We start from the raw sequence: 56,502 nt of genomic DNA, 5'->3' as shown, positions 1-56,502 counted from the left end.
TTTCTTAGTTCTTTTTGAATGGTAAACCGAAGTGAGTTAATAAAGCTTTAGCTTCTTTGTCTGTTTTCGCTGTAGTAACGAAAGTGATGTCCATCCCCTGGATTTTTTTCACTTTGTCGATTACGATCTCAGGGAAGATGATCTGTTCAGTGATCCCTAAGTTGTAATTTCCTCTACCGTCGAAACCATCAGCTTTGATTCCAGAGAAATCTCTGATTCGTGGCAATGCAGAAGAAGTAAGTCGGTCTAAGAATTCGTACATCTTGTGAGCTCTAAGGGTTACCTTAGCCCCTACAGGCATACCTTTTCTTAATTTGAAAGCAGCTTCATCTTTCTTGGAGATTGTACCAACAGCCTTCTGACCGGTAATATTCGTTAGTTCTTCAACAGCATAATCGATGATTTTTTTGTCTGCCGTAGCATCACCTAAACCTTGAGACAATACGATTTTCTCTAATCTAGGTACCTGCATTACAGACTTATATCCGAATTCTTCCATCATTGCAGGAACAATCGTTTCTTTATATGCTTTTTTGGGTCTTGCTATATATTCCATGTGTTCTTAAAAATTATAAAGTTTCACCCGTTTTTTTGTTGATTCTTACTTTCTTATCTCCTTCGGTTTTGTAACCTACTTTGATTGCTTTTCCGTCTTTACCAACTAAAGCTACGTTTGAGATATGAATAGAAGCTTCTTTCTCCGTAATTCCACCTTGAGGGTTGGAAGCTGAAGGCTTAACGTGTTTCTTAACGATGTTAAGTCCTGCAACAACTACTCTAGGGTCTTTTCCTTCTTTTTTGATCACTTCAATAACTTCACCTGTACCTCCTTTAAGACCTTTCTTACCGGTAGTTACGATTACGTTATCTCCTCTTTTTATTTTTAACTTTGACATTTTTTTACAATTTTAAATATTAAAGTACTTCAGGAGCTAATGAAATGATTTTCATATATTCTTTGTCTCTCAACTCACGAGCAACCGGTCCGAAAACACGCGTTCCTCTCATTTCTCCCGCTGCGTTCAGCAATACACAAGCATTGTCTTCGAATTTGATGTATGAACCATCTTTTCTTCTCACTGCTTTTTTAGTTCTTACTACGACAGCTTTAGATACCTGACCTTTCTTAGCGTTTCCTGATGGTGTGGAATCTTTGATAGTAACAACGATTTTATCACCAACTGAAGCATATCTTCTTCTGGTTCCTCCCAGAACTCTGATAACCAATACTTCTTTAGCACCTGTGTTATCAGCAACTTTTAATCTTGATTCTGTTTGTAACATTATTACTTAGCTTTTTCAATGATTCTTACTAATCTCCATCTCTTGCTCTTGCTCATCGGTCTTGTTTCCTGGATCAGAACTGTATCTCCCTCTGTGCATTCGTTGTTCTCGTCGTGTGCAGTATATTTTTTCGTTTTCAAAACGAATTTACCGTACATCGGGTGCTTTACTCTTGTAGTTTCACTAACAACAATAGTTTTTTCCATTTTATTGCTGGAAACCACTCCGATTCTTTCTTTTCTTAAATTTCTATCCATTGTAAAATGAAATTATTGTTTGTTAGTTAACTCAGTGTTTAGTCTAGCGATTGTTTTTCTCAAATCTCTGATTTGGATCGGGTTTTCAACTGGGCTGATTGCATGAGCCAATTTCATTTTAGAATATTGAGCTTTTGCTTCAGTAAGTTGAGCTTGAATATCACCCGCGCTTAAATTTTTAATATCAGCTTTTTTCATTGTATTCAAAGATTAAAGAGGTTTAACAAAATCGTTAGCAACGATGAATTTGGTAACTACCGGTAATTTCTGTGCAGCAAGCCTAAGAGCTTCTTTGGCTACTTCGTAAGGAACCCCTCCGATTTCGAACATAATCTTACCAGGTTTTACTACAGCTACCCAATATTCCACGGCACCTTTACCTTTACCCATCCTTACTTCGGCTGGTTTCTTGGTAATCGGCTTATCCGGGAAGATTTTGATCCATAGTTGACCTTCTCTCTTCATATATCTTGTCGCAGCGATACGAGCAGCTTCAATTTGTCTTGCAGTGATCCAAGCACCTTCTGTCGCCTTAATCCCGAAAGTTCCATAAGCAAGTTGATTGCCTCTCTGGGCATTCCCCTTCATTTTCATCTTATGAACTCTACGGAATTTGGTTCTTTTTGGTTGTAACATAATTTCTAAATTTTAGATTTTAGATTTTAGATTTTAGATTTTTTTTATTTTAAAAAAGTAACGGTAATTTAAAATTCAAAATGGTCTAATCTAAAATTTTTAATTATTATTGTTATTATTGTTGTTGTTTCTTCTAGGTCCTCTGTTGTCTCTTCGGTCTCCTCCTCCTCTGTTATCTCTTCGGTCTCTGTCGCCTCCGGACTGACCTCCTTTCTTCTGCTGTCCCACTAATGGAGAAAGTTCTCTTTTACCGTAAACTTCCCCTTTCATGATCCAAACTTTAACACCTAGTTTTCCGTACTGAGTCAATGCTTCACCGATGTGGTAATCGATATCCGCTCTGAAAGTAGACAATGGAATTCTTCCGTCTTTGAAAGATTCTGATCTTGCCATTTCAGCACCGTTCAATCTACCGGAGATCTGAACTTTGATCCCTTCAGCCCCCATTCTCATGGTACCTGCGATCGCCATTTTAACAGCTCTTCTGTAAGAAATCCTGTTTTCGATCTGCTTGGCAATGCTGTCAGCAACCAATACGGCGTCAAGCTCAGGTCTTTTGATTTCGAAGATGTTGATCTGAATATCCTTTTTAGTCAATTTCTTCAACTCTTCTTTCAGTTTATCAACTTCCTGCCCTCCTTTACCGATGATCAGTCCCGGTCTGGCGGTAGTGATTGTAACTGTTACTAATTTTAATGTTCTTTCAATATAAATTCTTGAAATCCCACCTTTAGATAATCTAGCTTCAAGGTATCTTCTGATTTTGTAGTCTTCCGCGATTCTGTCTCCATAATCGTTTCCGCCAAACCAGTTAGAATCCCATCCTCTGATGATACCTAATCTATTACCAATTGGATTTGTCTTCTGTCCCATACCTTGATTAATTTTCTTTTGTACCTAAGATTAGTGTAATGTGGTTTGATCTTTTTCTGATTCTGTACCCTCTACCTTGCGGAGCCGGTCTCAGTCTCTTCAATTGTCTTGCACTGTCTACGAAAATTTCTTTAACGATAAGGTTGGCTTCTTCGATATCCGCACCTTCGTTTTTAGACTGCCAGTTGGCCATTGCAGAAAGAAGTACTTTCTCCAATTTGTTAGAAGCATCCTTCTTAGAATATTTTAGTATATATAAAGCTCTGTCTACTTCTACTCCTCTGATGATATCGGCTACCAATCTCATTTTTCTTGGAGAAGAAGGGCAATCATTATGTAATGCTTTTACTACATCCTGATTCGTTAATTTACGTGCTAATGCACTTTCTCTTTTTCTTGATCCCATGATTATCTGCTACCTTTGTTTTTGTTACCACCATGACCTCTGAAAGATCTTGTTGGAGAAAATTCGCCTAACTTGTGACCTACCATGTTTTCTGTAACGTAAACCGGGATAAAAGATTTCCCGTTGTGTACAGCAATAGTCTGTCCTACGAAGTCCGGAGAGATCATCGATGCTCTAGACCAAGTTTTGATAACTGTCTTTTTACCAGACTCTATATTTGCCTGAACCTTCTTATCTAAAGTATGATGAATGAATGGTCCTTTTTTAAGTGATCTTGCCATAATTATTTTCTTTTAGATACGATGTAACGGTTAGACACTTTGTTTTTCTTTCTAGTTTTGTATCCTTTAGCCGGCATACCGTTTCTAGATCTTGGGTGACCTCCTGAAGAACGTCCTTCACCACCTCCCATCGGGTGATCTACAGGGTTCATCACTACTGGTCTTGTTCTAGGTCTTCTACCTAACCATCTGCTTCTACCAGCCTTACCTGATACAGTTAATTGGTGATCTGAGTTAGAAACTGAACCGATCATTGCCATACACTCAGTAAGGATCATTCTGGATTCTCCTGAAGGCAATTTGATGATCGCATATTTTCCGTCTCTTGAAGTAAGTTGAGCTGAAGAACCAGCACTTCTTGCCAAAATAGCCCCTTGACCAGGCTTCATTTCAACACAAGAGATTACCGTACCCAATGGAATGTTTTTCAATTTCATTGCGTTACCAATATTCGGTTCTACGCTTTCACCTGAAACTACTTTCTGATCTACTTTGATACCGTTCGGAGCGATGATATATCTCTTCTCTCCGTCTGCGTATTCTAATAAAGCGATAAATGCAGTTCTGTTTGGATCGTATTCTACAGTTTTTACAGTGGCTTCAACGTTTGCTTTATTTCTTTTGAAGTCAATAATTCTGTATTTCTTTTTGTGTCCACCTCCGGTGTAACGCATGGTCATTTTACCAGTTTGGTTACGTCCACCTGACTTACTAATACCAACGGTAAGGGATTTCTCCGGCTTGTTGGTAGTAATTTCCTCAAAGTTGTTTACAACTCTGAATCTCTGTCCTGGGGTGATAGGTTTTAATTTTCTAACAGACATTACTATTATTTATAATTATAATTAATTTACAGCAAAAATATCGATAACGTCACCTTCAACAAGTTTGATTACCGCTTTTTTCAATTTGTTCGTCTTTCCAACCTGAAGACCTTTTTTAGTGTATTTCGAAGAAACCTTCGGAGCATAAATCATTGTATTAACGTCTGCTACTTTTACACCATAAGCCGCTTCCACCGCTTTTTTAATCTGGATTTTATTCGCCTTAGGATTTACTAAGAAAGAATAAGAACCTCTTAAATCCGTAAGGTAATTAGCCTTTTCTGAGATAACTGGTTTAATGATAATAGACATGATTTATTTCTTTAGATTTTCCTGGAATTTTTCAACTGCACCTTCGAAGAATACAACCTCACCTGCATTTACAATATCGTAAGAACTCACTTCGTTGAAGTTCATCACTTTGGTTTTAGGTAAGTTTCTTGAAGACAAATACACATTCTTGTTAGCTTCAGGAAGAATGAACAAAGATTTTTTACCGTTCAATGCCAAAGCATCCAATAAAGTAATGAAATCTTTAGTTTTAGGAGCCTCTAAGCTCATATCTTCTAAAACTCTGATGCTGTTGTCTCTCATTTTCTGAGATAAAACAGATTTTTTAGCCAATCTCTTAAGCGCTTTGTTCAATTTGAATCTGTAGTCTCTTGGCTTAGGACCGAATACTCTACCCCCACCTCTGAAAGTCGGAGATTTGATATCCCCGTATCTTGCAGAACCAGATCCTTTCTGCTTCTTAAGTTTCTTGGTAGAAGCGGTAATTTCGCTTCTTTCTTTGGATTTATGAGTCCCTTGTCTCTGTGCGGCAAGGTACTGCTTAACTTCTAAGTAAACCGCGTGCTGATTTGGCTCAATTCCGAATACTGTTTCGTCTAGAGTTACTTTTCTTCCGGTCTCTTTTCCTGATGTATTTAATACTACTAGTTCCATTTTCTGATAATTACATAAGAATTTTTAGCTCCCGGAACAGCACCTTTTACTACTAAAAGATTTTGTTCTTGATCCACTTTTAACACCTGAAGGTTTTGTACAGTCACCTGCTTACCTCCCATTCTTCCGGCCATTCTCATCCCTTTGAATACTCTTGAAGGGTCTGAACCAGCACCGATAGAACCTGGAGCTCTAAGCCTGTTGTGCTGACCATGAGTTGCCTGCATTACACCTCCGAAGCCGTGTCTTTTAACAACACCCTGGAAGCCTTTACCTTTTGAAGTACCTGTTACGTCTACGAATTCTCCTTCGTTGAACAAGTCTACTTTTACTTCTTCTCCTACTTTTACTTCATCAACGAATTCTCTGTAGAATTCCACCAATTTAGCTTTAGGAGCAGAACCAGCCTTTTTGAAATGGCCAGCTAACGCTTTACCAACGTTCTTCTCACTCTTGTCATCGAAACCTAATTGAACTGACTTATAACCGTCTTTTTCAATGGTTCTGACCTGTAAAACCGAGCACGGACCAGCTTGGATAACTGTACAAGGAATGTTTTTTCCTTCTTCGTTAAACAAAGATGTCATACCGATTTTTTTACCAATAATACCTGACATTGTTTATATTATAATAAAATTTATCCTTTATTTATCATCATTTCCAGGAGGTCTGAAGTAATTTCTACGTTTGATATAGGCATACTACGCCCCTAAAATGAGAGTGCAAATTTATGAATAATTTTATTACTGACAAATATTTACTGCAAAATATTTTGATTTTTAATGATTTACATCAAAACTAAAAGGTTATCATCCGTTTCTGACCGGACATGTTAAAAATATTCCGCAATCCATCGCAAAATACTGCTTCATCCGATAAGCTGTCCTGCCGGCAATCTTAATCCCTTTATCAAACCTGCTTCAAGGCTACCAAAAAAGCCGCTTGTATAGGGCGGCCTGATATTTTGTAAATACGATGGTCATGGCTTCAGTTCGATAGGATTATTCCTCTTCTTTATTCTTTCCTTTACTTTTGCCTCTGCAGAAGCATCGATTGTAAATCCGCTTTTGGAAATTTCCGACACCAGATTTTCCTGGGAGTTCTTCAAGGCCCTGTAATAATCTGCCTTGGACACTTTTTTTCCGTTGGCTCTCTTTTCCGAAATCCATAGGGCAGGCTTATCAGCCAGATTTTTATAGCTTAACAGCTCAAATGTATACTGTTTCCCGGAATCTTCCATTTCCACGATAAGTCCGGGAAGTCCGTAAAATTTATACGGTCCGTCGGAAACAGGAATTTCATTGGTAAACCAGGCCTTGTAATTACGTCCGGCGTAAGCGAGAAGTGCTGCCTGGCATTTCAACTTGCCGATATTTTTCTTCTCGTCTGTGATTTTCCATTTGAACTCAGGACTCTCTTCATAAATAAAATCATTCCTTATGATCTTATCGTAAAACAGGACCTGTTTCTTGGCAGGATCTTTTACAATCCGGTAGGTGAAATTGGTTTTGGGAATATTAGTCAGATCAAGTTTTGAAATTTGTGTATTTGATCCGTTGGCCATTTCAGCCATTACAGAATCCCTCTTGTAAGAATTAAGGCTCATAAATTGGGATTTCCCCTTACCGCGTTCCAGGATAAAATATTCTTCGCCGATATCGGCTTTATCCAGGGAATCTTTCTGGTAGGTCAAGAGGTAAACATATTTCGAGTCCACCTGATCCAGATCAACGGTTTTCTGTCCGTAGATATTACACGCCATAAGAAAGAACATAAGCACTGCTCCGATGCATTTATCCATAGTTTTCATTTTTAAAAGGCAAAAGAGGACCTAGATCCCCTTTTGCAGCTAATTTAATTAACATTTAAAGTTGTAGCCGATTAATTACCGCAGAGAATGTCATCTGCCGTCAGCACAATATCGATAATATCTCCTAACGTCTCACCGCAGGCTACTCCACTGTAACCGCACGATAAGGTTACATCTACACACCCGTAAGCTTTTGCTTCAGTCTGAGGCTGTTGCCCTTCCGGTAAAGTTTCATTTTCTACTGCAATCGTGTTTGCACTCATGGTTCCGGCAACTGCGAACGCTGCCATAAAGATTAATTTTTTCATGATATTATTTTTTGAATTTGATTTCACTAAAGTATGAATAATTATCAAAACGAACAAATTATTTTTTAATATTTTTGCATTTAAAGTAAATTATAAAAACTAAAAAGTAGATTTATTTAAAATAAAAACACCAATAGATGCACTTTTGAGAATAAATTGCAAAATGATTATTTACATCATTATTTAGAGCCTGTTTAAATTTACCTTTTATATTTTAACATTAAGAATTTAAGGCATTTTAGCTTAAAAAATCAATATGTCGGTTGCCCGGCAATATTCAATTAAGTCAATTGAAATCATCGTATTAAAGTGAAGAATAAACAAAGTTTATTTAATTCAGAAAATTAAGAGAAATGACGGAAAGTTTGATGAATTAAAATTTTAAACAGGCTCTTAAAGTCTGTCTTCATTTACCTGAAATAACCTCTGTATCTGAATTATTCTTAAGATGCTGCACGCTCCGGAATGCTTTCAGACATTATCTTCCGTGATTTTACGGTGTAATTTTTGCTCAGAACATTTTACTCTTGAAAAAATAAAAAAACTGTTGCTGCGGATAGATGCAGTTTCATTTTTGATTTTTCCGGCAAAGACATTTACCATACATTATTAGAAATCATTGAAACGATTATCATATCCTGAAGCAAAATTTAGTTCCCCAATGAAAATTTTACGTTTCCTTTTTTTTCTGCTCCTTGTCGTTTCCTGCAGCAAAACGCATAGACACCGGTATACGTTCTACTACTGGAAAACCAATCTTTCCTTTGACCGCACGGAAAAAGATGTTCTTCAACAAGCTTCCCTGCCTTTTTTATATACGCGGTTTTTTGATGTGGATAAAATCGACGGAAAATTCCAGCCGGTCGGTGTGATAACCAAAGACAAAAGTTTCATCACCGGTAAACAGATTATTCCGACGGTTTTTATAACTAACCGGACATTCCTGAACATTACCGGTAAGGAAACCCAATTCCTGGCTGAAAGCATCTATGCCTTGATTCAGAAGAAAACTTCGGAATACCATTTAAAAACAGGCAATGAAATTCAGATCGACTGTGACTGGACAGCCGGCACCCGCGGCGATTATTTTAAATTTTTAAATGATTTAAAAAAAATCTCCGGTAAATCCGTTACCTGTACACTGCGGCTGCATCAGGTGAAAGACAAGAAACAGATGGGGATCCCGTCCGTTGACAAGGTTTACCTCATGTGCTATTCCACCTCTTCTCCACTGGAAAACTCCGGTAAAAATTCAATCCTCGATGTGAATATCCTCAAAAGCTATCTTTCAAAAATAGAAGATTACCCTGTAAAGGACATTGCCGTTGCATTACCTATTTATTCCTGGGGTATTGTGACGAATCATCTGGGAAAACACCGGCTGATCAACGCACTTTCCGGAAAAGATCTGGAAAATCCCTCCTTCAGAAAGATTTCGGGAACGGAAGCCGAAGTCCTGAAAGACGGGTTTTATTTCGGCCATTACCTTAATAAAGGATTCCGGATTAAAGTGGAAGAAATTTCGGACGAACAACTTCAGGAGGTGGCCGGCTTTCTGGAAAAAAAAATAAACCCATTTGATATTATTTATTATCAATTAGACCGTAAATTTGTTACAGGCCAGCGGTTTGATTTCTAGATAAAATGACGTTTAAAGTAAATAAGCCCAGATTCTTCAAATAACCTATTACTACAACTAAACACCATCATAAAATGAAAAAGCATTTGCTCTCACTTGCGGTTCTTTCGCTTTTCTATACCGAATCCCGCGCCTGTGCCTGGTCGGATCCGGATTATGAATATTTCAATCTTTTCACCCAGAGCATTATCCGGGACAAATCCTACCTCCCGTTTCTGCACAGCTATTCCACGAGGTTCTATTCGGATTTCAAAACTTCACAGATTCCGGACGACAACATCTACACGTGGAAGAAATTCTTCAACAACCAACTGAATTATGCGGAAACGGATTACCTGGTGAACAAGATGAACATCAATGATCTGAATGCCCTTAAAAAAGGAACTCCATCCAACCCGTTGCTGGTAAAGCTGGGAGCCGGCTTTTATCCGAAATACCGTGAGGCTGTGGATTACCTGATCGAGGCTAAGTACCTCGAGCCCTACATGAAGATCAACTATGTTGAAACGCCCGATTCCTTCTATTACCGGGAAAATGAAAACAGCAGCATGAATGCAACCAACCTGGATTACGGCAAAACGGTTGCAGCCCTGACTTCCCTCTACAATGCAGCTACGAATCCTGAAATCAGGCAGCGGTACGGATATCAGCTGGTCCGTTTCAATCACTATACAAGAAATTACGATGCAGCGGTTCAGGCATTCAAAAAGTATGTTGAGCCTATTAAGTTAAGGGGATCTGCTTATTTTATGGCTTTGGACCAGTTGGCGGGTGCACAGCGCGGCCTGGATATGAAGAGCGATGCGAACTGGAATTTTTTCCAGGTATTCATGAACAGCAAGAGCCGGAAGGAATCGGCTTTTGTATCCATGAAACTTTCCGACACCGCTTCGTTCAACAATATCCTGAAAAGAGCAGGAACCAGCCAAGAGAAGAACATGGCTTACTTCCTGTTGGGTTATGAAGATTTCAACAACCCGATTCCGACCATGGAAAAAATGTTCGAGATCGATCCGGATTCGGAAATCCTTAAAGTGATGGCTGTACGGAGCATCAATGAGCTGGAGCGAAGTTACCTTCCGATCTATTACTATCAGGATGCTGAAGGAAACGCTTCCACCCAGACGGCAGCTTCAGATAAATCACCGGATCAGGCAAAAGCCGCAACAGCAGAACCGAAAAAAGAAGAACTCTCTTTCTGGCAGAAAATCGTACGGTTTTTCAAAAACCTTTTCAGCAGCAAAAAAGATAAGAATTCAACAGACAGCAAAGCGGATCAGAGTGATGACGAACTGCTGGACAACCCGAACCGGATTCCGGTATTCAGCAAAAACAATTATTGGTATGATGACAAGACCAAGGACTTTCTGGATGACCTGGAAAAATTTACCGGTAAAGCCAAAGAAAAATCGAAGGATGAATACTGGCAGATTGCTGATGCCTATCTTAAATTTTTAAAGAAAGATTACAAAGCCAGCACTGAGATCTTAAATGATATTACCACAACGAATCCGGAATACCAGGAGCAGATCAAAAGAATGAAGATCCTGAACGATATCGTTTCCCAGCCCAAGATCGATGCGGCATACGAAGATCATCTGATGAACGATTATCCGGAGTATTTTACCGATCAGCCGGAAGTAAAAAAAGACAGCACCGACGCAGCGGATGGTTATTATGGTGATGTCCCGTCTACCAAAGATTTCCTGAAGGACGTTCTGGCCAACCGTTATTTCCTGCAGGGTGAAGACGGAAAATCTTTCCTGATGAGCAATAAGCTGTCGGATCTGCAGTACAGTCCGAATTCAAGCCTGGTGAAAAGCGTGGAAGACTTCTACAGAAAAACTGATAAGACGAAGTTTGAAGAACAGATCATTGCCAAAAACATTGACGATGTCGGAAACATTGATGCTTTCTTCGCTGTGATCTACGGCGACCGGGCGATGAGGCAGGCAGATTTTGAAAAAGCGAAATCCTACTATGCAAAAGCTCAGAATTTCATCGGTATTCCAAGAACCAACTATGACTGGGACAACAATACCCGGAAAGAAATTCCGCATCAGTACGGCACAGGTGAATACAACGGCTTCAGAAATATTTCCGATCTTGTTTTCGGACACAACGTTTGGGAAAGCTTCCAGAGTACCCCCGAGGAAAGCATGAAAAAAGAGGATCATTCCCAGTTCCCTTTCATTAAACCTTCCATGAATAAACTGGAGCTGGCGGATGCTTTACTACAGCTTAAAAAAATAGGGTCCGGAAAAGACCGTAAGGCTGCCACGGCCAACCAGCTGATCGGAAACCTGCTGTACAACACATCGATCTTAGGATATTACCGCCAGCTTTTTGTGATGGATATCGATAATACGAATGGCGGAAAATATGATTTCTGGAGTACGGAACGTAAAAATCCGTATCAGTATTATTATAAGAATTTCCCGGACCGGACGTATATCGAGCCGGATAATTTTGATCTTACCATCAGCTATTACAAAAAAGCCTTTGACCTTTCCGCAGACCGGGAACAGAAAGCAAGGGTTCTCTTCCAGATGGCCAGTGCGGAACAGGGTAAATATTACCAATATGAAGCAAAGCACCCTTCCGCCATCGATTACTCGGATCCGAAGTACAGTGAGAAAAGCGATGCTTACCAGAAGCAGCTGGATCAGATCAGGAATCAGCAGTACCGCACCAGCTTCGCCGTACTGAAAAACCAGTATGCCGATACGGAAACCGCGAAGGAACTGATGGGAAGCTGTTCTTATTTTGGTTATTTTATGAGATAAATTTAAGTAAGAAAGGAATCGAAATTTCGATTCCTTTCTTACTTCTGCTTAATGGTTGCCTATTTAATTCCAGCCGCCAAGTCAAATATAAAATTTTTAATAACTCTTTTAAGACTTAATCCAATTCCATAGATTCATATTGGACATTTTTTGGCTTAATTGTTAATGGGCTCCCATCTTCATTATAAGCTTTCCCATTATAGAAAGCGCCAGGATTTTCTTTATATACCTTCCGAACGCTTTTGAATTTCTCTCTGGTGACTTTTAATATCTTTTTTTCATTTCTCAGATAGATGGGCTTAGGGCTTTTATCAATCCCTACAGCTATAAAACTATACTTCTTATCAATGTCTTCCACTTCTAAGATTAATCCAGGAAGGCCTCCGAATATATAAGGTCCGTTATATAATGGAATGTCTGGCGTATACCATGCAAAATAAGTTCTGCCAGCATAATTCACTCTGGCTTTTTTGCATTTGTATCCTAACAGGTCTTTTTCTCCTTTTTCCAAGTTCCAGTTTAATGCAGGCTGTTCACCATCATATTGGTAAGGGTATCTGAATCTGTCCTGTACAGTTAAAGAATCACCGTTTTTGAATATAACATTATTCCACAATACTTTTGTTTTGAAATATTCTCCTGCCTCTTTCTGTCCCAAAGTATTTTTATTGCGGTATACTTCATCTAATGAATCAATTCTGATCTTATTGTTATCAAAAAATTTAGAAACTTTATCATTTACTTCCAGTATACATATAATTTCTTTTTTACTGGAAGGCAAAAGGGCATTATCCAAAAAATCAACTTTATAGTATATATTGTAAAAGCTTTTACCATATTCAATAATCTCAAAGGGAGAAGGCTTGATTGAAAAATTGGGAGAAATAATTTTTTGACCATTTAAAGTAATGGTGAATAAAAAAAATAGTAATAAATTATATTTCATTTTTACTGATAGGTAAATAGGTAGCATACAGCTGCCTATTCAGGATTAATACATAATTTTAGGTATACTGGCCAACAAATGTACCCGAACATTGCTGGTCAGTAAAATACATAGCTGCATCATTAAGCTCATCCATGCTTGTATAATCATTAGCATCGAGATAAAAAACTTTCCACACCATGTAGAAACACCAATCCAAGCAATAGGTTTCAGCGCAGCTTTCGAATCTTTCTAAGAATCCTGTTTTGTATTCTCATCACTTTTAGATTCTACTGTTTGTGTTTTGTCTTTCGGTTTTTTGATTTCTGCGTTCTTTGCTTGACTTACCTTGCTACACAGATGATAGCAACAAATAATAATTTTTTGATAAAGTACATAATAAATCAGTGATTCAAAATTATATAAGAAAATTATTTTTTTCAAATATTTCATATTAAATAAATGACCTGTTTTTTTATGTTAAATCACTTTTATTAGATTTATATTTACTAAGATGAATCGATTGAATTTTTATAATAATAATTGATTACTGTTCATTAAGATTAAAATGCATTTGTTAAAATATGTTAAAGGAAATTACAGTTATTCATGTTGCTTATTTTGCTGCTTCAACCACTCCTCATGGCGCTTTCTGAACATTTCGTCTTTATGGTCCTGGTTCTGCTGGGCGGCATCAATGGAATGGGAAGCATGGATATCTTCGTCTTCTTCGGCAAAGTCTGCCAGCTTTTCATAATAGCAATGCAGCTGATCGAGCTCTTTTTCCGTCAGGTCTTCAATATCCACGATCCGGTTGCTTGCTTTTTCATTAGCGGCAATAAGCTCGTTCAGTTTGATCTGAATCGCTTTGGAATCTTTGTTCTGTACCTTCTGGATCAGGAAAACCATCAGAAAGGTAATGATGGTCGTTCCGGTATTGATGACCAGCTGCCAGTCTTCCGAGTATTTGAAAACAGGCCCTGAGGCAGCCCAGATAATAACGATTAAAGTAGCACTTATAAAGGCGTAAGAGCTTCCTGTAAATTTGGATGCCCAATCCGAAAATTTTTCGAAAATACTTTTGTCTGACTTAGTCATTTTCTTTTGATTTTAAACAAGGTAGGGATATCAAAAACTCCGCCGAAACGGCAGCGTTTTCTGGCCCAGATGATTTGGACTTATAATCAGTATTTAATAGCTTTATCCAGCTCAATCGGATTGTTGTTTTTCCTGATGCTTTTCTGCATCATATCCGACAGTTCCTTCATCTGTTCCGGCCTTTTGACTTCAATTCCCATCACCCAAAAATGGGCATTCGGATCGGTATTGTTCTTATATTGTTCCTTGAATTCACGGAGGGGATCATTGTAGTTGTCAAGCATCAGGTTCCGCAATTTCGCTTCGTTGATTTTTACGGGTTTCTGACCGCCGAGATTTTCAAGGATGCTAAAAGTTTCGTATGTTTTCTGCATCTTATAGCTTTTAACCAAGGAAAATTTAAAATTGTCCCGGTCATCATAAATTTCAAAAATCATCCCCGGCAATCCCCTGAACTTGTATGGCCCTTCGCTTAAAGCAATATCCTTTGTAAACCATGCCGTCCAGTTCCTGCCACCATAACGGGTCGTCGCTTTCTGTACTTTGTAGCTTCCGATGGTTTTGGTCTCATCAATAAGATTCCAGTTCATTTTATCATCAGTATCTACCACAAACATACTCTGGACCATTACGTAATTGGTATTTACCGTAGAATTTTTTTTTCGGATAAGCGCGGGCGTATCATCCCAGATCACACTGTTTTCACCTCTTGTTTTGTTGATGGAATCCGTAACAATAAAATCATAATTGTAAAATTTAATCTGGTCAGGATTTACATCAAGCGCCATACTGACCTTCCTTTTTTCGGTGGAAGAAGAATCTGTCCTAAAATGGTATTCGTAAATAAAACGATGCGTTTGTGCGGTAGCCGACAAGCCAAACAGAATCATCAGCAAAAGTATTTTTTTCATAGTAAAATTTTTTATAAAGGTACACATAAAACAGAACCTTGCAATACATAATACTAAATTAAATTTTATTTTTATATAAATGATAAGCCATGGATTATTTTTTAATTTCAGGATAGCGCACTGCCCGGTCAAGTTCAATAGGATTGTTGTATTTCCTGATCCGCTGCTGTTCTTCGATACCGTACTGCCGGAGTTCTTCGGGCTTGTAAATAACACGGCCGTCGTCCAGTCCCAGTTTATGGTCTTCATTAATTTCAGTCTGCCCGCTGTTGATAAATTTCAGCGGATCCGAGTAATAGCTTAACAGCATGGATCGGTATTTGGAATAAGGAATTTCAACGCCTCTCCCTTTTGCATTGATGTAAATACTGTTAAGTTGGGTATCGGTAAAATTCTGCGATTTGTTTAGGGTGAAATGGTAGTTTTTCTGATCGTCATAGATCTCCACGATCATTCCGGGCAATCCATGGAATTTATATGGGCCTTCCTGAAACGGGAAGTCTTTGGAAAACCAGGCCGTCCAGTTCCTTCCCCCGAATCTGGTGATCGCCTTCTGAAGCTGTAACGAAGAGAAAGTTTTGGTCTCCTTTTCTATTTTCCAGGAGATCTGGGGCGTATCCTTCAGCTGATAAATATCGAAACTCTGAATGCTGTATAAAACATATTGCCCGGTCTTAAGATTCCTGCTTAAAAGATCGCTGGGCTTGCCACTGAAGATCCTTCTTCCCGATGCTTTCTCAATAGAATCGCTAACAAAAAAGGGCCTTTCATAATAAAAGCTTTCTTCCGGATTGATATCCAGATAGTAGTTGGTTTTGCGTACCTCCGTTGATGCAGAATCCGGCCGGTATACCAGGTCATAAATAAAGCGGTGGGTCTGTGCATTTATTGAGATACTGATCAGGACCAGCAGCGGCAAGAATCTTTTCATGATAATAATTTTAACGAATATAAGATAAAATAAGACCGTACCAAAATCAGGTACGACCGATCGATTCCCAGTTAAAACAAAAATCCGCTCCTTTGCAGGAACGGATTTTTTATAATCGTTAGAAAGTGTAAGGATCACACTTTGATTTCAACGTCTACTCCTGAAGGAAGCTCTAATTTCATCAGGGCATCTACAGTTTTAGAAGAAGAAGAGTAGATATCCATCAGTCTTTTGTGAGCTGACAACTGGAACTGCTCTCTTGCTTTCTTGTTTACGTGAGGAGATCTCAACACGGTGAAGATTCTCTTATTCGTTGGCAATGGAATCGGTCCGTTTACCACAGCACCGGTAGCCTTTACCGTTTTTACGATTTTCTCTGCAGATTTATCTACCAGGTTGTAATCGTAAGATTTAAGTTTTATTCTGATTCTTTGTGACATTTCTTGTACTTTAAAAAATTAACCTTTTGCTTTAGCAATAATATCTTCAGCAACGTTTTGAGGGGTAGCCTGGTACTTCTCTAGCTCCATGGAAGAAGTTGCTCTTCCTGAGGAAAGGGTTCTTAGAGTCGTAACATATCCAAACATTTCAGAAAGTGGAACTGAACCTTTGATTACTACAGCACCGTTCTTTTCTTCCTGACCGCTGATGGTACCTCTTCTCTTGTTAAGGTCACCGATGATGTTACCCATATATTCTTCCGGAGTTACAACTTCCAGTTTCATAATAGGCTCCATAATTACCGGCTTGGCAGCACGTCCCGCTTCTTTGAATCCTAATTTAGCAGCCATTTCGAAAGAAAGGGCATCAGAATCCACCGCGTGGAAAGATCCGTCTTTAAGAATAACTTTAATTCCTTCAACTTCGAAACCAGCCAAAGGACCGTTTTTCATTGCAGCTTTAAAGCCTTTTTCAATAGCAGGAACAAATTCTCTAGGAACGTTACCCCCTTTGATCTCATTGATGAATTCCAGGCCGATTTTACCTTCTTCTGCAGGTCCAAGTTCAAATACGATATCAGCAAATTTACCTTTACCACCGGATTGTTTTTTGTAAACTTCTCTGTGCTGGGCAACTTTTGTTAAGTTTTCTTTGTACTCTACCTGAGGCTGTCCCTGGTTTACTTCAACCTTGAACTCTCTCTTCATACGGTCCACGATGATATCCAGGTGAAGCTCACCCATACCGGAGATGATCGTTTGTCCTGAAGCCTCGTCAGTTCTTACCGTGAACGTAGGATCTTCTTCAGCCAGTTTGGCTAAAGCGTTACCCATTTTATCCTGGTCAGCTTTCGTTTTAGGCTCAACCGCGATACCGATTACCGGATCCGGGAAAACCATCGATTCAAGAACGATCGGGTTTTTCTCGTCACACATCGTATCACCGGTTTTGATAGATTTGAAACCTACCGCAGCACCGATATCTCCTGCTTCAATATATTCTACAGGATTTTGCTTGTTCGCGTGCATCTGATAGATTCTGGAGATTCTTTCTTTATCACCTGAACGGGTGTTCAGGATATAAGAACCTGCATCCAGTCTTCCGGAGTAGGCTCTGAAGAATGCCAGTCTTCCCACGAACGGGTCGGTAGCAATCTTAAATGCCAAAGCGGAGAAAGGCTCATCTACAGATGGCTTTCTTGTGATTTCAGCGTCTGTTCTTGGGTCAGTACCTTTGATATCATCTTTATCCAATGGAGAAGGAAGGTATTTACATACGGCATCCAACATAAACTGCACTCCTTTGTTCTTGAATGAAGAACCACAAGTCATTGGGATAATAGATAAATCGATCGTCGCTTTTCTAAGCGCTTCATTGATTTCTTCTTCAGAGATAGAATCCGGATCTTCGAAGAATTTCTCCATCAAAGTCTCATCGTAGTCAGCTACTGCTTCTACCAGTTTCTCTCTGTATTCAAGTACTTCATCCTTCATGTCTTCAGGAATCGGCACTACTTCGAAAGTAGCTCCCTGTCCTGCTTCATCCCAGATGATCGCTCTGTTTTTAATTAAGTCTACAACCCCTTTGAAGTCTTCTTCAGCACCGATCGGCAAAACGATTGGAACGGCATTGGATCCTAACATTTCTTTTACTTGTCTTACAACGTTCAAGAAGTCAGCACCTTGTCTGTCCATTTTGTTTACGAATCCCATTCTTGCTACTTTGTAGTTGTCAGCAAGTCTCCAGTTTGTTTCAGACTGAGGCTCTACTCCGTCTACGGCAGAGAAAAGGAATACCAATCCGTCCAATACCCTTAGAGAACGGTTTACTTCTACAGTAAAGTCAACGTGTCCCGGGGTATCGATGATGTTGAAGTGGTAAGGTTTTGTTTCAGCAACAGGTTTTCCCTGATCTGTCGGGAAGTTCCAAGAACAAGTGGTAGCCGCAGAAGTAATGGTAATCCCTCTTTCTGCTTCCTGCTCCATCCAGTCCATGGTAGAAGCACCATCGTGAACTTCTCCAATCTTGTGGTTTACCCCTGTATAGAATAAAATTCTTTCTGTAGTGGTTGTTTTACCTGCATCAATGTGAGCAGCAATACCAATATTTCTTGTGTATTTAAGATCTCTACCCATTTCAGATTAGAATTTAAAGTGTGAGAAAGCTTTGTTTGCTTCCGCCATTTTGTGAGTATCGGATTTCTTTTTGAAAGCAGCACCTTCTTCTCTTGCAGCAGCTACTACTTCGTTAGCCAGTTTCAAAGCCATAGACTTATCGTTTCTCTTTTTAGAGTAAAGGATTAACCATTTCATGGCCATAGAAATCTTTCGGTCTGCTCTGATTGGCATAGGAATCTGGAAGTTGGCTCCACCTACTCTTCTGGAACGTACTTCTACGTGAGGCATTACGTTGGTAAGTGCATCTTTCCAGATTTCAAGGGCAGTCTTCTCAGTTTCTCCTTTTTTAGTTTCTACGATATCCAATGCATCATAGAAAATTTTGAATGCGATTGACTTTTTACCGTCAAGCATTAAGTTGTTTACAAATCTTGTTACCAATTGATCATTAAATTTCGGATCTGGTAACAACGGTCTTTTTTTCGCTTTTGTCTTTCTCATTGCTTCTGTACCTTATTTAATGATTATTTTTTCTTTCCTTTAGCTGGTGCAGCAGGTGCCTGACCTGGTTTAGGTCTCTTAGCTCCGTACTTAGATCTTCTCTGTGTTCTTCCATTTACACCTGCAGTGTCCAATGCACCTCTTACGATGTGGTAACGTACTCCCGGTAGGTCTTTCACCCTTCCGCCTCTCACCAATACTATCGAGTGCTCCTGAAGATTATGTCCTTCGCCCGGGATGTAGGCGTTGACTTCTTTCCCGTTAGAAAGTCTTACCCTTGCAACTTTTCTTAGTGCAGAGTTAGGTTTCTTAGGGGTGGTAGTATATACTCTCGTACATACCCCTCGTCTTTGTGGACAAGAATCAAGGGCAGCCGATTTGCTCTTCTTGGCAAGCGTGGCTCTTCCTTTTCTTACTAATTGTTGAATAGTAGGCATTTAATTGCTTTTTATTTTAAGGTGCAAAAATAATAATATTTTTTTAATTAACAAGCAGTTATGTAGAATAATATTTTTACGTGAAAATTAATTAACAGATACTTACAGTTCATCCATAAGGGTTACCTGAACATTCCGGTTCCATTTGAATTTCCGGATATTTTCCTGAAGCTCATGTCCGCTAGTATGATTAATGGAATAGATGGACACCTCGTCTCTTGAAACCGTAACGGGATTTTTTATTTTCAGAACGGCTGCTTTCTTCCAGTTTTTAGGGATATACGGTTGCAGCCAGGCATCATAGATGACGGCAATATCATAGTTCCTGTCGGCGGTATACCGGGTGAGGAAATATTCGAATTCTGCATCGGGCTTTCTTTTGTTTTCATTAAAAGGGATGGTTTCCACTGATGCCAGACCCGCCGTATCCAGAAGATGAATATCCGTAAAATAAGTAACGGCACCGATGTCATTGGCCACCACCTTCGATTCATTATAATAAGTATGCAGGAATTTCGCCGACTGGATTTGCTGTTCGTAGATATTCTTTCCGCCTTCAGATAACATCCGGTGCGCACTGAAAAATTTATAGAACATCAGGACCACATTCATCAGGATAAAAACAGAGAGCACTTTTTCTTTTTTCAGATAGGAACCGGGATCTTCGAGACATCCTTTTACTTCAGGAATGATGACCATGGAAAAACCGGTCAGCAGATAAGCCTCGTACCGGAACAGCCCCTTCAGATCCGCAAACATGGAATGGCAGATCATCACCAGGGAAATAACGATCAGCAGAAAATGATCCTGAACAACACGCTGAAAGTTTTTACCCTTAATGGCTCTGAATATCAAAACCAGACAGATCAGTACCGGAAAAAAACCGATCTTATAGAAACTTGTATTCAGCAGGAAGTTATCAAGGAAAATCTGTTTCAGCTGTTGCGGAAAGTGGCCGTCAAATGCCAGTTTTGTCCCTTTTACCATTACCGAATTGGGAAAAAGGTACCCATCCTGCTGATAGTTGATACAGCAGAAAGCGGCAATGGGGATAAAACCGGTCAGTAAAACAGAAGCTGCTTTCTTCCATTGTTTCAGCAATACAAAAACAAAAGCCAGCACGGCAAAATAAAACATGCTTTCGAAACGGACCATCCCCATCAGCAATAAAGACAGATAAAAGCCGGAAACAGCCCGTTTGTCTTCCGGTCGGGTAAGGCAGAAAATATTTAAAGCCAATAAAAAAACATGCAGCACATGCTCCATTCCGGATAAAACCTGCAGATGCAGTACGGAAATAAACAGTGTAAAGAGAACTGAAAGAACTACTGATCCAGGACTTTCGAATATCCTGCTGAAATAAAGGTTCAGAATATAAACCGTCCCTGCTCCGAAAATCAGATTCACATACAAAGGGATCTGGTCGTTGTTCCCGAAAATTTTAATTAAAAAACTTAAAAAGCCCGTAAATAAGGGCGAAGAGGAAGTTGATGAAAATTCATATCTTGTAACACCCCACATTTCATACAGGGCAAAATTTTTCGCCATTGCCAGATGGGTGTAGGCGTCATCTATAGGATACACGTAATGGCCATCCGTTTTTGAAACGGACATCATATAATAGATAACACAAACCGTAAAAAATACAGCAGATGAAATCCAAAGGCTTTTCAGCCCACTATCCGTACGATGCCTCATATTATATTTATTCTAAAGATTCCAAAGATAAGTATCATCAATCGTGCAACCATGCTTTCGGCACAATATTTACTTAATTTTGCTTTTATAAATAATAAACTGCTTACTCATATGAAAAACGCCAACATTATCGGTCTTCAGGAAAATGACTGTACAAAAATTGCAGAAAAATTAAATATTCTTTTAGCAAACTATTCTGTATTTTATCAGAATACGAGAGGTTCCCATTGGAACATCAAGGGAGATCAGTTTTTTACCCTTCACCCTAAATTTGAGGAACTGTACAACAGCCTTGTTTTAAAAATCGATGAAATCGCAGAAAGGATCCTTACGCTCGGTGCCACTCCGGCACATAATTATTCGGATTATCTGAAAGTAGCTACTATTCAGGAAAGCCAGGAAGTAAGCGATGGCACCAAAAGTGTTGAAAACATCCTGAATTCCTTTAAAGTCGTGATTGACCTTCAGAGAGAATTGCTGGACATCACCGACCGGGCAGGCGATGAAGGGACCAATTCCCAAATGAGCGACTACATTACCGAACAGGAGAAAGAAGTATGGATGTACAACTCGTATCTTGGAAAATAACCAAAAATTTTATCACGAAAAATCAAAAAAATCACCTTACATTTAGGTGATTTTATTTTTAATTACTAAATTTGCGTATAAATTACACAATTATGCACAACGTACGTTTGAACTCCATTCTGGATAACGATTTCTATAAAATAACCATGCAGAACGCCGTGGTGAAACTATTCCCGGGCTCTATTGTAAAATATGAATTCATCAACCGGGGAAAACACCAGTTTCCTCAAGGTTTTGATGCCGCCCTGCGGGAAGCCGTGAACAAAATGGCAGAGCTGAAACTGACGAAAGAGGAAAAGAGATTCATGGCCAGGACCTGCCCTTACATTGACCTTCCTTATCTGGATTTCCTCGAAGGCTATCATTACGATCCGTCCGAAGTGAAGATCCACCAGGAGGGCAGCGAACTTTCCGTAACCGTGGAAGGGCTCTGGTACCGCACCATCCTCTGGGAAGTTCCTTTGCTTGCACTCATCAGCGAACTGCATTATGAGATGAACCACATGGAAAGGGATTCCAACGAAATCGTGATGAGCAAAACCCTTGAAAAAGCAGATGCCCTGGCAGAGCTCGGTGTAAATTTTGCCGAGTTCGGAACCAGAAGGAGGCATTCCCATAAAGTTCAGAACCTGGTTATGGAAGCCCTGATGCAGAAAAAAGATTCTACTTTTATCGGGACCTCCAATGTACACTTCGCCATGAAATACGGCGTCAAGCCAATCGGTACCCACGCCCACGAATGGTTTATGTTCCACGCAGCGGAATACGGTTTCAAAATGGCCAATGAGCTGGCGCTCGAACATTGGGTAGACGTTTACCGCGGAGACCTCGGGGTTGCCCTTTCCGATACCTATACCACCGATGTTTTCTTCCAGCAGTTTGATAAAAAATTCGCCAAACTTTTCGACGGTGTCCGCCACGACAGCGGTGATCCGCTGGAATTTGCAGACAAGACCATTGCCCATTATCAGAAACACGGGATTAATCCTTTATTCAAATACATTATTTTTTCCGATGGCCTTAACTTGGAAAAAGTAGAAGAAATTACCAAGTATTGCAGTGGGAAAATCGGGATTTCTTTCGGCATCGGGACCAATCTTACCAATGACGTCGGCTTAAAACCAATGAATATCGTGATGAAGCTAATCGGTGTCCAGGCACCGAACAAAGAACTCATCCCTACCGTAAAGCTTTCCGACGAGCACGGAAAATACACCGGCGACCCAAAGATGATTGAACTGGCGAAAGAGTTTTTAAGGATAAAAGAGTAAACATTGAAAAAAATAATCTGTTTGTTTATTATCTGCAGCTTGCTGACGTCATGTGTCGCTGTAAGAGGGAAAAACGGTACCCCGGGAAAACCGGGAAGTTCAGGCGTAAGCAGCAATCGCAGCAAATAACTGCTAAAATAAAACAGGCGGTCTCTATTTTGAGGCAGCCTGTTATCATTTACGATTAATCAAGACAAATAAAAGGTCTGTTCGGCGGATAACAGCAGTACGGGTTGCTGCAGAAAATGTATCCCGGCTTGCTGCAGCCTCCATCTGTCGGCGCTTCACACGCAAGTGCTGCTCCTCCTAACACATTTTTTAATTCTTTTCTGTTTAATGATTTTAAATTTTTCATAATAATTTGTTTGATGATTTTCCTACTCTTTAAGATTTTCGGATGCCTCTGTTTAATTCCATTATTGGAGATTTAAATATACGCTTTATTTTAATACAGAAAAAAATAACCGTTTCCAAACGGCTCAAAGACTGTAGAAGCAAGATAATCAACAAAATAGATTCATTTTAAGATTATTTTGTTATCTTAGGTATTCATTTAACATCACATTACAAGACGGTAAAACAATAAACAAAACCATAAAAATGTATTTCTATGAAAAATTCAAACGTAGTTAAACTTTCAAGAGAAGATCTTAAAAATGTCTTCGGAGGAACTTTGTATCCGGCCTTGGAATGTTATTCCGACAGAGAATGTGCCCGGTATGGAGAGGCATTGATCTTATGTCCTGACGGCACTTCCTCAATGACCAATTATATATGCATGGGAGGAACATGCATGATGAACACAGGAATCTGCCCGTCACCGGAAATTGGAGTTCCTACAATAATACAACCTTAGTTAAAAAATGAAGTGAGTCTGCCGGCTCACTTTTTTTGATTTTTAAAATCGCCTAAACATTCACAGAAGCTTTTTTCTTATATTTATCCAAATAAAAACCACCATGAAAACCATCGAAGAAGTTCTTAAAAGATTAGATGAGATCATTAACTGGGCTAAGGAGAACCAGAGTCCCGCCGGCTACTTTGCCTGCACCTACCGGATCATGACCGCGCAGGTCCTCAAAGGGATTCAGCAGAAAAAATTTGAGGACAATCCGAGGATGACTTTACTGGATATCGCCTTTGCCACCCGCTACCTAGAAGCCTGGAATTCTTATTCAAAAGGCGAAAGATGCACCAATGCCTGGTACATTGCTTTCGAAGCGGCCAAAAACAAAAACCTGCTGATCCTCCAGCATATTTTTCTGGGGATGAACGCCCATATCAATCTCGATCTGGGGATTTCCGCCGCCTCCATTATGCCCAACCGGAAAATCGCTCCCCTGAAAAAAGATTTTGAAAACATCAACAGCGTTATCGCTTCCATCAACCAGAAAGTACAGGACTCCCTGAACCGGATCTGTTATCCCGTAGAACTGATTGACAAAATCTCCAATGGAAAAGACAACACCGTATTGGATTTTGCCATCTCCAGGGCCAGGGAAACTTCATGGGCCACCGCCGTAATGGCATCCAACACCCCTAACTTCATGAAAGAGTCAGTGATCGGAATTGTGGATTACGCTGCCGCAAAAGTAGCTGCACAGATTACCAACCCCAACCTCCTGACTCCCGCATTGCTAAAAGAATTAAAGAAGTGCGAGAGCAGTGACGTAAGAAAAAATATAGAAATTCTGGCCGCTACAAAAAATATTTAGCTAAAAATACCTTAGATTTTACTCAGCTTTTTCATCAGGATGCCTTCCATTTTTTCGTATCCTTTTTCCGTTGGGTGGATTTCATCTTCGGTATAGATTTTATCCAGCCCGTTCCGGGCATCTTTCATTGCGGAATGGTAATCTACATAAGGAATATTGTGTTTTTTAGCATAATCCTTGATCATTTTATTGAGTGCGATCACTTTATCTGCCGGATGCATGTCTTTTCTCCAGCCGAAATCATAGGCGGGAAGAACGGAGCACAGAACAACCCTGATGTTATTGGCTTTGGCCAGTTCCGCCATTGAAACGATGTTTCCGAAGACTTTGTCCAGAGAAATCGGCCCCTGGTTTTCGGCAATATCATTGGTTCCGCCCAGGATGATCACGCGTTTCGGTTTCAGCTTAATGACATCTTCACGGAATCTCAGAAGCATCTGCGAGGTTACCTGTCCGCTGATTCCCCTTCCCACGAAATTATTCTTTTTAAAAAACGAGGGATCTTTTGAAACCCAACCTTCCGTAATGGAGTCCCCCATGAAAACAGAATTGGGTACAATCTTTCCGGCTACGATTTCCTGGTTCTGCTTTTCATATTTTGCGTAATTGGCAAAGTCCTGTCCCGATACGGCCGCAGAAAACAGAATAGCGGCGATGCTTAAAAATTTCATAGATTAAATTTTACAATTTGACTACATGAAATAACGGAAAACAAATTGATCCTGCAAATATAGTCCTGCCATTTTCAGCAAAATCAGCAACTTTAACCAGCGAATATTGAATTTTCTGTCCTGAGTAAAAATTACGGCTTTCCGTAAAAAGAATACCCTTTCCTTTTTGTAATTTTGATCAATGGAGATCACTTATTTATTCATCGGATGCTTTGCCGGAGGGATTATCGGAGCGGCCATCGCATATTTTGCCCTGAGATCATCAAGCATCTCGAGAAATTCTTATGACGAACTGAACAACTTATATATAAAGAACAATTCCAACCTTGAAAACGCAGGCCTCAGGATTGATGAACTGACCCGGCAACTGGAACAGGAGAAAGAATATACTGTTCAGCAGACAGATCTTTTCAATGACCTGAAAAATGAATTTGCAAGAATATCTGCAGAATACACTTCCCTGCAAAAACAATTTTCAGAACAGAAGGAATTTGTTACCCGGCAAAATGCCCGGCTGGACGTTCTTTCAGACGAAAAACAATCGTTGTTTGCCAGGAATTCGGAGCTTACGGCTATCAACGAAAGCCTGCAGAAATCCCTGCAGACCCAGAAAGAGGAAATTGCCAAGATCCAGGAGGATTCCAAAATACAGTTCGAGAACCTCGCCAATAAAATTCTGGAAGAAAAGACGGAAAAGTTCACAACCTTAAATCAGAATAATTTAAAAAATATCCTCGAACCTTTCCAGGAAAAAATCACGGACCTTAAGAACCGGGTGGATGAAGCTTATGAAAAAGAAAACAAGGAACGTTTTTCCCTGGCGGAGAAAGTGAAGGAACTGGCCGAGCTCAACCAGCAGATTTCCGAAGATGCCAAAAAGCTGACCCGTGCCCTGAAAGGGGAAAGCAAAACCCAGGGAAACTGGGGCGAGATGATCCTGGAAAGCATCCTGGAAAAATCCGGACTGGTGAAAGGAAGGGAATATTTCCTGGAACATGAGCTCCGCGACGAAGACAATAAAGCCCTCTTTTCCGAATTTTCAGGCAAGAAAATGCGTCCCGATGCCGTGGTAAAATATCCTGATGAGAGAAATGTGATCATTGATTCCAAGGTTTCACTGACCGCTTTTACGGATCTGGTGGATGAAACGGATCAGGACGTTTACCTCATGAAACTTAACCAGCATTTATCGTCCATTAAAAACCACATTACCCAGCTCAGTCAGAAAGCCTACGATGATTACGGGAAATCCCTGGATTTCGTAATGATGTTTATCCCCAGCGAACCGGCTTATATTGCAGCCATGCAGGCGGACCAGAATCTTTGGAATTATGCCTACGACCGGAGAATCCTGCTATTGAATCCGAGCAATCTAATCACTTCCTTAAAACTGATCGCTGACCTTTGGAAAAGGGAATACCAGAACCGCAACTCCATGGAGATTGCCGAAAGAGGGGCTAAGCTATATGATAAATTCGTAGGCTTTATGGAAAACCTTGAAAAGGTGGGAAAAAACCTGGATCAGGCCAGAAATGTGTATAATGAAGCTTATAAGCAGCTTTCGACCGGAAATGACAACCTTATCCTTCAGACCCAGAAACTTAAATCCTTAGGAATCAAAAATAAAAAAGACCTGCCGCCAAGCCTGGTGGAAAATTCCCAGATCACCCTTGAAACTCCGGAAGAATAGCATACACAACCTCAGATGAATACCAAGGTTTTTATTTAACGCAAATTACAACATATCCAACTCACATTCAGATGTTTATTTAAATAAACAAGGTTAATTCTATCAGTTTTTTTAAAAGAATTCTTCCAGATTAAAATGAATAAAAAATTCATGCTTCTGATAGAATTCTATCCTATCCTGTAGAAAACTTTAGCTTCGGGATTTTAAAGCAGAATAAATTCAAGTTGTATTTAATGGCATGCTCAGTTTAAATAACATAAATATGTTCATTCAGGATTTTAAATAGAATTCTCTTGAATAAAATGACAAAATGTTTCGTCCTGATCATCAAAACCTTTAATGGTATCTTTGACCAGAGAAACTTCCCGCACCCAGCTTCCATCTTCAGACCTGTTAATCGGGTTCTTCTTCGAGTTTACATGATTTAACTGTAAATTTTAACTAATTTTGCAGTATGGTTATAGAAAGCTTTCAGAACGAAAAAGTAAAACACATCACCAAACTTCTTACCGACAACCGCTTCCGCAGGAAATCCGGTGTTTTCGTGGTAGAAGGCCAGCAGGAAAACGAAAGGGCACAACGATACGGTTTTGAGCCTGTGGAATTTTTCGTCTGCGAACCTGTTTTTCAGCAAAAGCTGCCGGAAGGAAAAATCCACCTGGTCAGCATTAAAGTCTATGAAAAGATAGCTTATCGCGGAAGTTCGGAGGGAATTTTGGGTATTTATAATGCTAAAGAATCCGATTTGTCTTCATTCAAACCGGAGGAAGATGCTACCGTAATCATTGTTGAAGGAGTGGAAAAACCGGGAAACCTGGGAGCAATCCTCAGGAGCTGTGAAGCTTTCGGCATTGATGCTTTGATTGTTGCTGACGGCAAAACCGATTTTTATAACCCGAACGTTATCCGTTCCAGTGTCGGCTGCCTGTTCGGAATGCAGGTTTTTCAGGCAGAAAACCGGGAAACACTGGAGTTTCTTAAGCAAAACCGTTTTAACATCTATACGACCATGATGGATGAGACAGCAGAGGACCTTTACACAAGGGATTTCAGGCAAAAATCCGCCGTATTATTTGGTACCGAACATTCAGGCTTAAGTGATTTCTGGACCGGTAAAGGAAAGAATACGCTGATTCCAATGGCCGGGAGCATCGATTCCCTGAACCTGAGCAATGCCGTGGCTATTACCTGCTATGAAGCTTTAAGGCAGAAAAAAGGATAACCTGAAACAACATGCTTATCTGGCAGTGGAATGATAAAAATAAAAAAACCGCTCACTAAGTGAACGGTTCTTTATTTTTTAGCTAAACTAAAATTATTTTTTAGCAGCGTCAGCTTTTTTCTCTTCAGCTTTGATTTCTTCTTTAGCTACTTTAGCGTCAGCCTTAACTGAATCTTTAGCAACTTCAGTAGCAGTGTTGATAGAATCTTTAGCAGCGCTAGCTGTAGAATCGATCGCAGTTGTAGCTGAATCAGAAACAGCAGCTACTGAATCTTTAGAAGCTTCTGTAGAAGTAGTTTCACCTTTTTTACAAGCTACTAGAGAGATTGCAGCGATAGCAGCTACGAATAATGACTTTTTCATAATAAATTAAATTTAATTTTGTTAATATTGTTTTATAAAATCTTTTCTCTGTTCCGTTATTTGAACAAGACAAAGGTATAGCAGATAGAAAATTTGTTTATGAAAAATAATTGTAATACCTTTGTAAAACTGTTTTACAATTAAATAGTACTGATAATCAATAATTTAATTACTTTAAAATACTTTGACCGATTTAGATCTATTACATTTTGAGCAACTGAAAAAGGATGTGCAGGCTCAATATTTGAAAGGCCATACGCCTTCCTATGACGATATTTCGAAATGGAAGGGTATTGACATCATCTATTTTCAGGAAGATCTCAGAAAAAAGGCTAAAGGAAACATCAGCGAAAAATCATTTTATACCTATTTCAAAAATTCACCCGTCACCAAACTGCCAAGGATCGATATGCTCAATTTACTGAGCATTTATGCAGGTTACGAGTCCTGGTATGAATTTAAAAAACAACATCTTTTTGCCGGAGAACTGTTGCAGGAAAATGAAAATTTTGATGATGATGACCTTAAAGAACTCGAAAAAACAGTTTCTGCATCCATCGAACTTCCGAAAGATGATAATATTGCCATAAAAACGGAAAACAAAAGCTCCGAAACTGCTGATTTACAAAAATCAAATACTGATAACCAAACGGTTACAAAAAAAGAGAATGTATCTCAGATTGCTGCTCCAGAAGCTGAAAAACCTAAGAAAAACTTCTTCAGAAAGAATGCATGGATATTGATTACCGCACTTCTGATTATTGCCACCGGGCTTCTCGGATTTAAAGATGCCATCTTCCAGAAAACCTATGTATACTGCTTTACTGATGCAGACCGGAATATGAGCATTCAGCGTGAAATAGAAATCAAAGTAATCAAGGAAAATGAATCCCCGATCCTATACCGTATCAAACCCGGGGAATGCTTCCGCTATGCCACTAAGGATAAGATTCTTAAAATGCAGATCAGCTCTCCGTTCTACGAATACCTTGAAGTAAGCAGGAATCTTGAAAATGCGCCTGAGGAGGAAATTATCGAACTGAAACCGGATGATTACAAAATGGCGCTGTATTATTTTTCCACCAAAGACATCAATGGCGGGAATCCCCAGGAACAGCTGAAGCTGATCCGGCAGAAAAGACAGCAGCTGGAAGACCGCATCAGCGATAATGCCGTTATCACCCAGGTGTACGACAGTGATATTTACGGGCTTGAAACCCTGGATAAGGAAGATTATATCACGCTGATGACGACGCCGACCACTTCACTTAAAAACCTCAATGTCATCGAAATGAAGAAAGATAAAAAAGGAAAGATCGTATCTATTAAGTTTAAAATCTCGACCAATGAAAACAATAAGTAATATTCTATTTTTTACGATACTTCTCGGAATTATCATGACTTCCTGCATCAAAAAAGACGATAACGCAGGGCCAAGCGATCTTGAAAAACTCAGAAATACCAACAACATCACGGTAAAAATGGACAGCGCGCAGGCAATCAATTCAATCACCATGCAGAAAGTACAGGATGTGCTGGATCTGTCTACCCTCTATCTTTCAGGGCAAAAAAATACTGAAATCGATACGGCCATCTATTCTAAAATTGAGAAATACTTCCAGAAATCAGATTCCACGACATTTAAAGATTTATTCAAGGAACTGGAAAGCCTGAATGTGAAGAAAGTGAAAGTCAGCAACATCAATGTATTCCAGAAAATAAAGGAGAAAGACACATTGCACTTTGCCAAGTTCAATGTGGAATATACCGGCGATAAAAACCGGAAAATCGGAAATTTCGAACGGAATGCTCAGTATACGCTGGTTTCAAAACCGGACCAGAAAAGTAAAGAATTTAAATTCTATTTCGTAAAATTTTATTCCGACAAACCGGAAAAAGACAGCACGGCATCCGGAGTAACCAAATAGTCAAGCGGGATATCATGATCCCGGATATCATCGATATTTTCATCGGGGTTAAAATAATTAACCCCTATCTTTTTTGTATCCGCGGAAATGCTTTCAAAAAAACCGTCATAGAAACCTTTGCCGTAGCCAACCCTGTTTCCTTTCCGGTCACAATATAGCAGAGGCGTGATTACAAAGTCAAAATCAGTAATCCCTGAATCCTGATCGGAATCAGGCTCGGCAATACCCCAGGTATTTATTTCGTAACGGGTGCCGGTAAAGATTTCAACCGAGATCAGTCCGGTCTTTATTACTTTAGGCACGAAAACGCGGATGTTCCGGCTTAGAAAATAATCGATAAATAATTCCGTATTTATTTCCCTGAATTTCCGGATCGGAACAAAAATATGGATCTTTTGATTCGGAAACGGTTTAAAATAATCTATAAAATTTCCGAAGATCTTTTCAGATAACAAGAAAGCCTCATCATCCGACAAGGCTTTTCTTTTTTGCATATATTTTTTCCTGAACTCAGCTTTCAACATCGCATTAAGCATTTTCAGTAGGTAAAATTTTATACAGTTTATCAGACAGACGCACCCTGAACGGAAGCTTAAAGGTAATCTGATCTCCCGGCACGGCGGTGTTTACCGGTCCTCCGTTGGCATGGATCTCCGTAACGGTAATTTCCTGTACGCCGGTGGTAGGTCCTGAAACCAGCACCTTATCCCCTACAGACAGTTCATTACTTTCAATAAGGAACTGGGCAATTTCAGACTTGGTAAAGTAATGCTCGGCCTTTCCTATTAATGTTTTCTTGATTTTTATTTTCTGACGGATATCTTTTGTTTCCGCCTTGGCCAGAGGTTTATCCGGAAGATCCCCTGATTTCTTAAACTTCAGAGATTCGGATTTCCCTTTTCTGAAAACTTTATTTCCGACCTGCAGGCCTTTTCTCAGTTTCAGCTGCTCTTCCCATGGCAGATGGATGGTTTCGAGACATTCCGTCGAACAGCAGTTTTCCATGGCTTCTTTACATTCATCACACTGGATAAACAGCAGATGGCAGGCTTCATTGGCACAGTTCGTATGGTTGTCGCAAGGCTTTCCGCACTGGTGGCACTGCGCGATGATATCATCCGTAATACGTTCTCCCAGACGGTGGTCGAATACAAAGTTCTTTCCTATAAATTTACTTTCGATTCCTTCTTCCCTTATCTGGCGGGTATATTCGATGATCCCGCCTTCCAGCTGAAATACATTTTTGAAACCCTGATGCTTGAAATAGGCACTGGCTTTCTCACAACGGATACCGCCGGTACAGTACATCAGAAGCTTTTTATCTTCTTTATGGTTCTGCAATTGCTCATTGATGATCGGAAGGCTTTCCCTGAAGTTTTCCACATCTGGGGTAATCGCCCCTTCAAAATGGCCCACTTCGCTTTCATAGTGGTTCCTGAAATCCACAACGATGGTATCCGGATCCTCAAGCAGTTCATTGAATTCTTTCGCTCTCAGATGAATCCCTTTATTGGTTACGTCAAAAGTCTCGTCATTCAGGCCGTCTGCCACAATTTTATGCCTTACTTTGATGGTCAGTTTTAAAAAAGAGTGGTTGTCCTGCTCTACTGCCACATTCAGCCGGATGCCTTTCATAAAATCATAGGCCTCCAGCGTATGGCGGAATGCCTCGAAATTTTCTGCGGGAATACTCATCTGCGCATTGATGCCCTCATGGGCTACGTAGATACGGCCTAATGCATCCAGGGCATTCCAGGCTATAAATAAATCGTCGCGGAATTTTTTGGGATCTTCAATTCGGGCATACGCATAGAAAGACAGGGTAAGGCGCTCTTTTCCGGCCTCATCGATAAGTCGAGCTCTTTCTTCTGCGCTTAAGGTGTTGTACAGTTGCATGCTATAAACGTTTTAAGTGAGAAAAATTAAAGTGCAAAGATAAACATTTTTTCAGATCTGATAAGTGTAAAATTAAAACGCTTCTTCTGCCATTGATCCTGTATTGAAAACTGCCGATTTAACTTTTAGCATGACAATTGTATCTTACTCATGACATTTTGTCTTTAATAAGTTTTTAATATTCGTTAATTCAGGCCTTAATAATTGCGACATAATCCATAAAGTATTGCTATTCCTGTTAAATTTTAGTTAAAACTGAAACATTCTATAGCAATTGCATACTCATTTAGCATTAAATTTGTTTTAGAGTAAAACGAAAAAGTGAATAAAATAATTAATCAAATAAAGAAAGATATACAATGAAGAGTACTTTAAAAAAACTATTGCCATTTGCTGTAGTAGGTGTTATTTCAGGAGCTACTACCGTTGGAGGATTACAATACCTGAATCATAATTCCGACAGTACGGATCAGTCCTACTTTACGAAAGCTTCCAATGTATCTTTTGCAGGAATGAACTCTTCGGCCGTAGGTGATGATTTTGTAAAAGCAGCCAAGACTACCGTTCCGGCTGTCGTTACCATTAAAAATTACCAGTCGAGATCCACCAGCAGGGCTTCGGAGCAGGATATGTTCGATTTCTTCTTTGGTGATCCTTTCGGAGGAAGAGGCCAGCAGAAACAGAGACAACAGCAGCAGGTACCGGATAACATGCCTTCGGGAATGGGATCTGGCGTTATTATTTCCCCGGACGGCTATATTATTTCCAACAACCACGTGGTGGCAGGAGCCAATAAGCTGGAAGTGGTTTTAAGCAATAAAAAATCTTACATCGCAACTTTGGTTGGTACAGACCCGAATACCGATATTTCCCTGCTAAAAATTGAAGAAAAAGGATTGCCATTTTTAAACTTTGCGAATTCGGATAACATCGAGGTCGGACAATGGGTACTGGCAGTAGGAAACCCTCTTGGACTGAATTCTACGGTAACGGCAGGTATTGTTTCGGCTAAAGGAAGGGGAATCGGAATCCTGGGCTCACAGGGAAAAGCCGCCAACCCTATAGAAAGTTTTATCCAGACGGATGCGGCGATTAATCCCGGAAACTCAGGAGGTGCCCTGGTCAATACCAATGGTGACCTGATCGGTATTAACTCAGCGATCCAATCTACAACAGGATATTACCAGGGTTACGGATTTGCCGTTCCTGCCAACCTGGCAAGAAAAATTGTTGAAGATATCAAGAAATTCGGAATTGTACAGAGAGGATTTCTGGGGGTAACTTCACTGGATCTTTCGAACGACCAGCTGGTAGCAGCATACAACAAAGAAAAGAAAACAAATTATAAAGCCGGTTCAGGGGTCCTGGTAACCGGATTCGGAGAAAGCAGCGGTGCTGAAGATGCCGGACTGAAGACCGGTGATATCATCACCCAGATCGACACGGTGCCAATCACTGATTTTGCTGATCTTTCAATTGCGATAGGAAGCAAGCGTCCGGGAGACAAAGTGATGGTAACGTATATGAGAAACGGAAAATCCTCGACCACTACCGTTACTTTAAGAGACCAGAAAGGAGGAACTTCTACCAGAACAAAGGCTGATTTGAGCGTAACCGAAAAAATCGGAGCCGACTTTATGAATATTGATGATAAAACCAAAGCTTATTATGGTCTTAACAGCGGTGTAGTTGCCAAAAATGTAGTGGAAGGCAGTGAAATGGCCAAAGCAGGGATTGTGGACGGCTACATCATTACCGAGATCAACGGCAAGCCTGTAAATTCACAGAAAGATGTGGAAAACATCCTGAATAAATTCTCCGGAACCGTACAGGTAAAATATATGGACGATTACGGCAGAGGCTATCAGAGAGGCTTTAAAATGCCTTAATAAAGAGCAACTAAACTTCACTTCTATATTAACAAAGAACCGCTGCAATTGGATTTGCAGCGGTTCTTCTGTTATTTAGAGTCTGTTGATCTTCTCAGCAATATTCCTTCTCTTTTTCCTTTCATAGATGACTTCAACTATTTTTCCTCCGATCCACGAAAAAGGAAAAAACGTGAGGAAAATGGACACCTTATAAAATGTAGGATGATAGGGAAAAATGATCACGTCCAGCATCGCTATAAACAGCATGATGAAACCGATCAGGATCGCATAGGCTACTTTGGCATATTTAACGATAATGGCTGTAGCCACACCTCCCACCGTAGTTCCCAATCCGGAAATAAACAGCAGGAAGCCAAAAAATGCCCCGTCTTTCTGCATGCTCTGAAGAAATTTTTGCCAATGCTCGAAAGGAGCGAAGGCCTCAAAAGTTACCCATTGCGGAAACATCCTGATGCCAAGAGTGATGATAAGCCCTGCAATGCCAAGGCCTACGATAACCGCAATTGTATTTCTTATAAAATTCATTAATCCTGGTGTGCGATCATGGAAATTTCAATATCAACATTTTTCGGCAGGCAGGAAACCTGTACGGTTTCACGGGCAGGATAGCTTTCCGCATCCAGGTAGGAAGCATAAATGTCGTTCATTACCGCAAAATCATCCATACTTTTAAGGAAGATCGTTGCCTTTACAACATTTCTGAAAGTCATTCCGGCTTCCGTAAGAACGGCTTCCAGATTTTTCATTACCTGATGCGTCTCCTTTTCGATACCTTCTGCAAGTTTTCCCGTTGCAGGATCTACCGGGATCTGTCCCGAGATATACAGAATACCGTTTGCCATATTGGCCTGTGAATACGGTCCGATTGCTGCAGGCGCATTTTCCGTGTTGATTATTTTTTTCATTAGAATTTATTTTGGGTGCAAATATAAAATTTATATTCTATAATCAAATATCAAATCTGATGCTAGAATGGTGCATTCGGCTGTGTAAAACTTCGGTCTTTGTACTTCAGCGCATCGCTCAGGATATTGGCTTTGATCCCGATAAAGAAATCATAGACTTTATATTGCCCGAAAGGCACCCAGTTGAAATTGATGGTAAAGCTCCGCTGGTCCCTTGAAAATCCTATCCTCGTATAAGCCAGCTGCTGGGTTACCATATCGTAGTGCGTACTTCCGTTGATGTTCCAGTAAGGCGTCAGCTTGAGGCTTCCGTCCAGCCCTACGGAGGCCAGCTTGGTTGGTGTCCTGGAAGCCGAGCTTCTCGTATACGCGTAGTTGGCATTGATGTTCAGCGTCCAGGCCTGATCGAAATGGGCATAGTTGTCATCGTCGAAATAATAATTTTCGTTCCTGATCTCCCCTTTTTTGCTGTACTTCTTGCTGTAATCCGTTTTCTCACCGAAGATTTCGCTGCTTAAAGGATAAGACATCTGAACATTGAATCCCTGTACACTGAAGTGCCCGAAATTCTCTGTCCTGATCCCTGCTTCCTGTCCCGGAATGTAGATAATTCGGTAAGGATCGAGGGATAAACTGGTGTTGACGCTCAGTTTGTTATTAAAGAAGGAAGACTGCCCGTTGACGGTAATAATGGAAAAAGGATGATCTTTTGCCGCAAAGTTGTAGTTTCCGGAAAGGTTCAGGGATTCAAAAAGCTTTATTTTTTTCACGCCCGTGGAATCTTTCTTAGACCGCACTTTCATTTCCACATTGTTCCCGATATTGAAACCTAAAGCGCCGACCAGCCCGCTTGAAGGCGACCCGATGATACCGCCTTCAAAGATGGAATAAGGCGTTAAGGCACCGTTGGCATCATAGTAATTCCTGTAGTAACCAAATCCAGAACCTCCGAAATCCGGAGAATAGGTAAACCCGATACTTGGGGTCATCATATGCCTGATGGCTTCAATGGCTGATCCTTTTTTAAAGTTTTTTGTTCCGTACAAAGTGGTCTGCAAACTCGCCGTCGTAGAGAAAGTAGAATACCCGGAAACCCCTTTATTGGTTTCAGTCAACACTTTATTCTGGATGGGATCGTAAAATTTATCTACCGTTTTTGTCGTCAGGGCATTATCGATATTGGCTCCCAAACTGAAGGTAAAATATTTGGCAACCGTCGTATTGGTTCCTAAAGCAATATTGTTTTTAAGTCCCGTCTGCAGCTTGTCCCACATGGCCGCTTTGAAAAGTTCACCTTCGTTGGTCTGGACAAAATTTGTTAAATTGATCCCGGTATTTACCGTTAAATTTTCCAGCAGTCCCGATCTTACTCCCGTTTTGGAACCGAACAGATAAAACTGGTTGATGGCAATATTCATCTGCGGCAATCGGAGATCCGACAGCCCGGTTGCAAAGTTCTGTGAATAGGAAGCGGTTCCGGTAATCGTCACCGGCAGCTTCAGAAATCTTTTGGTAAGGGTTACCGTAGAGTTCTGCTGGGTATTGAGGACATTCTGGTTGAGAATGTAATTGTTGTTCAGGGTATTGTTATAGAATTTGGTACTGACGACATCTACCGAAGCGGAAAACGTAAGGAAAGGATTGGCTTTGGTATCCTGGGTATGCCTCCAGGCAATCCGGTAGGTTCCGGTTTTTCCGTAATTGTCAAGCCCTTTGATCCCGCGGACCATCGTTCCTACATCGGCGGAGAAGTTCCCGGAGTACCGGTATTTCTTGATGTAATTCATTTCCGGCCTCAGGTTCCAGCTTCCTTTGGTATAGATATCCGCGAGGACTTTAAGATCGAAATGTTCACCGATCGGCTGATAATAGCCCAATCCGTTCAGGAAGAACCCGACGTCCTGCCGTTCCCCGAAACTCGGGATCAGGATACCGGCCGACCGCTTGTCTGAAAACGGGAGAATGGCAAAGGGCATAATCAGCGGCGTCGGTACTTCTTCAATATACATCTGGATCGGTCCTGAAATAATGGACGATTTGTTCCGGGTTTTTACCAGCTTGATGTTGGAAGCCCGCAGGTAATAATCCGCCGCCGTATCTTTTTTCTTGATGAAATAATCGTCGGTGGTGTAGATCGCGCGCTTCATCGCAAAAACTGAATCGTTATATTTTTTGGTTTTATTGGCGACAATCACCCCTTCATTTTCTTCCGTCCTCGCATTAAAGGCGATGGCCTGCCTTGTTTTGGTGTTGTACTGAAACTCCGTGGTCTCATAGATCTTCCCGCCCTGCGTGGTGATCACCGGTTCTATAATTTTCCCCAGGGAGTCCTGTTTCCCGCGGGCATACATGATGTTTTTCTGCTCATCGATGGAGATATAATCGGCATCGATCTGCATATCCTGGTATTTCACCTGCGCATTCCTGTTGAGGTAGATCATCTTTTTCTGGAAATCCCGGCGCTGGACATCCGCCTTGGTACGGAGAACATCCTCAAGGGATTCCTTTTTCACTACCACGGTGTCTTTTCTGGAAATGGTATCATTAACCGGATTTTCAGGCAATTTTTCAGGCGTCTGCTGTGCTAAAAAATTGTTAAAAATTAGGATAATTAAAATTTGTAATATATTTTTGGAGACGGTTTTGACCAATTTTTTTGTTATATTTATAGGTATAATACTAAGGGTCAAAATTAATATAATTTTTAAAACTGTAAGATGCACAAAGTAAATTTTAAAATAATTTTATCATTTCTCTTCCTACTCCTTACCAACTTCATTTTTTCGCAAAAGAAATTCATCGTTGTTTTAGACGCAGGACACGGGGGAAGTGACCATGGAGCCAACCGGTCATACGCCGATATCGGGAGGGTTGCCGAAAAGGATGTTACACTGACCATCACCCTGAAAGTAGGGGCCATGCTTGAAAAAAATAAAGATTTTAAAGTTATCTATACCCGTAAGATCGATGAATACCCTTCATTATCCGACCGGACGAATCTGGCCAACAGGAGCAAAGCCGATCTTTTTGTATCCATCCACTGTAATTCCTCGAAGAGGCCTACCGCCTACGGCACGGAAACCTATGTACAGGGACCCGACCAGAACGACACCAACCTGGAAGTCGCCAAAAGGGAAAACGACGTGATCTTCCTGGATGAAAAAGATAAACAGACCTTTGGTTCATACGACGCCAGCTCACCGGAATCCCTGATCGCCCTGAAGCTCCAGCAAAGCAAATACCTGGAATCCAGCCTCCTGCTCGGCGGATTGGTAGAGGATAATTTCGTGAATAAGGACAAAAGGTTTTCCAGGGGGGTGTTCCAGAAAAACCTGCACGTCCTCCGGATGAACGCCATGCCATCGGTGCTTATCGAAACCGGATTCATCAACCACCCGGAAGAAAGCCACTATCTGGCTTCGGAAAAAGGTCAGGAAGAAATTTCACAGAGTATCTATCAGGCCATTATCGATTACAAAAAAGCCATTGACCGGAAATCCGGCATTTCAGCGGTGGTAAAAAAACCGGAACCGGAAAAACCTGCAGAAGTAGCCCTGAAAAATGATTTCAGAATTCTTCTTTTAAGTTCGCCTCAGAAATTCAATGACGGAGATCCTGCGCTGAAAGGCCTGAATTACATTTTACCGATCAAAGAAAACGGTCAGTATAAATACTATTATGGTGTTACCAACCTGGCTTCGGTAAGGGACATCAACATAAGAACCGCCAAAGATGCCGGCTTCAGGAATGCCTATGCCGTCGGATTTATGCCGAACCAGAAACTGAATTCGGGGTATTACACGATTGAGGTCTATGTAGGCGATAAGCTGAACGGAAATTCACCTGTTCTTCAGACGCTGAAAGATGTAGACCGCAATAAAGAAAACGGCGTATTCTATTATACCTACGGAAAAGTCTATACTCTGGAGGATGCTGTGAAGCTGCAGAAAGAGATTGAGGCTAAAGGAATTAAGAATACCATTATCCAAAAAGTTTTCAAATAGCAGAAAATAATTTTGAAGTTAAAAAGTTAATTCCTACTTTTGCAACCTCAAAATTTGGCCTATTCGTCTAGTGGTTAGGACTCAAGGTTTTCATCCTTGCAACAGGAGTTCGATTCTCCTATAGGCTACCAAATTTATATCATGCCGGATTTAAAAATACAGGAAGCAAAATTGCTTTTTAAAAAAATCCACTCTAACCCAAAAAGTTACGATTTAAAAATCAATGAAGACGGGATTGCAGGCAGTGATGATAAAATAAGTTTCAGGCTTTACCGGAATGGAGAAAGAGTCGATTTTGAAGTAACGATTGACGGACTTACCTTCACCAATACCACTGGAGAATGGAACAATGCGATGGTTATGCTGAAAAGCACCATCAAAAAATTAGAAAGAGAAGACGAAAATATTAAAATAGAACAGGCAATAGATAAACTTCGAAAATATTTATCTGAAGAAAATTAAAAATTTTTGAAAATAAATTTGGAGGATAAAAAAAAAGGTTTTACTTTTGCACTCACATTTGAACGATATGGCAAATCATAAATCAGCATTAAAAAGAATTAGACAAAACGAAGTAAGAAGACTTCGTAACAGATACTACCACAAAACTGCTAGAACAGCATTGAAGGTGTTAAGAAATGAAGAAGACAAAGCTGCTGCTGCAGAACAATTGCCAAAGGTTATCTCTTTGTTGGACAGATTAGCGAAGAAAAACATCATCCACAAAAACAAAGCAGCTAACTTAAAAAGCAAATTAACTAAGCACGTTAATAAACTGGCTTAATAAGTATAGTTGGCCCGTTCGTCTATCGGTTAGGACCTCAGATTTTCATTCTGGTAAGAGGGGTTCGATTCCCCTACGGGCTACAAAACTTAATTACTACTCTAACCTGGTAATTAATAAGAGTTGACACTTATAAAAACAAACAACTAACACGCTGTTCATTCAGCGGAAGACAGATGGCCCGTTCGTCTATCGGTTAGGACCTCAGATTTTCATTCTGGTAAGAGGGGTTCGATTCCCCTACGGGCTACTTAAAAGAGATTCAGTTTTTGGATCTCTTTTTTTCTTTTATACCTCCGGCTTTAAAAGCTTGTTTCCATACAACGGAACTCTGCAGGTGAATAAACCTAATTGGTTTTAAAACCCCTTTAGACTCTGCCGGATTGGTTCGACATAAATTCGACCATCCTTAACATATATTCAAGTATTTAATTAATTAAAAATAAAATTAAGACTAAATCAGTCGGGATTTTAAATAGAACTCTTTTTGATAGAACGACCCCTGACCATATTTTTACAAGAAAAACTTCCGGCATCCGGCTTTCTTCTTCCAGCCTGTTAATCCCAGTCCTTCAAATTCATTTTAAAATAAAACCTCCGCCAAATAAATGGCAGAGGCTCAACAATAGGATATGCTGACTGAAGCGTTAGTTCTTGATGAGTTTCTGCTGATATACCGCTTTTTCAGTTTTGGCGATGACCATGTAAATTCCCTTCGGAAGCATGTTGACATTCACCTGTCCGTTGCTGAACGGAACGTTTATCAACTTACCGGACAGATCATAGACGGAAACACTTAAAACCTTCTCCTGGCTTTTAATGTTAAGGACATCAGTTGCCGGGTTAGGGTACATGCTGAATTCCAGTTTTTTCGTTTCAGCGGTTGACAATACGGATGAAGAGCTGGTCACCGACAGGGTCTTATCAACGACTTTTCCGTTGGAATTAAAGCTTATTACAATCGTTGCGATACCGCTTCCCTGAGGAGTAATGACCAATTCGTCATTGGCATTGATGGCTGCTGAAACGGCTGCCGGATTGGTATTGGACTTAACCTTTTTCACAATGGCGGCAGAAAGGTTGTCATTATCGGTAATCACCGTTTTCAGATCGATGACGGTAGTGGTGTTGGCGGTCAGCTGGCTCGGAAATGCGGTGCTGACCACCGGCAGGGTATTATCCGGAAAAACAGCCATGGCCGGGAACCAGTAATAATCATCAAGTTTTCTGGTGTTCGTCAGGTTCCCGTTATTATCATAGGTATGGATCCAGTTGTTCTGGTAATGGGTTCCGTATCCGCTTTCAGTGGTATTCAAAATCAATTCGTCCGTTACAGGATTTACGCGTAAGGCTGCCCCATAGGGAATCTGCTTGTAGGTGCCCGTCTGTCCCGGAAGTGTTGCGAAATTTTCGTTGAAAGTACCGGTCGTCACATCGAATTTTACGATCTGGGTTCCGGAAACAAAACTGTTGATAGAATTGATCCAGTACAGGGTATTGCTTTGGATGCCGGCCGTAAAGCTTCCGGCATTCCAGGCTCCCCAGCTTCCGGAGTACTTGGTGGTCGGAATATTAAAGACAGCCGTTGCGAAGGTTAAAGGATCGATTTTTACCAGCTTCTGATCCTGGATCGCCCATACACTGCTGTCTTTTGCCTGCACAACCGAATTGAAAGCACCTGAGATGGTAGACACGATCGTATCCGTATCCGGATCGATTACCCATACGCCTACCGACTGCCGTACTGCAAAAACATACCGCGAAGTGCGGATCATGTTTCCGACCTGTCCCCCGGTTGCAGGAATCTGGTTTCCGACCTGTAGATTATCGATGTCGAAAAGATAGATGCCATTGGAAGTTGCCATATAGCCTTTGTGCTCATTTACACCTACAAAAGATCTGCCGTCTCCCCCAATGGTGTTGAATCCTGCAATTTTCTGCAGGGTCTGTGCATTGGCGACCACCAGTCTTCCGCCCGGGGTGTACTGGGTATCTCCGCCATCCGCAGCCTGCTTGGAAATAAAATAAAATTTATCCCCGTAAATGGTTCCGTACTGTGTGGTGGCTCCGAAAGCCTGGTTGTTGTTGACGGTGCTGTAAGCCCTGTAAGCTACCGGGCCGTTATTGCTGATGAAATTAAGTGATCCGTTCGTATGGCCGAACCATTCTTCATTCACCATAAAATAACCGTCCGTGTAGTTCGATTGGGCCTGCGTAAGAGAGCCAGCCAAAAAAAGCGATGCAAAAAGATAAAACTTTTTCATTGTAAAATATAATTAATAAGTATTGTTAAAATTTAATGAAGATGCAGATCGTAGGCTCCGGCAACTTCCGTGGAGACCTCTCCTACCCATCCGGCTTCCTGGTTGATCCCGGTGTAGACTTTCACAAAATCCACCCCCGGAAGCTTTACGTATTTCCCGCTCTTATCCACTGCCCAGGAAATGTCGATATTGGAAGCTTCATCATTGTTCGGTGCATTGTCGGCATATCCGTAGTCGTAGGATGTTCCGCCCCAGTAGGATCCGTTTCCGCTCTGGTCAAAATAATTGTTCATCAATTTAGTTCCGGTAAGCGTGTAGGAAGCATCACCAAGCCACAAAGGATAATAACTCTGGTCATGGAAGACGTTTTTCGATTTAAATCCGGAATTCCCGAGGTTATCCTGCCATTTGATATATTCCGCATCAGTCTGCCAGAAATCGGCACCGGGTACGGGAACCTTGTCTTCGTTTGGCTTGAAGTAAGTAATGCTGTAGTCTTTTACCGTTGTATTTTTAAAGTATTCGCTTCCTGCGATTTCATACCATTCTTCCGGGTCGGGTTTCCCGTTTTTATTCCTGTCGTAGGCAACCATGATAATTCCCGGCTCACAGGATCCCGAACGCGGCTGGCTGGCATCATTCCCGAAAAAAGCATTGCCCAGGATTTTAAAATCCCTGCCGCTCATATCCGGAACCGTATGGTCGAAGCCGAATACCACATATCCGCCAAATCCTCCCAACGTCAGTATCGAAGACCCCTCTCCGACTAAAGAAGCCTTTGCCTTCTGCAGCATGGAGCCGGACGAATCCCCGTTCTGAAATTCTGGCATCTCATTGGTAAACTGGCCAACTGCAGGACGATAGTCGAGCACATCGGAAATGTACCGGCTGTAGGTGCCCGCCTCTTTCTTTACGATAATTTTCGAATGGTAGGTTTCCGTATTTCCGCCGGACTCTATTTTCAGCGTCAGGGGATATTCTTTTACGGCCGGACTGATAAATTCCAGCCGGGAATCCTGCGAAATCAGGGAGTCGTTGATGCTCCAGGTAAAATTACCTCCCACCTCCGGATCGATGGTCAGGACTTTAAAACGGTCGACCGTATAAGACTCTTCAAGCCCGCTGAAACCTGAGCTTTCTTCTTCCGTGTCACTTTTACATCCTATGGTTCCTATGAGAACGGCAGATGATAAAATGCTTTTTAAAACAGCCATGCTATTTCTTTTCATATGATATTCTGATTATTTGTATAAAAAAGTAAAATGAGCCGGGATATTACCACCTTCGGTCTTCCATTTGAAGTGTCCGCTTTTATCGAAACAGTACACATATCCCGTAGAGACATAATTTCGCGCATCGGTTATATAAATATCTTCGGTAACCGGGTTTACCGCAATTCCGTAAGGTGTTTTGACAGCATCAATGTACTCCTGACCGATCATCGTATTGGAAATTACCTGCTCGGTTTTCACATTGATGATCCCGAACGTTTTTTTGTAGCTGTGGGTATTGTAATTGAATTCGTTTCCGTAATAATACAGTTTGTCGTTCACGATCGTCATCTCGCTTACCGGAATATGGAAGTCTTTCTTTATCTGTCCGGTTGCCGCATCAATGACGAACAGACTTGAAGGAATGTTGTAGTAATCCCCTCGGGAAGTTACATACAGATCTCCGTAAGAATCTTTTTTAACCCGGTGAAGATTGACCGCCACTTCTATTTTTGAAGTTTCCGTAAAAGAATTCAGATCCACCACGGAAACCGTTTTATCATAATCCGGAAACTTATAGCCTCCTGAATTGGCAACAAACAGACTGTTTCCCACAATTTCCATTTCCTCGGGCTGGTATCCTACCACGGCAGACCGCTGGATCGTCAGGGAAGCCGTATCGATCTCCACTACTTTTCCAAGCGGTGCATTAGGATTCACCGATACCGGGCCGGCATAACTTGATGCGTAAACTTTACCGTTTTTGAAGGTGAGGTAACGGCAATTTTCGAGATTGATGGTTTTGATTCTTTTGGCCGTCCTGGCATCCAGCACTTCGATCTTGTTGGAGACATTGATGACGGCATACAGTTTACTTCCGTAGATCCGGATATCATTTCCCACATCGCCCAGCTCCTTGACAACGTTCGGGTTGATCTCGGCATAAATATTCCGGTGATAGGTCCCGGTTGTATAATCAAAGAAATCAAGCGTGGCCTTATTGCTGCCCATATTGCCTTCGTTCAGCAGATAAAATCCTTTAATGGCCGTATTTTCCGGCTGTGCCAGTCCGCTTTCGGTTTCTTCGCGGTTGATGTATTCATCCGTTCTGCAGGAAATTAAGGTAATCAACAGAATAAGGATCGGGTAAAAGTTTATTTTTTTCATAAGATAAAGCTTAAAATGAATCTGAAGGTCCTGCCCGGCATCGGATAATTCAACACCACGTCATAATATTGATTGAAAATATTGTTGATTTCAAAGCTGGCTTTGAACTGATGTTCTTTCCAGTTTATTTTCCGCTGAACAGACAGGTCATGCGTATACCAGGGCTGAACATAATTGTACTGAATGTTGTTCTGGTTCACATCATAGCGCTCTCCGACGTACATAAAACTGTAATTGAAGCTCCAGTTCCCGTAATCTGCCATCAGGGAAAATGAACCGCTGTGCCAAGGGGTATAGGGGATCTGATGCCCGAAATACGATTCCTTCCGGTCTGAAAAGTCCCGTGCCCTCTGAAAAGTATAGTTCAATAGCGGACGGACTTTTACTTTCCCGAAAAGCAGGTCAGCCTGAAGATTGACGTCCGTTCCGAGGATTTCCACTTCACCGAGGTTCAGCATCAGCCAACGGAATATACTTCCGTTCGGAGCGGCAATAATTTTATCTTCCACTTTGTTGAAATACCCGTCTGCTTTCACGGAAATCCTTTGCAGTACGGATTTTGAAAACCCTCTGGAGTAGGAAAACCCAAAGTTATATTGGTTGGTGAACTCAGGTTTCAGTGAAATGCTGCCGATCATCGTATAATACAGGTCATTGAAAGTAGGCATCCTGAAAATCCTTTTATAAAAAGCCCTTACCGTAAAATCTTTTCCTGCGAACGGCTGATAGCTCAGGAATGCCGAAGGAGTCCATTCCGTCCTGTCGGGTGAAGCTGTATTTTTTTCAACGGTTTCAGAAACAAAAGTGCCCAGCACACTTCCCAGGAATTTCAGGCGGTTCCAGCGGTAGGTGGTTGCAAAAGCAGCCAAAGTGGTATACCGTACCGGATAGGAAAAATTAACCAGGTCTGCATCCAGATTATTATACTGGAAATCGATGCTTGCGCTGACGTCCCAATCCGGGGTAAGAGAGAATATATTTGAATTCGATACATACAGTTCTCTCTGAATGTATTGGTTCTGAATTTTTATGGAGGAAACCGTATCTGTATAATGCGTATAATCGTAGGCGAATTTGGCCTTCAGCTGGGTTTCCAGTTTCGGGAATAGTTTTTTCCTGAAGCTTCCCTGCACGAAAAAGTTTTCATCCCTCTGTCTTTGTCCGCGTCCGTCGAAACGGTTGTTGACAATAGCATCAGGAATTCCCCGGTCGGATAAGTAGCCGTATCCTCTCACATTCCAGCTTCCGTTGCTGAAGGTACCGTTCAGGCTTGTTTCAAAGCGCTTGCTGCGTATATCGGAATCCAGTCTTCTGGCGATTGTATCGTAAGCCACTTTGCCGTCAGGATATTTTTTCCGGTACCGGTATCTGTACTGGCCGTCACTCTGCAGAAATTCCGAACTGAAGCTTGCCGAAATGTTTTCAGAAATTTTCTGTTCTATGCGGAAGGAAGGATCAAAAAGATCAATGGAACTGTTCTTGGATCTCATCACGAGATTTGTTTTCGTCTCACCATTAAACACCGGAATTCTGGGTTGTAAATAAATGGATCCCGAAGCGCCGAAGTCCCGGGCCGGCTGGAAAATCTCGCTTTTCTGTCCGTTGTATAATGAGATTTCTTCCAGGTCATCCAGGGAATATCTTCCCAGGTCTACGATTCCGTTCTGTGCATTCCCGATCTGGATACCGTCGTAGAAAACCCCGACGTGCTGGCTTCCCATGCTCCGGATGTTAATGGTTTTCAGGCCGCCGATTCCGCCATAGTCTTTAATCTGGACTCCAGAGAAATACCGTAAAGCATCGGCTACCGACTGGCTGTTCAGCCTTTCGAGCTCCTCCCCCGACAGCACCTGGGCAGGAAGCACTTCCTTAAAGCTTTTCTTTTTAAGGGCCACCGGAACAATGGTCTGTTCCTTAAGGGTATCTTTCCCGGATTGTGAAAAAACAAGGGTTGCAGCCAGCACAAATATCACGCAGGCGATCTTCTGGAACGGAGATGTAAAAATTGTGGTCACCATTAGCTCATTAAGGATAATGATGACGCTAACGGATATAAGAATACAACGATCTAGCACAGCTGTATACTGCACAGAATCAATGATGTCCTAAGCTTTATTCCACGAAAGCGTCAAACGATAAATAATCCGGCAGGTCTTCTGACTTACTCCGTTTCCGAAATCCTTCCCATTAAAAACAGTGGATGTTGTCTTCAGAAACTTTTTGATGAAGCTTACAGCAGCGGGTCTGTCCCGGATTTTCACCGGATTCCCTTTTAAGCGCTTTTTACGGCTCACCAGACTTCAGCAAAGATAGACAAATAATCCACAGATGCCTTATTTAAATTAAAATATTGATTTCCAAACCAATCGGATTCACAAAACATTCTTTTCCAATGATAACCCCGGTGTTCAGTGCTGCGGTTACAACCGGAATTCAGATTTTTGCAATAGGATGATTTTCTTTTTCTCCTGATTCTTCCCTTTAAAAAAGCCGGCTCTATCATTTTAAGCCGGCCGGTCTTCAAAGGTTTAAGGTAGCTTTTCTAAAATTTATGATTATTTTAATGCAAAAGCTCCCGGTCATGGAACAGCTGCACTTATCAATCAGCGTAGCCAGAAGAGTTCAGATCCCGATATTCAGGAAAAGGCTGAAACGGGATTTTGCTTCGAGATTTCCTCCGGCCAGACCGGAATAAACCGGAAGCATCATTTCGCTGCCGAGACTGATCTTTTTAAAGGCTGCCTCGAAACCAATCTTTCCGTAAAGGGCACTTCCGGAAGTGTCAGGCAGGATCTCACCGAACTGTCTGTTGCCGCCGTACACTTCCCCCTGCATTCCAGCTTTCCCGGAGAAAATGATGTTTCCGTTTCCCGAAATCTGATAAAAGCCGGTAGCAGAATAATTCCACTGGCTCCCGAAACGGTAATGCTTCCGGTTTTCGGTTTTTACCGTATAATCCGTATTCAGCAGGATTGCGGTCTTATCTTTCCGGAACGTGTAATTCAGTACCAGCAGGTAATCCCAGCTGCCGGTCCCGAGCTGAAAACCGGGGTTAACGCCGGAAAGTCCTTTTTCATTAAATTTCCCAATCGGGATTTTTATACCCGCGCCGCCGTTGAGCTGATGCATATTATCTCCTGATTTCAGCAGCCGGTAAATCCCCAGCAGACTGGCATCTCCCAGTCCGCTGATCCTGACGTTTCCCTGCAAGGTCTGCTTTTCATGAAAATGAAATGGCAGGCTGGCATAGACACCCAGTTTTTCCGTGACCGGAATTTTTGCCCAAAGCTGGAGGGTATTGAAATACTGATCCTGGGTCAGGTCGTTCACAAACAGATTTTCTTTTGCCTTGTAATGTTGTGCAAAATATTTAAGTCCGACAAACTGCGGATTGAGCAGCGATTCAAAGCCTGAAGATCCGTTTCCCGCCGCACAGCCGCAGGCATCACAATCATCAGGGGCCGTCGTTTTAAATAGCTTGGGAACCATCAGCAGACTGTCTCCGGGAATTTCGGCCTGAATTAAGCAACAGACCATTAAACTTATTATTAAAAATAGATGCTTCATAGTCTGCTTATTCTGCAAATTTTGGGTTGGTCATGAAATTCTTATCACTCAATGTTTTAAGAAAAGCGATGATATCCTGCTTTTCCTGCCCCGTCATCGGAATTCCGGGATGCCCGTTCTGTTTCAGCACAGGATCGATATTGGGCTGGTCTTCCATGTTATCGGAATAAAAATCCAGTACCGCTTCCAGGGTATAAAATCTCCCGTCGTGCATATACGGAGCGGTATATTCCACATTTCTTAAGCTTGGAACCCTGAATTTCATGTTGTCATTCCAGTCCAGGGTTACCCGGTATCTTCCCCGGTCGCCAAGCTGCGCGTTGTAATACATCCCGGTATTGCGGTAGCTTTCATCCGTAAAAAGACCTCCCGAATGGCAGGCGGCACATTTATTCTGAAACAAAGCCATTCCCCTGTTCTCTTCTGTTGTAAAAACGGCTGTTCCTTTTTTCATCCGGTCGTATTTTGAATCGGCTGAAACCAGGGTTGCCATAAACTGCGACAGGGCTTTCAACATCCGTTCCCCGGTAATTCCTTCATCGCCATAAGCCGCTTTAAACAGCTTTTTATAGCTCGGATCGGCATTCAGCTTCCCTACAGCTTCGGGAAGGGAGCTGTCCATTTCAAAGTCTGTGGTGATGGGAACCAGGGATCTTTCGTCCAGATGATGGCTTACCCCGTCCCAGGTATAATTTTTAAGGAAAGCCATATTTTGGATGGGCAGGGCATTCCGCATGCCGAGACGGTCATCGATTCCGTGGCTGACGTTATGGCCATGGTGGGTAAAAGCATATTCCTGGATGTGGCAGAAGCCGCAGGAAATGGTGTTGTTCCGGGATAATTTTCCTTCGTAGAAGAGTTTCTTTCCTAAGGCTATCCCATTCACGGTAAGCGGGTTTCCCGTAACATCAAAAGTCATTTCGGGAAATCCGGCAGGTTTTTCGAGATGGTAGACTTCGTCTTTAGTTAACGGTTCAATCACTTCATCAGCGCATGAAAACAGGGTCAGCACACTTAAAAACAGTAAAAAACGGAGAGCAGCGCTCCGTTCCGCTCCTGAGGGTTTAAATAATTTAATCATTATGCACATGATCTGCTTTAAACATTTTTGTCAGGTTATTGGTGACCTGTACCAGATGCTGGCTGGATCCCATCGCCATATCATTGGAATTGTCCAGCTTTACAGCCGTTTCTCCGCTCAGGTATTGATTCAGATCCGCCAGAATATGCACGGAGGGGGTAATGTTTTTTGAAACCCTGGCAGCAGTGGGTAAATCGAGGGTGATTTCCCGGTAAAGATCCGGGGTATTGTTGGCCGATGTATTTCCCATATTCCCGCAATGGTTCATAAATCCGTTCGTGGGCGAAGAAGTTCCGTATTTACCTTCCAGCTTGGTAAAAATATACCCGGCAGCCCAGGACCAGGCCATGCCTGCCGTTTTTGCTTTCTGCCAGAAGATTCCCTGGCCGTCCTGTCCCAGAAGATAAGCATCCTGGCTGATTCCCAGACCGAATCTAACCTTCCGGTAGTTATTTCTCGGAATTTCCGTAAGGTTGATATAACTGATTCCGGCAACAGCTTCTGCCTGATCGATAATAAAAGCCCCCTGGTCAGGATTGTTGTAGTGATATCTGAAGACCCCGCCGTTTTCGTCGATCAGCGTAATATTGCTGATGACATATTTTAAAGCGGAAAACTGATGCTTCTGTCCGTTGGAAGAGGTTTGGATGGTCTGGTTCAGTACGATATCCCCCAGATTGTTGAATCCGTTTTCAAATTTCAGCTGGAGTTTTCCTGTAGCTTCCGGTGAGGCGTCATCCTCATCATGGTTGCGGCACGAAACAAAAGTGAAAAAGGTAAAGGCAATAAATAATGAGTACAAAAATTTATAAATTTTCATTGTTGATTTTTTAAGTTGAATTTTTTTAAATAGAAATGGAAATCGAATGAAAAACATCCCATTTGATAAGCAGGCAAAGTTTGATTAGTACGACAGAAAGTTACCCCCGCTCTATAAATCAAAGCGGAATACTGAAAATCAATAAATATCAGACGGATCGACTGACCGTGAAAACTTTTGCCGTTAAAAGCGATAAAAAGCAACTTAAAAAACCGGTGGCCTGAAAATGGACTTCAGGAACAAAAAAAAATAATCTGTTTTATAGGAAAAACCGGTACCGGAAGAGAAAGCTTCAAACTTGGGCGTAACGTCAGCTATCTCAGGAAGAATATAAATATCCAACAGTGTCTTTCCGGAATTTTTGGATTTGCTTAAAGGAAAGGACTCGGGTGCATTGTTTTTTGCGATTTCCCTGGTGAGGTAGCATGTTCCGTTACAGTGAAGCTCCGGCCTGCTTTTGTTGATACAGAGGGTCTCAACAATATAATCATAATTTACAGCATATTCCACCAGTGGGATCAGAGGCCTGAACACCATAAACAAAGTGAGGAATATGCTGCAAATGAAGTTCAAGGATTATTTTTTATTAACCGCTTCTTCGTACCTTCTGCTGATTTCTTTCCAGTTGGCTACATTCCAGATGGCCGTCAGATAATCGGCTCTCTTGTTTTGGTACTTCAGGTAGTAGGCATGTTCCCATACATCGATCCCGAAAATCGGAGTTCCTTTTTCCTCCACCACATCCATCAACGGATTGTCCTGGTTAGGCGTTGAAGAAACAAATAATTTTCCGCTCTTGTCCACGGAAAGCCATGCCCATCCGGATCCGAAACGGTCGGCCCCCGCTTTTGCCATCTTTTCTTTAAAGGCATCCATGCTTCCAAATGCGTCATTGATGGCTTTTGCCAGTTTTGCGGACGGCTGTGTATTTTTTACCGGGGTAAGTACCGTCCAGAACAGCTCGTGGTTGTAATGCCCTCCCGCATTGTTCCTTACCGCCATTGGCATTTTTGAAGCATTCGACATGATTTCAAACAGGGTCTGCTTTTCCTGTGGTGTGCCGGCAATGGCTTTGTTCAGGTTGGCTACGTATGCTGCTGCATGCTTGGAGTAATGGATTTCCATGGTCTTGGCATCGATGTTCCCCTCCAGGGCATCATAGGCATACGGCAAAGGCGACTGCTTGAACTGTGCCAACGCAAACTGCGCTGCAAATACTGCACTTAAAGCAGCTACTTTCATAATCTTCATAACGATTCGTTTTTGTGGTTTGTATTTATTATGCTGGAAGACAGGTGATGGAAGCTGGCAGTTGAGATCAGCGGCCACTCCCCTTTCATCTTCTTCTCTATCCTAGCAAATTTAATGCTTATCAGCCGTTTGATATAAAATTCAATATTAAACTAAATTAACTTCCGGCGTCCGGCATCCCTCTTCTACTTCAACAGCTTTCTGATATCCTCGATCAGTATTTCCCGGTCGGGATGGTATTTTCCCGTCAGCTTCGGTATTTTTCCTTCGGGATCTTCGTAATTCAGACCGGAATAGTACAGGATCGGCATATTCTCTTTGTTATACCGGCAACGGATGTTCCCTTCCTTATCAACCAAGGCAATCATCCCGCTGTGGTTTAAGCTTTCGCTTTCATCTTCTTTATCGCCGACATAAATATTGAACTGGTCTGCCAGTTTTCCAATATACTCCCGGTTTCCGGTAAGAAAATGCCAGTTCGGGGATTTTACGCCGATCCTTTCGGCATGTTCCTTCAGCAGTTTAGGCGTATCGTTTTCCGGATCGATGCTGATGGAAACAATTCCGAATTCAGGATCATTGATTTGCTCTTCGATAGCGCTCATATTGGTATTCATGACCGGGCATATCGTCGGGCACCTGCTGAAGAAGAATTCCACCAGGTATACTTTTCCAAGCATGTCCTTATTGGTAATCTTCCTGTTGTTCTGGTCGGTCAGCTCAAAATCCGGGACTTTCATTACCGTATACAGGTTTTTTTTAAAATATCCCATACCGATACCGATTCCCAGGAAAAGCAATGCTATGACCGCCAAAGGGATGATGATCCTGCTTTTTGATTGCGGTTTTTTATTTCTGGACATATTTTTCCGGATTTTTTTTAAATTCGTCTCTGCAGTACGCACTGCAAAAACCGTACGTCTTATTTTTGTACACAGCCGTATCTTTCATATCCGCTTCAGTCGGCATATGGCAGATCGGGTCTTCCGCATTGGCAAATTTTACCGTTTTTGTATTTGATCTTGCAGCGGAAGTAGTTTTTTTATGTTTTACTTTGGGCGTTTCCTGGGCACAGGCCATCAGGGAAACCGCCATGAATGACATTACAATAAGTTTTGATTTCATTTTTATCGAAATTGAAATTAATAGATACAGGAAAAAACAGTTGAATTCCGGACTCAATTTAATTCCATCCGTCATATCAACCTTACCGGTGACATTATTACGGACGCATCATTCTATCATTCAAAGACAGATACATCCGTATTTGCCGGTGGCAACTTAAATTCAGTGAGGCAAATTAACCCAAAGGGGGATGGAATATCCGGGAATGGTATTCTGAAGTGTGAAAACCGGTAAACTCCGGTCTTATTTTTTGATTCTCAGCATGAGATCGAACAAGTGAACAGGAAAAAATGTCATGAGAAACAAACACATCCAGTCCGGCAAGTTTTAAGTTCTGACCATTGTTCGACTGTTTCTCCGTTTTGGAGAGTTCCTTTTCCAGGTAGCATTTTCCTTTACAGGTAGACTGCGGAACATTTCTTTTTTCACACAGGTTTTCCACAATATATTTATAATTCACGGCATAGTCGATCAGCGGCAGTACCGGACGTAATGCAATGGTAAAAATAATAAATATGGAAATGAAAAATTTCAACCGGGGATTTTATTCCCGCAAATATACTACTGAAAATTGTTTTACGGTGACTTTATGATGAAAGTCATTTCAGGAATAGCTATTTTACATATCGGTCACATGAGATTCAGATTCCTGCTTTGCGCATATTTCAGATCATAGAAGAAGAAAATCAAAGATTTTTAATGGGATTACGCTGTGGCGGCAAAGCGGAGCCTTACTATAAAATTTCACCACAAAGGTCACAAAAGACTATTATACTGCATAATAAAGTTTAATATTGAACGTCAAAAAAGCGCACAAAAGTTTTTAAAAAATCTTTGATTTTTAATCTCATATGTTCTAAAAGTATTTTCAAGCCATTCGAACTTTCTCTGTAACTCATGTGCTAAAATATGCGCAATTATCCGTGAAAATCCGTGTTAATTTCTGGTTAAATAAATTTGGGATGAAGCCGGATGGAAGGTGTCCTCTTTTTAAACGGGGCTAAAGCCCGTGCCTATTAATTGTGCCATCAACATCCATAAATTTATGCAGAGAAATACGTTGGAAACTTTTAACCTCAAAAGAGACAAAAGAGTATTACCCTGCATCATAAAGTTTAATAGGTGATGCTTGATAAGCACACAAATTACAAAATTCTCTCTGTGACTTATGTGTTAAAATAAACGCAATCATCCGTGAAAATCCGTGCCATCTGTGGGAGATTAAATAATCGGTATTTTGCTCAAACTTCCTACACCCATTCTCTTCCTTTAAAATTTCATCCGCTGGATTCTTACGGCATTCAGAATGGCCAGCAATGCAACCCCGACATCGGCGAAGACTGCTTCCCACATCGTAGCCAGTCCTCCGGCGCCGAGAATGAGCACAATGGCTTTTACCACAAATGCTAAAAAAATATTCTGCCAGACGATCCTTTTGGTTTGTTTTCCGATGTTGATGGCCATCGGGATTTTACCTGGCCTGTCGTCCTGGATGACCACATCGGCGGTTTCGATGGTGGCATCGCTTCCAAGTCCGCCCATCGCAATGCCCACGTCGCTCAGGGCAACTACGGGGGCATCATTTACTCCGTCTCCAACAAAAGCAACGGTCTGTTTTTTAGCTTTAATTTCCTTTACTTTATTCACTTTGTCTTCGGGAAGCAGGTCGCCGTATGCATTCTGGATTCCCAGAATACCGGCAACATGTTGTACCACGGAAGATTTGTCGCCGCTGAGCATCGTTGCGGTTACGCCTAAGGATTGTAGCTGGCTGATGGTTTGCTTCGCATCCGGTTTTACCTCATCGGCAATGGTGAGATAGCCTGCAAATTTTTGATCGTATGCTACGGCAATGACTGTGTAAACAATGTTTTCCGGATTAAAATCATAGCGGATACCGGAGGTATCCATCAGCCTGAAATTCCCGACCAGCAGTTCTTTCCCGTTAACCGTTGCTTTCAGGCCCTGCCCGGCGACTTCTTCTACATTTTCCAGTTTGACGGAATGGTCAGGTTCGCCTACGTACTCATGGATAGCCGTAGCAACAGGATGTGAACTTTTACTTTCCAGAGCATTTACCAATTTCAGCAGTTCATCTTTATCGAATCCATTATTAAAATTCACTTCCTGCACTTTGAAAACCCCTTCCGTCAGGGTCCCGGTCTTATCCATCACCACCTGCCGGACGGTTGCCAGCACATCCAGGAAATTGCTTCCTTTAAATAAAATCCCGTTCCGGCTTCCCGCGCCGATTCCCCCGAAATAGCCCAGCGGAATAGAGATCACCAGAGCACACGGACAGGAAATCACCAGGAATACCAGTGCGCGGTAGAGCCAGTCCCTGAATTCATAATGTTCAACAAAAAGATAGGGCAGCAAAGTAATTCCAATGGCCAGGAACACGACAATCGGCGTATAAACTTTCGCAAATTTGCGGATAAACAGTTCGGTAGGAGCTTTCTGGGCAGTGGCATTCTGTACCATCTCCAGGATGCGGCTCAGCTTACTGTCTTTATAGGCGGCTGTTACCTTTACCTGGCTGACGGTATTCAGGTTAATCATCCCCGCCAGAACGGCAGTGCCTTTTGTTTTCGTATCGGGTTTACTTTCACCGGTCAGGGCAGCCGTATTGAAAGAAGCGGTTTCCGAAAGCAGTTCGCCGTCCAGCCCGAGTTTCTCCCCTGATTTTAATTGAATGATATCCCCGATATTCACCTGTTCGGCTTTTATGGTTTGCGGTTTACCCTCCCGGATTACCGTTACCTCATCAGGACGCTGGTCCAGCAAAGTCTTGATATTGGTTTGTGCTCTGGTTACCGCCATGGCCTGAAAGACCTCTCCTACTGAGTAAAACAGCATCACTGCAACCCCTTCAGGATATTCACCGATAGCAAAAGCACCGACGGTAGCAATTCCCATCAGGAAAAATTCAGAGAATATATCGCCGTTTTTAATGCTTTCAAAAGCTTCTTTAAGTACAGGCAATCCCACCGGAAGATAAACCACCGAGTACCATACCGGCCGGATCCAGCCGGAAAACCAGCCGGGCTTTACCACATGGTCCAGTATAATCCCTAATAATAAAAGGGCAAAAGAGATAATGGCCGGAAGAAACATCTGAAATGCAGATTTGCCTTCCGTATCGTGAGAATGGCCGTGGTCATGATCATGATCTTCATGATTATGGTTATGTTCTTTTTTCGGTTTTGTACTGCAGCATTCTTCCATAAAGGTAAATTTTAAATCAAATGTAATAACAAAGCAAATGCAATGCTATTGCAAACTTCCGAGGCAGTGTTCGCAGATTCCCTTAGCAAAAAGCCTGATTTCATCGATCCGGAAATCGGTATTTAACGTTTCCGGAAAAGAAATTTCCTCTTTACAGGTCGTCTGTTTACAGATTTTGCAGTAGAAATGCAAGTGCCGGTCTTTATGGGTGCTTTCACTGCAATGGTCATGGCAGAGCTTATACTTAGTGGTATTATTTTCCTGAATGCTGTGGACGATGCCTTTTTCTTCAAATGTTTTCAGGGTACGGTAAATCGTGGTACGGTCTGCATTCTCAAAATGGCTCTCGACTTCAGATAAAGACAGGGCGGCTTCCTGAGAGCTCAGGAAATCATACACCAGGATCCGCATACTCGTCGGCTTGGTATTTTTATCAAGCAATCTGCTTTCGGTATCTTTTTTCATATTTTTGTTTTTAATGTTCATGTTCGCCTGAATTGGTCAGTTTTGCATTAATGAAATAAGCCCCTTTTACGGCAAGTTTCGCATCGGCGGCAATCTGTTTTACAGGAGTAACCGCTGTATAGCCCATATCGGATGAACCTTTTACCACTTCCACTTTTTCAAAATTAATGGATTGCGGCATTTTTCCAGTTTCTTTCCGGTGGCTTTCGTGGGCATCAGGATTTTCATCCGTCTGTACAAATACATAGAATTTCCCGTCGGCTTCCACTATGCCTTCATCAGGAAT

General features: G+C 41.4%; 61 protein-coding genes, 3 tRNA genes and 1 riboswitch (2 of these 65 cut by a window edge). Of the genes, 17 read left to right on the top strand and 47 right to left on the bottom strand.

Features of this window, described 5'->3' with window-relative positions; translation table 11 throughout:
* The 16 genes from rpsN to CHA01nite_RS03890 all read right to left on the bottom strand — a co-directional run.
* Position 1 carries a 1-nt sliver of a 30S ribosomal protein S14 gene (gene rpsN / locus CHA01nite_RS03965; RefSeq protein ID WP_027387207.1) on the bottom strand. Its footprint begins 269 nt before the window's first position, so just 1 of its 270 coding nucleotides falls inside the window; only part of the start codon is in view: it crosses the left edge, with 1 base visible at position 1; its stop codon lies beyond the left edge, outside the window.
* Positions 2–4: 3 nt separating this feature from the next.
* Complete coding sequence (gene rplE / locus CHA01nite_RS03960) at positions 5–556, bottom strand: 50S ribosomal protein L5 (RefSeq protein WP_146939921.1); 552 nt, start codon at positions 554–556, stop codon at positions 5–7.
* Positions 557–569: 13 nt separating this feature from the next.
* A complete protein-coding gene (gene rplX, locus CHA01nite_RS03955) occupies positions 570–896 on the bottom strand; it encodes a 50S ribosomal protein L24 (protein WP_146939920.1) in 327 nt (108 codons plus the stop codon).
* A 19-nt stretch (positions 897–915) separates the two neighbouring features.
* Positions 916–1,284, bottom strand: a complete 369-nt coding sequence (gene rplN, locus CHA01nite_RS03950; protein WP_007839504.1) for a 50S ribosomal protein L14 — start codon at positions 1,282–1,284, stop codon at positions 916–918.
* Positions 1,285–1,286: 2 nt separating this feature from the next.
* Positions 1,287–1,541, bottom strand: a complete 255-nt coding sequence (rpsQ, locus tag CHA01nite_RS03945) for a 30S ribosomal protein S17 (RefSeq protein ID WP_027387210.1) — start codon at positions 1,539–1,541, stop codon at positions 1,287–1,289.
* A 12-nt stretch (positions 1,542–1,553) separates the two neighbouring features.
* Positions 1,554–1,739, bottom strand: coding sequence for a 50S ribosomal protein L29 (rpmC, locus tag CHA01nite_RS03940; RefSeq protein ID WP_146939919.1), 186 nt, complete (start codon positions 1,737–1,739; stop codon positions 1,554–1,556).
* Positions 1,740–1,751: 12 nt separating this feature from the next.
* Complete coding sequence (gene rplP / locus CHA01nite_RS03935; RefSeq protein ID WP_146939918.1) at positions 1,752–2,177, bottom strand: 50S ribosomal protein L16; 426 nt, start codon at positions 2,175–2,177, stop codon at positions 1,752–1,754.
* A 99-nt stretch (positions 2,178–2,276) separates the two neighbouring features.
* Positions 2,277–3,050, bottom strand: coding sequence for a 30S ribosomal protein S3 (gene rpsC / locus CHA01nite_RS03930; protein ID WP_146939917.1), 774 nt, complete (start codon positions 3,048–3,050; stop codon positions 2,277–2,279).
* A gap of 7 nt (positions 3,051–3,057) precedes the next feature.
* Positions 3,058–3,456, bottom strand: a complete 399-nt coding sequence (gene rplV / locus CHA01nite_RS03925) for a 50S ribosomal protein L22 (protein ID WP_146939916.1) — start codon at positions 3,454–3,456, stop codon at positions 3,058–3,060.
* A gap of 2 nt (positions 3,457–3,458) precedes the next feature.
* On the bottom strand, positions 3,459–3,737 hold the full coding sequence (gene rpsS, locus CHA01nite_RS03920; protein ID WP_002983209.1) for a 30S ribosomal protein S19: 279 nt from the start codon (positions 3,735–3,737) through the stop codon (positions 3,459–3,461).
* A gap of 2 nt (positions 3,738–3,739) precedes the next feature.
* On the bottom strand, positions 3,740–4,561 hold the full coding sequence (rplB, locus tag CHA01nite_RS03915) for a 50S ribosomal protein L2 (protein WP_062162725.1): 822 nt from the start codon (positions 4,559–4,561) through the stop codon (positions 3,740–3,742).
* A 21-nt stretch (positions 4,562–4,582) separates the two neighbouring features.
* Complete coding sequence (rplW, locus tag CHA01nite_RS03910; RefSeq protein WP_055987507.1) at positions 4,583–4,873, bottom strand: 50S ribosomal protein L23; 291 nt, start codon at positions 4,871–4,873, stop codon at positions 4,583–4,585.
* A gap of 3 nt (positions 4,874–4,876) precedes the next feature.
* Positions 4,877–5,506 carry a 50S ribosomal protein L4 gene (gene rplD / locus CHA01nite_RS03905; RefSeq protein ID WP_146939915.1) on the bottom strand — a complete coding sequence of 210 codons (630 nt, stop codon included), beginning with the start codon at positions 5,504–5,506 and terminating at the stop codon, positions 4,877–4,879.
* A complete protein-coding gene (gene rplC / locus CHA01nite_RS03900) occupies positions 5,497–6,123 on the bottom strand; it encodes a 50S ribosomal protein L3 (RefSeq protein ID WP_042720943.1) in 627 nt (208 codons plus the stop codon). Before rplC ends, rplD begins: the two co-directional genes overlap by 10 nt.
* Positions 6,124–6,485: 362 nt before the next feature.
* Positions 6,486–7,307: a GLPGLI family protein gene (locus CHA01nite_RS03895; RefSeq protein ID WP_170234682.1), complete on the bottom strand. Its 822-nt coding sequence runs from the start codon at positions 7,305–7,307 to the stop codon at positions 6,486–6,488.
* Positions 7,308–7,387: 80 nt separating this feature from the next.
* Entirely contained in the window at positions 7,388–7,624 is a 237-nt protein-coding gene (locus CHA01nite_RS03890) for a hypothetical protein (RefSeq protein WP_146939913.1), read from the bottom strand.
* A 661-nt stretch (positions 7,625–8,285) separates the two neighbouring features.
* Here CHA01nite_RS03890 and CHA01nite_RS03885 point away from each other — a divergent pair.
* On the top strand, positions 8,286–9,263 hold the full coding sequence (locus CHA01nite_RS03885; protein WP_146939912.1) for a hypothetical protein: 978 nt from the start codon (positions 8,286–8,288) through the stop codon (positions 9,261–9,263).
* Positions 9,264–9,337: 74 nt separating this feature from the next.
* The gene (locus CHA01nite_RS03880) at positions 9,338–12,049 is read left to right on the top strand and encodes a hypothetical protein (RefSeq protein ID WP_146939911.1); all 2,712 of its coding nucleotides are present in this window, start codon (positions 9,338–9,340) and stop codon (positions 12,047–12,049) included.
* A 115-nt stretch (positions 12,050–12,164) separates the two neighbouring features.
* Here the strand turns inward: CHA01nite_RS03880 and CHA01nite_RS03875 are convergent, their stop codons facing one another.
* The 9 genes from CHA01nite_RS03875 to CHA01nite_RS03835 all read right to left on the bottom strand — a co-directional run bounded on the left by CHA01nite_RS03875 (position 12,165) and on the right by CHA01nite_RS03835 (position 21,108).
* A complete protein-coding gene (locus CHA01nite_RS03875; RefSeq protein ID WP_170234681.1) occupies positions 12,165–12,995 on the bottom strand; it encodes a GLPGLI family protein in 831 nt (276 codons plus the stop codon).
* Between the two features lie 582 nt (positions 12,996–13,577).
* Positions 13,578–14,072, bottom strand: a complete 495-nt coding sequence (locus CHA01nite_RS03870) for a low affinity iron permease family protein (protein WP_146939909.1) — start codon at positions 14,070–14,072, stop codon at positions 13,578–13,580.
* Positions 14,073–14,158: 86 nt separating this feature from the next.
* Positions 14,159–14,983: a GLPGLI family protein gene (locus tag CHA01nite_RS03865; protein WP_146939908.1), complete on the bottom strand. Its 825-nt coding sequence runs from the start codon at positions 14,981–14,983 to the stop codon at positions 14,159–14,161.
* Positions 14,984–15,077: 94 nt separating this feature from the next.
* On the bottom strand, positions 15,078–15,914 hold the full coding sequence (locus tag CHA01nite_RS03860) for a GLPGLI family protein (RefSeq protein ID WP_146939907.1): 837 nt from the start codon (positions 15,912–15,914) through the stop codon (positions 15,078–15,080).
* A gap of 134 nt (positions 15,915–16,048) precedes the next feature.
* Positions 16,049–16,354, bottom strand: a complete 306-nt coding sequence (gene rpsJ / locus CHA01nite_RS03855; protein WP_002661363.1) for a 30S ribosomal protein S10 — start codon at positions 16,352–16,354, stop codon at positions 16,049–16,051.
* A gap of 18 nt (positions 16,355–16,372) precedes the next feature.
* Positions 16,373–18,490, bottom strand: a complete 2,118-nt coding sequence (gene fusA / locus CHA01nite_RS03850; RefSeq protein ID WP_146939906.1) for an elongation factor G — start codon at positions 18,488–18,490, stop codon at positions 16,373–16,375.
* Between the two features lie 6 nt (positions 18,491–18,496).
* Positions 18,497–18,973 carry a 30S ribosomal protein S7 gene (gene rpsG / locus CHA01nite_RS03845; RefSeq protein ID WP_146939905.1) on the bottom strand — a complete coding sequence of 159 codons (477 nt, stop codon included), beginning with the start codon at positions 18,971–18,973 and terminating at the stop codon, positions 18,497–18,499.
* Positions 18,974–18,996: 23 nt separating this feature from the next.
* Positions 18,997–19,410, bottom strand: a complete 414-nt coding sequence (rpsL, locus tag CHA01nite_RS03840) for a 30S ribosomal protein S12 (protein ID WP_027381287.1) — start codon at positions 19,408–19,410, stop codon at positions 18,997–18,999.
* 102 nt (positions 19,411–19,512) lie between these two features.
* Positions 19,513–21,108 (bottom strand): DUF8728 domain-containing protein, encoded by a 1,596-nt coding sequence (locus tag CHA01nite_RS03835; RefSeq protein WP_146939904.1) that lies wholly within the window; start codon positions 21,106–21,108, stop codon positions 19,513–19,515.
* 111 nt (positions 21,109–21,219) lie between these two features.
* Between CHA01nite_RS03835 and CHA01nite_RS03830 the strand changes: the two genes are divergently transcribed.
* The 4 genes from CHA01nite_RS03830 (at position 21,220) to CHA01nite_RS03815 (ending at position 24,682) form a co-directional block, all read left to right on the top strand.
* Positions 21,220–21,696 (top strand): Dps family protein, encoded by a 477-nt coding sequence (locus CHA01nite_RS03830; protein ID WP_146939903.1) that lies wholly within the window; start codon positions 21,220–21,222, stop codon positions 21,694–21,696.
* Between the two features lie 92 nt (positions 21,697–21,788).
* Positions 21,789–22,967 (top strand): nicotinate phosphoribosyltransferase, encoded by a 1,179-nt coding sequence (gene pncB / locus CHA01nite_RS03825; RefSeq protein ID WP_146939902.1) that lies wholly within the window; start codon positions 21,789–21,791, stop codon positions 22,965–22,967.
* A 610-nt stretch (positions 22,968–23,577) separates the two neighbouring features.
* Positions 23,578–23,823: a hypothetical protein gene (locus tag CHA01nite_RS03820; protein WP_146939901.1), complete on the top strand. Its 246-nt coding sequence runs from the start codon at positions 23,578–23,580 to the stop codon at positions 23,821–23,823.
* Between the two features lie 103 nt (positions 23,824–23,926).
* Entirely contained in the window at positions 23,927–24,682 is a 756-nt protein-coding gene (locus tag CHA01nite_RS03815) for a DUF5995 family protein (protein WP_146939900.1), read from the top strand.
* Positions 24,683–24,693: 11 nt separating this feature from the next.
* Here CHA01nite_RS03815 and CHA01nite_RS03810 read toward each other — a convergent pair whose 3' ends face one another.
* Positions 24,694–25,353, bottom strand: a complete 660-nt coding sequence (locus CHA01nite_RS03810; RefSeq protein WP_146939899.1) for an SGNH/GDSL hydrolase family protein — start codon at positions 25,351–25,353, stop codon at positions 24,694–24,696.
* Positions 25,354–25,534: 181 nt separating this feature from the next.
* Here CHA01nite_RS03810 and CHA01nite_RS03805 point away from each other — a divergent pair, with 181 nt between their 5' ends.
* Both CHA01nite_RS03805 and CHA01nite_RS03800 read left to right on the top strand, forming a co-directional pair.
* Entirely contained in the window at positions 25,535–27,043 is a 1,509-nt protein-coding gene (locus CHA01nite_RS03805; protein ID WP_146939898.1) for a DNA recombination protein RmuC, read from the top strand.
* Positions 27,044–27,497: 454 nt separating this feature from the next.
* A complete protein-coding gene (locus tag CHA01nite_RS03800; protein WP_146939897.1) occupies positions 27,498–28,265 on the top strand; it encodes a TrmH family RNA methyltransferase in 768 nt (255 codons plus the stop codon).
* Between the two features lie 93 nt (positions 28,266–28,358).
* Here CHA01nite_RS03800 and CHA01nite_RS03795 read toward each other — a convergent pair whose 3' ends face one another.
* Positions 28,359–28,628 carry a hypothetical protein gene (locus tag CHA01nite_RS03795; RefSeq protein WP_146939896.1) on the bottom strand — a complete coding sequence of 90 codons (270 nt, stop codon included), beginning with the start codon at positions 28,626–28,628 and terminating at the stop codon, positions 28,359–28,361.
* 184 nt (positions 28,629–28,812) lie between these two features.
* Here CHA01nite_RS03795 and CHA01nite_RS03790 point away from each other — a divergent pair, with 184 nt between their 5' ends.
* A complete protein-coding gene (locus CHA01nite_RS03790) occupies positions 28,813–29,991 on the top strand; it encodes a hypothetical protein (RefSeq protein WP_146939895.1) in 1,179 nt (392 codons plus the stop codon).
* Positions 29,975–30,556, top strand: a complete 582-nt coding sequence (locus CHA01nite_RS03785) for a hypothetical protein (RefSeq protein ID WP_146939894.1) — start codon at positions 29,975–29,977, stop codon at positions 30,554–30,556. Before CHA01nite_RS03790 ends, CHA01nite_RS03785 begins: the two co-directional genes overlap by 17 nt.
* On the opposite strand, the gene CHA01nite_RS03780 is transcribed toward CHA01nite_RS03785, so the two are convergent.
* Both CHA01nite_RS03780 and trhO read right to left on the bottom strand, forming a co-directional pair.
* Complete coding sequence (locus CHA01nite_RS03780; RefSeq protein WP_146939893.1) at positions 30,505–31,080, bottom strand: 5-formyltetrahydrofolate cyclo-ligase; 576 nt, start codon at positions 31,078–31,080, stop codon at positions 30,505–30,507. The genes CHA01nite_RS03785 and CHA01nite_RS03780 overlap by 52 nt on opposite strands.
* Positions 31,081–31,084: 4 nt before the next feature.
* Complete coding sequence (gene trhO / locus CHA01nite_RS03775) at positions 31,085–32,452, bottom strand: oxygen-dependent tRNA uridine(34) hydroxylase TrhO (protein WP_146939892.1); 1,368 nt, start codon at positions 32,450–32,452, stop codon at positions 31,085–31,087.
* Positions 32,453–32,811: 359 nt separating this feature from the next.
* On the opposite strand from trhO, the gene CHA01nite_RS03770 reads away from it, so the two are divergent.
* Positions 32,812–34,341 (top strand): trypsin-like peptidase domain-containing protein, encoded by a 1,530-nt coding sequence (locus CHA01nite_RS03770; RefSeq protein ID WP_146939891.1) that lies wholly within the window; start codon positions 32,812–32,814, stop codon positions 34,339–34,341.
* A gap of 75 nt (positions 34,342–34,416) precedes the next feature.
* Here the strand turns inward: CHA01nite_RS03770 and CHA01nite_RS03765 are convergent, their stop codons facing one another.
* The 3 genes from CHA01nite_RS03765 to CHA01nite_RS03755 all read right to left on the bottom strand — a co-directional run bounded on the left by CHA01nite_RS03765 (position 34,417) and on the right by CHA01nite_RS03755 (position 37,900).
* On the bottom strand, positions 34,417–34,869 hold the full coding sequence (locus tag CHA01nite_RS03765; protein ID WP_146939890.1) for a hypothetical protein: 453 nt from the start codon (positions 34,867–34,869) through the stop codon (positions 34,417–34,419).
* Positions 34,869–35,249: a RidA family protein gene (locus tag CHA01nite_RS03760; RefSeq protein ID WP_146939889.1), complete on the bottom strand. Its 381-nt coding sequence runs from the start codon at positions 35,247–35,249 to the stop codon at positions 34,869–34,871. The genes CHA01nite_RS03765 and CHA01nite_RS03760 overlap by 1 nt, the downstream gene beginning before the upstream one ends.
* A 62-nt stretch (positions 35,250–35,311) precedes the next feature.
* Positions 35,312–37,900, bottom strand: coding sequence for a putative LPS assembly protein LptD (locus CHA01nite_RS03755; protein WP_146939888.1), 2,589 nt, complete (start codon positions 37,898–37,900; stop codon positions 35,312–35,314).
* Between the two features lie 66 nt (positions 37,901–37,966).
* Between CHA01nite_RS03755 and CHA01nite_RS03750 the strand changes: the two genes are divergently transcribed.
* The 6 genes from CHA01nite_RS03750 to CHA01nite_RS03725 all read left to right on the top strand — a co-directional run bounded on the left by CHA01nite_RS03750 (position 37,967) and on the right by CHA01nite_RS03725 (position 40,287).
* Positions 37,967–39,253 (top strand): N-acetylmuramoyl-L-alanine amidase family protein, encoded by a 1,287-nt coding sequence (locus CHA01nite_RS03750; RefSeq protein ID WP_146939887.1) that lies wholly within the window; start codon positions 37,967–37,969, stop codon positions 39,251–39,253.
* Between the two features lie 56 nt (positions 39,254–39,309).
* Positions 39,310–39,384, top strand: a tRNA-Glu gene (locus CHA01nite_RS03745).
* A 10-nt stretch (positions 39,385–39,394) separates the two neighbouring features.
* Positions 39,395–39,715 carry a hypothetical protein gene (locus tag CHA01nite_RS03740; protein WP_146939886.1) on the top strand — a complete coding sequence of 107 codons (321 nt, stop codon included), beginning with the start codon at positions 39,395–39,397 and terminating at the stop codon, positions 39,713–39,715.
* Positions 39,716–39,782: 67 nt separating this feature from the next.
* Positions 39,783–40,037, top strand: a complete 255-nt coding sequence (rpsT, locus tag CHA01nite_RS03735; RefSeq protein ID WP_146939885.1) for a 30S ribosomal protein S20 — start codon at positions 39,783–39,785, stop codon at positions 40,035–40,037.
* Positions 40,038–40,048: 11 nt separating this feature from the next.
* Positions 40,049–40,120: transfer RNA gene (locus CHA01nite_RS03730), tRNA-Glu, on the top strand.
* A gap of 95 nt (positions 40,121–40,215) precedes the next feature.
* A tRNA-Glu gene (locus CHA01nite_RS03725) sits at positions 40,216–40,287 on the top strand.
* Positions 40,288–40,684: 397 nt separating this feature from the next.
* Here CHA01nite_RS03725 and CHA01nite_RS03720 read toward each other — a convergent pair.
* From CHA01nite_RS03720 to CHA01nite_RS03650, 15 genes are all read right to left on the bottom strand, one after another.
* Complete coding sequence (locus CHA01nite_RS03720; RefSeq protein WP_146939884.1) at positions 40,685–42,301, bottom strand: T9SS type A sorting domain-containing protein; 1,617 nt, start codon at positions 42,299–42,301, stop codon at positions 40,685–40,687.
* 32 nt (positions 42,302–42,333) lie between these two features.
* Positions 42,334–43,530, bottom strand: coding sequence for a cell surface protein (locus tag CHA01nite_RS03715; RefSeq protein ID WP_146939883.1), 1,197 nt, complete (start codon positions 43,528–43,530; stop codon positions 42,334–42,336).
* 12 nt (positions 43,531–43,542) lie between these two features.
* Complete coding sequence (locus CHA01nite_RS03710) at positions 43,543–44,679, bottom strand: YncE family protein (RefSeq protein WP_146939882.1); 1,137 nt, start codon at positions 44,677–44,679, stop codon at positions 43,543–43,545.
* A complete protein-coding gene (locus CHA01nite_RS03705) occupies positions 44,676–46,697 on the bottom strand; it encodes a TonB-dependent receptor (protein ID WP_146939881.1) in 2,022 nt (673 codons plus the stop codon). The genes CHA01nite_RS03710 and CHA01nite_RS03705 overlap by 4 nt, the downstream gene beginning before the upstream one ends.
* 111 nt (positions 46,698–46,808) lie before the next feature.
* A riboswitch (cobalamin riboswitch) is annotated at positions 46,809–46,992 on the bottom strand.
* A 309-nt stretch (positions 46,993–47,301) separates the two neighbouring features.
* A complete protein-coding gene (locus tag CHA01nite_RS03700) occupies positions 47,302–48,216 on the bottom strand; it encodes a transporter (protein ID WP_228458332.1) in 915 nt (304 codons plus the stop codon).
* Positions 48,217–48,253: 37 nt separating this feature from the next.
* Positions 48,254–49,327 (bottom strand): cytochrome-c peroxidase, encoded by a 1,074-nt coding sequence (locus tag CHA01nite_RS03695; RefSeq protein WP_174771805.1) that lies wholly within the window; start codon positions 49,325–49,327, stop codon positions 48,254–48,256.
* Positions 49,320–50,147 carry an MbnP family protein gene (locus CHA01nite_RS03690; protein WP_146939878.1) on the bottom strand — a complete coding sequence of 276 codons (828 nt, stop codon included), beginning with the start codon at positions 50,145–50,147 and terminating at the stop codon, positions 49,320–49,322. The genes CHA01nite_RS03695 and CHA01nite_RS03690 overlap by 8 nt, the downstream gene beginning before the upstream one ends.
* Positions 50,148–50,351: 204 nt before the next feature.
* Positions 50,352–50,720 (bottom strand): hypothetical protein, encoded by a 369-nt coding sequence (locus tag CHA01nite_RS03685; RefSeq protein ID WP_228458331.1) that lies wholly within the window; start codon positions 50,718–50,720, stop codon positions 50,352–50,354.
* Between the two features lie 3 nt (positions 50,721–50,723).
* Positions 50,724–51,398 (bottom strand): superoxide dismutase, encoded by a 675-nt coding sequence (locus CHA01nite_RS03680; RefSeq protein WP_146939877.1) that lies wholly within the window; start codon positions 51,396–51,398, stop codon positions 50,724–50,726.
* Positions 51,399–51,583: 185 nt separating this feature from the next.
* Positions 51,584–52,261: an SCO family protein gene (locus tag CHA01nite_RS03675; RefSeq protein ID WP_146939876.1), complete on the bottom strand. Its 678-nt coding sequence runs from the start codon at positions 52,259–52,261 to the stop codon at positions 51,584–51,586.
* Entirely contained in the window at positions 52,248–52,523 is a 276-nt protein-coding gene (locus CHA01nite_RS03670; RefSeq protein ID WP_146939875.1) for a YHS domain-containing protein, read from the bottom strand. The genes CHA01nite_RS03675 and CHA01nite_RS03670 overlap by 14 nt, the downstream gene beginning before the upstream one ends.
* Before the next feature lie 175 nt (positions 52,524–52,698).
* Positions 52,699–53,058, bottom strand: coding sequence for a hypothetical protein (locus CHA01nite_RS03665; protein ID WP_146939874.1), 360 nt, complete (start codon positions 53,056–53,058; stop codon positions 52,699–52,701).
* Between the two features lie 734 nt (positions 53,059–53,792).
* Complete coding sequence (locus CHA01nite_RS03660) at positions 53,793–55,751, bottom strand: heavy metal translocating P-type ATPase (RefSeq protein ID WP_146939873.1); 1,959 nt, start codon at positions 55,749–55,751, stop codon at positions 53,793–53,795.
* A gap of 45 nt (positions 55,752–55,796) precedes the next feature.
* On the bottom strand, positions 55,797–56,216 hold the full coding sequence (locus CHA01nite_RS03655; protein ID WP_146939872.1) for a Fur family transcriptional regulator: 420 nt from the start codon (positions 56,214–56,216) through the stop codon (positions 55,797–55,799).
* Between the two features lie 10 nt (positions 56,217–56,226).
* Positions 56,227–56,502 carry the final stretch of an efflux RND transporter periplasmic adaptor subunit gene (locus tag CHA01nite_RS03650; protein ID WP_146939871.1) on the bottom strand. It continues 957 nt past the right edge of the window, so the window shows 276 of its 1,233 coding nt (coding positions 958–1,233); its start codon lies off the right edge, out of view; the stop codon is at positions 56,227–56,229.

The sequence above is a fragment of the Chryseobacterium hagamense genome (genome assembly GCF_007991455.1).
Taxonomy (GTDB): Bacteria; Bacteroidota; Bacteroidia; order Flavobacteriales; family Weeksellaceae; genus Chryseobacterium; species Chryseobacterium hagamense.
This window is presented reverse-complemented; position numbering and strand designations above follow the sequence as displayed.

Bases quoted from the DNA above. Each gene is read 5' to 3' on its own strand.
- CHA01nite_RS03895 (WP_170234682.1), bottom strand. From the start codon at position 7,307: ATGGATAAATGCATCGGAGCAGTGCTTATGTTCTTTCTTATGGCGTGT.
- rplB (WP_062162725.1), bottom strand. From the start codon at position 4,561: ATGTCTGTTAGAAAATTAAAACCTATCACCCCAGGACAGAGATTCAGA.
- CHA01nite_RS03815 (WP_146939900.1), top strand. From the start codon at position 23,927: ATGAAAACCATCGAAGAAGTTCTTAAAAGATTAGATGAGATCATTAAC.
- rpsQ (WP_027387210.1), bottom strand. From the start codon at position 1,541: ATGGATAGAAATTTAAGAAAAGAAAGAATCGGAGTGGTTTCCAGCAAT.
- trhO (WP_146939892.1), bottom strand. From the start codon at position 32,452: ATGCAACTGTACAACACCTTAAGCGCAGAAGAAAGAGCTCGACTTATC.
- CHA01nite_RS03655 (WP_146939872.1), bottom strand. From the start codon at position 56,216: ATGAAAAAAGATACCGAAAGCAGATTGCTTGATAAAAATACCAAGCCG.
- CHA01nite_RS03890 (WP_146939913.1), bottom strand. From the start codon at position 7,624: ATGAAAAAATTAATCTTTATGGCAGCGTTCGCAGTTGCCGGAACCATG.
- rpsT (WP_146939885.1), top strand. From the start codon at position 39,783: ATGGCAAATCATAAATCAGCATTAAAAAGAATTAGACAAAACGAAGTA.
- CHA01nite_RS03710 (WP_146939882.1), bottom strand. From the start codon at position 44,679: ATGAAAAAAATAAACTTTTACCCGATCCTTATTCTGTTGATTACCTTA.
- CHA01nite_RS03875 (WP_170234681.1), bottom strand. From the start codon at position 12,995: ATGAAATATAATTTATTACTATTTTTTTTATTCACCATTACTTTAAAT.
- CHA01nite_RS03680 (WP_146939877.1), bottom strand. From the start codon at position 51,398: ATGAAGATTATGAAAGTAGCTGCTTTAAGTGCAGTATTTGCAGCGCAG.
- CHA01nite_RS03785 (WP_146939894.1), top strand. From the start codon at position 29,975: ATGAAAACAATAAGTAATATTCTATTTTTTACGATACTTCTCGGAATT.
- CHA01nite_RS03835 (WP_146939904.1), bottom strand. From the start codon at position 21,108: ATGAGGCATCGTACGGATAGTGGGCTGAAAAGCCTTTGGATTTCATCT.
- CHA01nite_RS03750 (WP_146939887.1), top strand. From the start codon at position 37,967: ATGCACAAAGTAAATTTTAAAATAATTTTATCATTTCTCTTCCTACTC.
- CHA01nite_RS03865 (WP_146939908.1), bottom strand. From the start codon at position 14,983: ATGAAAAAAATACTTTTGCTGATGATTCTGTTTGGCTTGTCGGCTACC.
- rplV (WP_146939916.1), bottom strand. From the start codon at position 3,456: ATGGGATCAAGAAAAAGAGAAAGTGCATTAGCACGTAAATTAACGAAT.
- CHA01nite_RS03810 (WP_146939899.1), bottom strand. From the start codon at position 25,353: ATGAAATTTTTAAGCATCGCCGCTATTCTGTTTTCTGCGGCCGTATCG.
- rplC (WP_042720943.1), bottom strand. From the start codon at position 6,123: ATGTCAGGTATTATTGGTAAAAAAATCGGTATGACATCTTTGTTTAAC.
- CHA01nite_RS03695 (WP_174771805.1), bottom strand. From the start codon at position 49,327: ATGATTAAATTATTTAAACCCTCAGGAGCGGAACGGAGCGCTGCTCTC.
- CHA01nite_RS03700 (WP_228458332.1), bottom strand. From the start codon at position 48,216: ATGGTCTGTTGCTTAATTCAGGCCGAAATTCCCGGAGACAGTCTGCTG.
- CHA01nite_RS03675 (WP_146939876.1), bottom strand. From the start codon at position 52,261: ATGTCCAGAAATAAAAAACCGCAATCAAAAAGCAGGATCATCATCCCT.
- CHA01nite_RS03720 (WP_146939884.1), bottom strand. From the start codon at position 42,301: ATGAAAAAGTTTTATCTTTTTGCATCGCTTTTTTTGGCTGGCTCTCTT.
- CHA01nite_RS03670 (WP_146939875.1), bottom strand. From the start codon at position 52,523: ATGAAATCAAAACTTATTGTAATGTCATTCATGGCGGTTTCCCTGATG.
- CHA01nite_RS03770 (WP_146939891.1), top strand. From the start codon at position 32,812: ATGAAGAGTACTTTAAAAAAACTATTGCCATTTGCTGTAGTAGGTGTT.
- rpmC (WP_146939919.1), bottom strand. From the start codon at position 1,739: ATGAAAAAAGCTGATATTAAAAATTTAAGCGCGGGTGATATTCAAGCT.
- fusA (WP_146939906.1), bottom strand. From the start codon at position 18,490: ATGGGTAGAGATCTTAAATACACAAGAAATATTGGTATTGCTGCTCAC.
- rplN (WP_007839504.1), bottom strand. From the start codon at position 1,284: ATGTTACAAACAGAATCAAGATTAAAAGTTGCTGATAACACAGGTGCT.
- CHA01nite_RS03860 (WP_146939907.1), bottom strand. From the start codon at position 15,914: ATGAAAAGATTCTTGCCGCTGCTGGTCCTGATCAGTATCTCAATAAAT.
- CHA01nite_RS03690 (WP_146939878.1), bottom strand. From the start codon at position 50,147: ATGAAAATTTATAAATTTTTGTACTCATTATTTATTGCCTTTACCTTT.
- CHA01nite_RS03800 (WP_146939897.1), top strand. From the start codon at position 27,498: ATGGTTATAGAAAGCTTTCAGAACGAAAAAGTAAAACACATCACCAAA.
- CHA01nite_RS03820 (WP_146939901.1), top strand. From the start codon at position 23,578: ATGAAAAATTCAAACGTAGTTAAACTTTCAAGAGAAGATCTTAAAAAT.
- CHA01nite_RS03870 (WP_146939909.1), bottom strand. From the start codon at position 14,072: ATGACTAAGTCAGACAAAAGTATTTTCGAAAAATTTTCGGATTGGGCA.
- CHA01nite_RS03715 (WP_146939883.1), bottom strand. From the start codon at position 43,530: ATGAAAAGAAATAGCATGGCTGTTTTAAAAAGCATTTTATCATCTGCC.
- pncB (WP_146939902.1), top strand. From the start codon at position 21,789: ATGCACAACGTACGTTTGAACTCCATTCTGGATAACGATTTCTATAAA.
- CHA01nite_RS03705 (WP_146939881.1), bottom strand. From the start codon at position 46,697: ATGGTGACCACAATTTTTACATCTCCGTTCCAGAAGATCGCCTGCGTG.
- CHA01nite_RS03830 (WP_146939903.1), top strand. From the start codon at position 21,220: ATGAAAAACGCCAACATTATCGGTCTTCAGGAAAATGACTGTACAAAA.
- CHA01nite_RS03780 (WP_146939893.1), bottom strand. From the start codon at position 31,080: ATGTTGAAAGCTGAGTTCAGGAAAAAATATATGCAAAAAAGAAAAGCC.
- rpsG (WP_146939905.1), bottom strand. From the start codon at position 18,973: ATGAGAAAGACAAAAGCGAAAAAAAGACCGTTGTTACCAGATCCGAAA.
- rpsS (WP_002983209.1), bottom strand. From the start codon at position 3,737: ATGGCAAGATCACTTAAAAAAGGACCATTCATTCATCATACTTTAGAT.
- CHA01nite_RS03760 (WP_146939889.1), bottom strand. From the start codon at position 35,249: ATGAAAAAAATAATCAACACGGAAAATGCGCCTGCAGCAATCGGACCG.
- rplD (WP_146939915.1), bottom strand. From the start codon at position 5,506: ATGGAACTAGTAGTATTAAATACATCAGGAAAAGAGACCGGAAGAAAA.
- CHA01nite_RS03805 (WP_146939898.1), top strand. From the start codon at position 25,535: ATGGAGATCACTTATTTATTCATCGGATGCTTTGCCGGAGGGATTATC.
- rplX (WP_146939920.1), bottom strand. From the start codon at position 896: ATGTCAAAGTTAAAAATAAAAAGAGGAGATAACGTAATCGTAACTACC.
- rpsJ (WP_002661363.1), bottom strand. From the start codon at position 16,354: ATGTCACAAAGAATCAGAATAAAACTTAAATCTTACGATTACAACCTG.
- rplP (WP_146939918.1), bottom strand. From the start codon at position 2,177: ATGTTACAACCAAAAAGAACCAAATTCCGTAGAGTTCATAAGATGAAA.
- CHA01nite_RS03885 (WP_146939912.1), top strand. From the start codon at position 8,286: ATGAAAATTTTACGTTTCCTTTTTTTTCTGCTCCTTGTCGTTTCCTGC.
- rplW (WP_055987507.1), bottom strand. From the start codon at position 4,873: ATGTCTATTATCATTAAACCAGTTATCTCAGAAAAGGCTAATTACCTT.
- CHA01nite_RS03740 (WP_146939886.1), top strand. From the start codon at position 39,395: ATGCCGGATTTAAAAATACAGGAAGCAAAATTGCTTTTTAAAAAAATC.
- CHA01nite_RS03795 (WP_146939896.1), bottom strand. From the start codon at position 28,628: ATGAAAAAGTCATTATTCGTAGCTGCTATCGCTGCAATCTCTCTAGTA.
- CHA01nite_RS03765 (WP_146939890.1), bottom strand. From the start codon at position 34,869: ATGAATTTTATAAGAAATACAATTGCGGTTATCGTAGGCCTTGGCATT.
- CHA01nite_RS03880 (WP_146939911.1), top strand. From the start codon at position 9,338: ATGAAAAAGCATTTGCTCTCACTTGCGGTTCTTTCGCTTTTCTATACC.
- rplE (WP_146939921.1), bottom strand. From the start codon at position 556: ATGGAATATATAGCAAGACCCAAAAAAGCATATAAAGAAACGATTGTT.
- rpsL (WP_027381287.1), bottom strand. From the start codon at position 19,410: ATGCCTACTATTCAACAATTAGTAAGAAAAGGAAGAGCCACGCTTGCC.
- rpsC (WP_146939917.1), bottom strand. From the start codon at position 3,050: ATGGGACAGAAGACAAATCCAATTGGTAATAGATTAGGTATCATCAGA.
- CHA01nite_RS03660 (WP_146939873.1), bottom strand. From the start codon at position 55,751: ATGGAAGAATGCTGCAGTACAAAACCGAAAAAAGAACATAACCATAAT.